48 protein-coding genes, 2 tRNA genes, 3 rRNA genes and 1 riboswitch (2 of these 54 only partly in view) are annotated in these 57,671 nt (G+C 46.0%); of the genes, 40 read left to right on the top strand and 13 right to left on the bottom strand.

What is annotated here, in order from left to right; genetic code table 11:
* The 14 genes from ViNHUV68_RS14305 to thiH form a co-directional block, all read left to right on the top strand.
* Positions 1–1,397, top strand: partial view of a TrkH family potassium uptake protein gene (locus tag ViNHUV68_RS14305; RefSeq protein WP_038175762.1) — the 3' portion only. Its footprint begins 61 nt before the window's first position; only the last 1,397 of its 1,458 coding nucleotides appear in the window; its start codon lies off the left edge, out of view; its stop codon occupies positions 1,395–1,397.
* Between the two features lie 16 nt (positions 1,398–1,413).
* A complete protein-coding gene (gene hemG, locus ViNHUV68_RS14300; RefSeq protein ID WP_391088686.1) occupies positions 1,414–1,941 on the top strand; it encodes a menaquinone-dependent protoporphyrinogen IX dehydrogenase in 528 nt (175 codons plus the stop codon).
* Positions 1,942–2,467: 526 nt separating this feature from the next.
* Positions 2,468–4,020: ribosomal RNA gene (locus ViNHUV68_RS14295) — 16S ribosomal RNA — on the top strand.
* Between the two features lie 313 nt (positions 4,021–4,333).
* Positions 4,334–7,224 (top strand): 23S ribosomal RNA (locus ViNHUV68_RS14290).
* Between the two features lie 88 nt (positions 7,225–7,312).
* Positions 7,313–7,429 (top strand): 5S ribosomal RNA (gene rrf / locus ViNHUV68_RS14285).
* Together the 16S, 23S and 5S rRNA genes with 2 tRNA genes alongside form the textbook arrangement of a ribosomal RNA operon.
* An 82-nt stretch (positions 7,430–7,511) precedes the next feature.
* A tRNA-Asp gene (locus tag ViNHUV68_RS14280) sits at positions 7,512–7,588 on the top strand.
* A gap of 55 nt (positions 7,589–7,643) precedes the next feature.
* Positions 7,644–7,720: transfer RNA gene (locus ViNHUV68_RS14275), tRNA-Trp, on the top strand.
* Between the two features lie 599 nt (positions 7,721–8,319).
* On the top strand, positions 8,320–8,703 hold the full coding sequence (gene crcB, locus ViNHUV68_RS14270) for a fluoride efflux transporter CrcB (RefSeq protein ID WP_391088684.1): 384 nt from the start codon (positions 8,320–8,322) through the stop codon (positions 8,701–8,703).
* A gap of 68 nt (positions 8,704–8,771) precedes the next feature.
* A riboswitch (TPP riboswitch) is annotated at positions 8,772–8,870 on the top strand.
* 125 nt (positions 8,871–8,995) lie between these two features.
* The gene (gene thiC, locus ViNHUV68_RS14265) at positions 8,996–10,936 is read left to right on the top strand and encodes a phosphomethylpyrimidine synthase ThiC (RefSeq protein WP_391088682.1); all 1,941 of its coding nucleotides are present in this window, start codon (positions 8,996–8,998) and stop codon (positions 10,934–10,936) included.
* Positions 10,936–12,198, top strand: a complete 1,263-nt coding sequence (locus ViNHUV68_RS14260; protein WP_391088680.1) for a thiamine phosphate synthase — start codon at positions 10,936–10,938, stop codon at positions 12,196–12,198. The genes thiC and ViNHUV68_RS14260 overlap by 1 nt, the downstream gene beginning before the upstream one ends.
* A complete protein-coding gene (locus ViNHUV68_RS14255) occupies positions 12,188–12,955 on the top strand; it encodes a HesA/MoeB/ThiF family protein (RefSeq protein ID WP_038175555.1) in 768 nt (255 codons plus the stop codon). The genes ViNHUV68_RS14260 and ViNHUV68_RS14255 overlap by 11 nt, the downstream gene beginning before the upstream one ends.
* Before the next feature lie 3 nt (positions 12,956–12,958).
* Complete coding sequence (gene thiS, locus ViNHUV68_RS14250; protein WP_038175556.1) at positions 12,959–13,168, top strand: sulfur carrier protein ThiS; 210 nt, start codon at positions 12,959–12,961, stop codon at positions 13,166–13,168.
* Positions 13,169–13,172: 4 nt separating this feature from the next.
* Positions 13,173–13,937 carry a thiazole synthase gene (locus ViNHUV68_RS14245; RefSeq protein ID WP_038175557.1) on the top strand — a complete coding sequence of 255 codons (765 nt, stop codon included), beginning with the start codon at positions 13,173–13,175 and terminating at the stop codon, positions 13,935–13,937.
* A 14-nt stretch (positions 13,938–13,951) separates the two neighbouring features.
* Positions 13,952–15,064, top strand: a complete 1,113-nt coding sequence (gene thiH / locus ViNHUV68_RS14240) for a 2-iminoacetate synthase ThiH (protein ID WP_391088677.1) — start codon at positions 13,952–13,954, stop codon at positions 15,062–15,064.
* A 78-nt stretch (positions 15,065–15,142) separates the two neighbouring features.
* On the opposite strand, the gene ViNHUV68_RS14235 is transcribed toward thiH, so the two are convergent.
* Positions 15,143–16,933, bottom strand: coding sequence for a M24 family metallopeptidase (locus ViNHUV68_RS14235; protein WP_391088675.1), 1,791 nt, complete (start codon positions 16,931–16,933; stop codon positions 15,143–15,145).
* Positions 16,934–17,003: 70 nt separating this feature from the next.
* Positions 17,004–17,972, bottom strand: a complete 969-nt coding sequence (locus ViNHUV68_RS14230) for a LysR family transcriptional regulator (protein ID WP_038175560.1) — start codon at positions 17,970–17,972, stop codon at positions 17,004–17,006.
* A gap of 110 nt (positions 17,973–18,082) precedes the next feature.
* Here ViNHUV68_RS14230 and ViNHUV68_RS14225 point away from each other — a divergent pair, with 110 nt between their 5' ends.
* Positions 18,083–19,276 carry a Bcr/CflA family efflux MFS transporter gene (locus tag ViNHUV68_RS14225; RefSeq protein ID WP_391088673.1) on the top strand — a complete coding sequence of 398 codons (1,194 nt, stop codon included), beginning with the start codon at positions 18,083–18,085 and terminating at the stop codon, positions 19,274–19,276.
* 83 nt (positions 19,277–19,359) lie between these two features.
* Positions 19,360–19,647, top strand: coding sequence for a hypothetical protein (locus tag ViNHUV68_RS14220; RefSeq protein WP_038175562.1), 288 nt, complete (start codon positions 19,360–19,362; stop codon positions 19,645–19,647).
* 50 nt (positions 19,648–19,697) lie between these two features.
* Here ViNHUV68_RS14220 and asnC read toward each other — a convergent pair whose 3' ends face one another.
* The gene (gene asnC, locus ViNHUV68_RS14215; RefSeq protein WP_038175563.1) at positions 19,698–20,162 is read right to left on the bottom strand and encodes a transcriptional regulator AsnC; all 465 of its coding nucleotides are present in this window, start codon (positions 20,160–20,162) and stop codon (positions 19,698–19,700) included.
* Between the two features lie 101 nt (positions 20,163–20,263).
* Here asnC and ViNHUV68_RS14210 point away from each other — a divergent pair, with 101 nt between their 5' ends.
* From ViNHUV68_RS14210 to ViNHUV68_RS14200, 3 genes are all read left to right on the top strand, one after another.
* Positions 20,264–23,401, top strand: coding sequence for an EAL domain-containing protein (locus tag ViNHUV68_RS14210; protein WP_391090332.1), 3,138 nt, complete (start codon positions 20,264–20,266; stop codon positions 23,399–23,401).
* Positions 23,402–23,464: 63 nt separating this feature from the next.
* Positions 23,465–24,244: a class I SAM-dependent methyltransferase gene (locus ViNHUV68_RS14205; RefSeq protein ID WP_038175564.1), complete on the top strand. Its 780-nt coding sequence runs from the start codon at positions 23,465–23,467 to the stop codon at positions 24,242–24,244.
* Positions 24,245–24,344: 100 nt separating this feature from the next.
* Entirely contained in the window at positions 24,345–24,914 is a 570-nt protein-coding gene (locus tag ViNHUV68_RS14200) for a hypothetical protein (RefSeq protein ID WP_391088671.1), read from the top strand.
* A 49-nt stretch (positions 24,915–24,963) separates the two neighbouring features.
* Here the strand turns inward: ViNHUV68_RS14200 and ViNHUV68_RS14195 are convergent, their stop codons facing one another.
* Together ViNHUV68_RS14195 and uspA are read right to left on the bottom strand one after the other, a co-directional pair.
* A complete protein-coding gene (locus tag ViNHUV68_RS14195) occupies positions 24,964–25,845 on the bottom strand; it encodes a carboxylate/amino acid/amine transporter (protein WP_038175566.1) in 882 nt (293 codons plus the stop codon).
* Between the two features lie 72 nt (positions 25,846–25,917).
* A complete protein-coding gene (gene uspA / locus ViNHUV68_RS14190) occupies positions 25,918–26,343 on the bottom strand; it encodes a universal stress protein UspA (RefSeq protein WP_038175567.1) in 426 nt (141 codons plus the stop codon).
* A 156-nt stretch (positions 26,344–26,499) separates the two neighbouring features.
* Between uspA and ftnA the strand changes: the two genes are divergently transcribed.
* The 4 genes from ftnA (at position 26,500) to ViNHUV68_RS14170 (ending at position 29,635) form a co-directional block, all read left to right on the top strand.
* Positions 26,500–27,027, top strand: coding sequence for a non-heme ferritin (gene ftnA, locus ViNHUV68_RS14185; protein ID WP_038175568.1), 528 nt, complete (start codon positions 26,500–26,502; stop codon positions 27,025–27,027).
* Positions 27,028–27,101: 74 nt separating this feature from the next.
* Positions 27,102–27,425: a universal stress protein UspB gene (gene uspB, locus ViNHUV68_RS14180; RefSeq protein ID WP_038175569.1), complete on the top strand. Its 324-nt coding sequence runs from the start codon at positions 27,102–27,104 to the stop codon at positions 27,423–27,425.
* 105 nt (positions 27,426–27,530) lie between these two features.
* Positions 27,531–28,724 (top strand): NAD(P)/FAD-dependent oxidoreductase, encoded by a 1,194-nt coding sequence (locus tag ViNHUV68_RS14175; RefSeq protein ID WP_038175570.1) that lies wholly within the window; start codon positions 27,531–27,533, stop codon positions 28,722–28,724.
* Positions 28,725–28,810: 86 nt separating this feature from the next.
* Entirely contained in the window at positions 28,811–29,635 is an 825-nt protein-coding gene (locus ViNHUV68_RS14170) for an HDOD domain-containing protein (protein WP_391088670.1), read from the top strand.
* Between the two features lie 25 nt (positions 29,636–29,660).
* Here the strand turns inward: ViNHUV68_RS14170 and ViNHUV68_RS14165 are convergent, their stop codons facing one another.
* Complete coding sequence (locus ViNHUV68_RS14165; protein ID WP_391088669.1) at positions 29,661–30,566, bottom strand: EamA family transporter; 906 nt, start codon at positions 30,564–30,566, stop codon at positions 29,661–29,663.
* A 167-nt stretch (positions 30,567–30,733) separates the two neighbouring features.
* Between ViNHUV68_RS14165 and rmuC the strand changes: the two genes are divergently transcribed.
* From rmuC to tatC, 7 genes are all read left to right on the top strand, one after another.
* Positions 30,734–32,284 carry a DNA recombination protein RmuC gene (gene rmuC, locus ViNHUV68_RS14160; protein WP_391088668.1) on the top strand — a complete coding sequence of 517 codons (1,551 nt, stop codon included), beginning with the start codon at positions 30,734–30,736 and terminating at the stop codon, positions 32,282–32,284.
* A gap of 55 nt (positions 32,285–32,339) precedes the next feature.
* Positions 32,340–33,122: a bifunctional demethylmenaquinone methyltransferase/2-methoxy-6-polyprenyl-1,4-benzoquinol methylase UbiE gene (ubiE, locus tag ViNHUV68_RS14155; protein WP_038175574.1), complete on the top strand. Its 783-nt coding sequence runs from the start codon at positions 32,340–32,342 to the stop codon at positions 33,120–33,122.
* An 11-nt stretch (positions 33,123–33,133) separates the two neighbouring features.
* A complete protein-coding gene (locus ViNHUV68_RS14150) occupies positions 33,134–33,739 on the top strand; it encodes an SCP2 sterol-binding domain-containing protein (RefSeq protein ID WP_391088667.1) in 606 nt (201 codons plus the stop codon).
* Positions 33,736–35,370 (top strand): ubiquinone biosynthesis regulatory protein kinase UbiB, encoded by a 1,635-nt coding sequence (ubiB, locus tag ViNHUV68_RS14145; protein ID WP_038175576.1) that lies wholly within the window; start codon positions 33,736–33,738, stop codon positions 35,368–35,370. The genes ViNHUV68_RS14150 and ubiB overlap by 4 nt, the downstream gene beginning before the upstream one ends.
* A 50-nt stretch (positions 35,371–35,420) precedes the next feature.
* A complete protein-coding gene (gene tatA / locus ViNHUV68_RS14140; RefSeq protein ID WP_391088665.1) occupies positions 35,421–35,675 on the top strand; it encodes a Sec-independent protein translocase subunit TatA in 255 nt (84 codons plus the stop codon).
* A 3-nt stretch (positions 35,676–35,678) separates the two neighbouring features.
* Positions 35,679–36,110 carry a Sec-independent protein translocase protein TatB gene (gene tatB, locus ViNHUV68_RS14135; RefSeq protein ID WP_038175578.1) on the top strand — a complete coding sequence of 144 codons (432 nt, stop codon included), beginning with the start codon at positions 35,679–35,681 and terminating at the stop codon, positions 36,108–36,110.
* A 63-nt stretch (positions 36,111–36,173) separates the two neighbouring features.
* Entirely contained in the window at positions 36,174–36,920 is a 747-nt protein-coding gene (gene tatC, locus ViNHUV68_RS14130) for a twin-arginine translocase subunit TatC (RefSeq protein WP_391088663.1), read from the top strand.
* A gap of 63 nt (positions 36,921–36,983) precedes the next feature.
* Here the strand turns inward: tatC and ViNHUV68_RS14125 are convergent, their stop codons facing one another.
* On the bottom strand, positions 36,984–37,745 hold the full coding sequence (locus ViNHUV68_RS14125; RefSeq protein ID WP_391088661.1) for a TatD family hydrolase: 762 nt from the start codon (positions 37,743–37,745) through the stop codon (positions 36,984–36,986).
* Positions 37,746–37,894: 149 nt separating this feature from the next.
* Here ViNHUV68_RS14125 and hemB point away from each other — a divergent pair, with 149 nt between their 5' ends.
* The 3 genes from hemB to polA all read left to right on the top strand — a co-directional run bounded on the left by hemB (position 37,895) and on the right by polA (position 42,861).
* The gene (gene hemB / locus ViNHUV68_RS14120; protein WP_038175625.1) at positions 37,895–38,944 is read left to right on the top strand and encodes a porphobilinogen synthase; all 1,050 of its coding nucleotides are present in this window, start codon (positions 37,895–37,897) and stop codon (positions 38,942–38,944) included.
* 66 nt (positions 38,945–39,010) lie between these two features.
* Complete coding sequence (locus ViNHUV68_RS14115; protein WP_038175582.1) at positions 39,011–39,445, top strand: GNAT family N-acetyltransferase; 435 nt, start codon at positions 39,011–39,013, stop codon at positions 39,443–39,445.
* 620 nt (positions 39,446–40,065) lie between these two features.
* Positions 40,066–42,861 carry a DNA polymerase I gene (gene polA / locus ViNHUV68_RS14110; RefSeq protein WP_038175583.1) on the top strand — a complete coding sequence of 932 codons (2,796 nt, stop codon included), beginning with the start codon at positions 40,066–40,068 and terminating at the stop codon, positions 42,859–42,861.
* A gap of 741 nt (positions 42,862–43,602) precedes the next feature.
* Here the strand turns inward: polA and yihA are convergent.
* Positions 43,603–44,295, bottom strand: a complete 693-nt coding sequence (yihA, locus tag ViNHUV68_RS14105; RefSeq protein ID WP_391088659.1) for a ribosome biogenesis GTP-binding protein YihA/YsxC — start codon at positions 44,293–44,295, stop codon at positions 43,603–43,605.
* A 148-nt stretch (positions 44,296–44,443) separates the two neighbouring features.
* Between yihA and ViNHUV68_RS14100 the strand changes: the two genes are divergently transcribed.
* The 5 genes from ViNHUV68_RS14100 to hemN all read left to right on the top strand — a co-directional run bounded on the left by ViNHUV68_RS14100 (position 44,444) and on the right by hemN (position 49,035).
* Positions 44,444–45,061 (top strand): cytochrome c, encoded by a 618-nt coding sequence (locus tag ViNHUV68_RS14100; RefSeq protein ID WP_038175585.1) that lies wholly within the window; start codon positions 44,444–44,446, stop codon positions 45,059–45,061.
* A 713-nt stretch (positions 45,062–45,774) separates the two neighbouring features.
* Positions 45,775–46,413, top strand: coding sequence for a class I SAM-dependent methyltransferase (locus ViNHUV68_RS14095; RefSeq protein WP_038175586.1), 639 nt, complete (start codon positions 45,775–45,777; stop codon positions 46,411–46,413).
* Positions 46,413–46,973, top strand: a complete 561-nt coding sequence (gene yihI / locus ViNHUV68_RS14090; protein WP_391088657.1) for a Der GTPase-activating protein YihI — start codon at positions 46,413–46,415, stop codon at positions 46,971–46,973. The genes ViNHUV68_RS14095 and yihI overlap by 1 nt, the downstream gene beginning before the upstream one ends.
* 9 nt (positions 46,974–46,982) lie before the next feature.
* Complete coding sequence (locus ViNHUV68_RS14085; protein ID WP_038175588.1) at positions 46,983–47,471, top strand: DUF2489 domain-containing protein; 489 nt, start codon at positions 46,983–46,985, stop codon at positions 47,469–47,471.
* A 175-nt stretch (positions 47,472–47,646) separates the two neighbouring features.
* Positions 47,647–49,035 (top strand): oxygen-independent coproporphyrinogen III oxidase, encoded by a 1,389-nt coding sequence (gene hemN / locus ViNHUV68_RS14080; RefSeq protein ID WP_391088654.1) that lies wholly within the window; start codon positions 47,647–47,649, stop codon positions 49,033–49,035.
* Positions 49,036–49,127: 92 nt separating this feature from the next.
* On the opposite strand, the gene ilvY is transcribed toward hemN, so the two are convergent.
* Positions 49,128–50,018: an HTH-type transcriptional activator IlvY gene (gene ilvY, locus ViNHUV68_RS14075; protein WP_038175590.1), complete on the bottom strand. Its 891-nt coding sequence runs from the start codon at positions 50,016–50,018 to the stop codon at positions 49,128–49,130.
* Between the two features lie 143 nt (positions 50,019–50,161).
* Here ilvY and ilvC point away from each other — a divergent pair, with 143 nt between their 5' ends.
* Complete coding sequence (ilvC, locus tag ViNHUV68_RS14070) at positions 50,162–51,646, top strand: ketol-acid reductoisomerase (RefSeq protein ID WP_391088652.1); 1,485 nt, start codon at positions 50,162–50,164, stop codon at positions 51,644–51,646.
* Between the two features lie 112 nt (positions 51,647–51,758).
* Here the strand turns inward: ilvC and ViNHUV68_RS14065 are convergent, their stop codons facing one another.
* From ViNHUV68_RS14065 to ViNHUV68_RS14050, 4 genes are all read right to left on the bottom strand, one after another.
* Complete coding sequence (locus ViNHUV68_RS14065; RefSeq protein ID WP_038175592.1) at positions 51,759–52,010, bottom strand: accessory factor UbiK family protein; 252 nt, start codon at positions 52,008–52,010, stop codon at positions 51,759–51,761.
* Between the two features lie 161 nt (positions 52,011–52,171).
* Positions 52,172–55,294, bottom strand: coding sequence for a multidrug efflux RND transporter permease subunit (locus tag ViNHUV68_RS14060; RefSeq protein WP_038175593.1), 3,123 nt, complete (start codon positions 55,292–55,294; stop codon positions 52,172–52,174).
* A gap of 11 nt (positions 55,295–55,305) precedes the next feature.
* A complete protein-coding gene (locus tag ViNHUV68_RS14055; protein ID WP_038175594.1) occupies positions 55,306–56,412 on the bottom strand; it encodes an efflux RND transporter periplasmic adaptor subunit in 1,107 nt (368 codons plus the stop codon).
* A gap of 18 nt (positions 56,413–56,430) precedes the next feature.
* Positions 56,431–56,997 (bottom strand): TetR/AcrR family transcriptional regulator, encoded by a 567-nt coding sequence (locus ViNHUV68_RS14050; RefSeq protein ID WP_038175595.1) that lies wholly within the window; start codon positions 56,995–56,997, stop codon positions 56,431–56,433.
* A gap of 230 nt (positions 56,998–57,227) precedes the next feature.
* On the opposite strand from ViNHUV68_RS14050, the gene rep reads away from it, so the two are divergent.
* A protein-coding gene (gene rep / locus ViNHUV68_RS14045; protein ID WP_391088648.1) for a DNA helicase Rep crosses the window boundary here: on the top strand, positions 57,228–57,671 show its beginning. 1,575 nt of this gene lie beyond the right edge of the window; the window shows 444 of its 2,019 coding nt (coding positions 1–444); the start codon lies at positions 57,228–57,230; its stop codon lies off the right edge, out of view.

Genomic DNA, 57,671 nt, shown 5'->3' with positions numbered 1-57,671 from the left:
TGCTCGCGCCTGCGTTGGTGGCGTTGATCTATCGAGACGGCGCTGGTGTGCCTTTCGTGACCACTTTCTTTGTCTTGCTGTTTTGTGGCACGGTTTGTTGGTTCCCTAATCGTCATCATAAGCATGAATTAAAAGCACGTGATGGCTTTCTGATCGTGGTTCTGTTCTGGACGGTTATCGGTAGCGCGGGCTCATTGCCATTCTTGATTGCAGATAATCCGAATGTGTCGGTGACCGATGCGTTTTTCGAATCATTTTCTGCTTTGACGACCACTGGGGCGACGGTGATTGTTGGCCTAGATGATTTGCCCAAAGCGATTTTGTTTTATCGACAGTTTTTACAGTGGTTTGGCGGTATGGGGATCATCGTCTTAGCCGTTGCGATACTGCCAGTACTCGGTATCGGTGGAATGCAGCTTTATCGGGCGGAAATTCCTGGTCCAGTTAAAGATTCGAAAATGACGCCACGAATTGCCGAAACCGCTAAAGCGCTATGGTATATCTATCTTAGCTTGACGATTGCATGTGCAGTCGCCTTTTGGCTAGCAGGTATGACACCGTTTGATGCTATAGGCCATAGCTTTTCTACCATTGCGATTGGGGGGTTCTCAACCCATGATGCCAGTATGGGATACTTTGACAGTTACGCGATTAATCTGATCACAGTTGTGTTTCTGCTTATCTCTGCGTGTAACTACTCACTTCACTTTGCCGCATTTGCATCGGGTGGGGTTCATCCTAAATATTATTGGAAAGACCCGGAGTTTCGTGCCTTCTTCTTTATTCAGGGCTTACTGTTTGTAGTCTGCCTGTTAATTCTGCTTAATCACAACTCCTACGATTCGTTTTATGATGCGTTTGATCAAGCATTGTTCCAAACGGTGTCAATCTCTACCACGGCAGGTTTTACAACTACGGGGTTTTCCGAGTGGCCGCTATTTTTACCTGTGCTGCTACTGTTCTCTTCTTTTATTGGCGGATGCGCCGGGTCTACGGGCGGCGGCATGAAGGTTATCCGTATTTTGCTTCTTACCTTACAAGGGGTGCGTGAGCTGAAACGTTTAGTCCATCCACGCGCCGTCTATACCATCAAGGTAGGTGGCAGCGCTCTTTCACAACGAGTAGTAGACGCGGTGTGGGGATTTTTCTCAGCCTATGCGTTAGTGTTTGTGGTTTGTATGCTTGGTTTAATCGCCACAGGTATGGATGAGCTGAGCGCGTTTTCTGCTGTGGCGGCAACGTTAAATAATTTGGGGCCGGGACTTGGCGAAGTGGCATTGCATTTTGGTGATGTGAACGATAAGGCCAAATGGGTATTGATTATTTCTATGTTGTTTGGCCGATTAGAAATCTTCACACTACTGATACTACTCACGCCGACGTTTTGGCGCAGCTAATAACTAAGGAGATAATGTGGCAAAAGCTCTGTTCCTTTATTCGACCCGAGAAGGTCAAACGAAAAAGATTTTCCAACACATTAGTGAGCAGATGAAAGAGTTCGACTGCGAGATGATTGACCTGCACTCAGTAGAGAGTGTTGACTTCAGTCAGTATCAACGTGTTTTGATTGGTGCGTCGATTCGTTATGGTCATCTTAATAAAAAGCTTTATCAATTTATTGAACGTAACTTGTCTCAGTTACAAACAGCCAAATCAGCATTCTTTTGTGTCAACCTGACCGCTCGCAAAGAAGATCAAGCGAAAGATACGCCAGAAGGCAGTGCTTATATTAAAACGTTTTTGAGTAAGTCACCTTGGCAGCCCGAGTTGATAGGTGTCTTTGCTGGGGCACTTTATTACCCGCGTTATAATTGGTTTGATAAAACCATGATTAAATTCATCATGAGTATGACGGGTGGCGAAACAGATACTAGTAAAGAAGTTGAGTATACTAACTGGGAAAAAGTAACTCTATTTGCCGATAAATTTCAAAATCTATAGAGAAAGGCTAGATTTATAGGCCTTTTAGAGTAAATTTTAATCGAACAATAAAAAAGTTTAAAAAAACGCAAAAAAGGGGTTGCCAACAGAACTGCGATCTCTATAATGCCCCCTCGCTGACACGGGAACGCTTCGAAAGAATCGAGTTACCGGTTAGCAGGTCATCTAGCCAAGTGGAAACGCTTGAAAAAGTTTGAAAATAGTGATTGACACTAAACTTTAACTCGCTAAAATGGCCGTCCGTTTCGAGCAAGGCTCAAACGACCGCTCTTTAACAATTTAAACCTATCAATCTGTGTGGGCACTCGTTGATGATAATCCAATAGGTTATTGCTTAGGCAATGACAGTTTCTTCGGAAACACATTGGGTTCAATGAACTGAGTGACCAATACGAATAGCTACGTGTAGTTATTTGGCACAGTCAATTCATTATCATTCTGTTGGAATGATAATAGCTTTAAAATTACCGTTTACTTTCGAGTAAGCGCAGTTTTGAAGTCAGTATTCATTGAGCCGAAAAAACTTAAATTGAAGAGTTTGATCATGGCTCAGATTGAACGCTGGCGGCAGGCCTAACACATGCAAGTCGAGCGGAAACGACAACATTGACCCTTCGGGTGATTTGTTGGGCGTCGAGCGGCGGACGGGTGAGTAATGCCTGGGAAATTGCCCTGATGTGGGGGATAACCATTGGAAACGATGGCTAATACCGCATGATGCCTACGGGCCAAAGAGGGGGACCTTCGGGCCTCTCGCGTCAGGATATGCCCAGGTGGGATTAGCTAGTTGGTGAGGTAATGGCTCACCAAGGCGACGATCCCTAGCTGGTCTGAGAGGATGATCAGCCACACTGGAACTGAGACACGGTCCAGACTCCTACGGGAGGCAGCAGTGGGGAATATTGCACAATGGGCGCAAGCCTGATGCAGCCATGCCGCGTGTATGAAGAAGGCCTTCGGGTTGTAAAGTACTTTCAGTCGTGAGGAAGGGGGTATCGTTAATAGCGGTATTCTTTGACGTTAGCGACAGAAGAAGCACCGGCTAACTCCGTGCCAGCAGCCGCGGTAATACGGAGGGTGCGAGCGTTAATCGGAATTACTGGGCGTAAAGCGCATGCAGGTGGTTCGTTAAGTCAGATGTGAAAGCCCGGGGCTCAACCTCGGAATAGCATTTGAAACTGGCGGACTAGAGTACTGTAGAGGGGGGTAGAATTTCAGGTGTAGCGGTGAAATGCGTAGAGATCTGAAGGAATACCAGTGGCGAAGGCGGCCCCCTGGACAGATACTGACACTCAGATGCGAAAGCGTGGGGAGCAAACAGGATTAGATACCCTGGTAGTCCACGCCGTAAACGATGTCTACTTGGAGGTTGTGGCCTTGAGCCGTGGCTTTCGGAGCTAACGCGTTAAGTAGACCGCCTGGGGAGTACGGTCGCAAGATTAAAACTCAAATGAATTGACGGGGGCCCGCACAAGCGGTGGAGCATGTGGTTTAATTCGATGCAACGCGAAGAACCTTACCTACTCTTGACATCTACAGAAGCCAGCGGAGACGCAGGTGTGCCTTCGGGAACTGTAAGACAGGTGCTGCATGGCTGTCGTCAGCTCGTGTTGTGAAATGTTGGGTTAAGTCCCGCAACGAGCGCAACCCTTATCCTTGTTTGCCAGCGAGTAATGTCGGGAACTCCAGGGAGACTGCCGGTGATAAACCGGAGGAAGGTGGGGACGACGTCAAGTCATCATGGCCCTTACGAGTAGGGCTACACACGTGCTACAATGGCGCATACAGAGGGCGGCGAGACAGCGATGTTAAGCGAATCCCAAAAAGTGCGTCGTAGTCCGGATTGGAGTCTGCAACTCGACTCCATGAAGTCGGAATCGCTAGTAATCGTGGATCAGAATGCCACGGTGAATACGTTCCCGGGCCTTGTACACACCGCCCGTCACACCATGGGAGTGGGCTGCAAAAGAAGTAGGTAGTTTAACCTTCGGGAGAACGCTTACCACTTTGTGGTTCATGACTGGGGTGAAGTCGTAACAAGGTAGCCCTAGGGGAACCTGGGGCTGGATCACCTCCTTATACGATGATTACTCACGATGAGTGTCCACACAGATTGATGGTTTTGAAGCGCAAGCTTCGAGCTATGATTGCTCTTTAACAATTTGGAAAGCTGACGAACAACGACCGTGATTGGTGGTTGTTCAATAAAAGTTCTCAAATCCTAACTTACTTTGAAATAGAGGTGATTTAGGTACCAACACACATTCAAGTGTTCTTGGAAACAGCACAATACGTTGTGATGTTTAATATTTGAGTCCGGCAAAATCGTGTCTGCACATGTATAAAAATGCAGACAACTTTGGTTGCTAACAAAGACCCTTTCGGGTTGTATGGTTAAGTGACTAAGCGTACACGGTGGATGCCTTGGCAGTCAGAGGCGATGAAAGACGTAGTAACTTGCGATAAGCCCAGATTAGGTAGTAACAACCTTTTGAGTCTGGGATTTCTGAATGGGGAAACCCACGTGCATAAGCACGTATCATTAACTGAATACATAGGTTAATGAGGCGAACCGGGGGAACTGAAACATCTAAGTACCCCGAGGAAAAGAAATCAACCGAGATTCCGAAAGTAGCGGCGAGCGAAATTGGACTAGCCCTTAAGCTTTTAATGATGCAGGTGAAGAGTCTGGAAAGTCTCGCGATACAGGGTGATAGCCCCGTAACCGACACATCATAATCAGTGAAATCGAGTAGGGCGGGACACGTGATATCCTGTCTGAATATGGGGGGACCATCCTCCAAGGCTAAATACTACTGACTGACCGATAGTGAACCAGTACCGTGAGGGAAAGGCGAAAAGAACCCCTGTGAGGGGAGTGAAATAGAACCTGAAACCGTGTACGTACAAGCAGTAGGAGCCCACTTTGTTGGGTGACTGCGTACCTTTTGTATAATGGGTCAGCGACTTATATTCAGTAGCAAGGTTAACCATCTAGGGGAGCCGTAGAGAAATCGAGTCTTAACTGGGCGTCGAGTTGCTGGATATAGACCCGAAACCAGGTGATCTAGCCATGGGCAGGTTGAAGGTTGAGTAACATCAACTGGAGGACCGAACCGACTAATGTTGAAAAATTAGCGGATGACTTGTGGCTAGGGGTGAAAGGCCAATCAAACCTGGAGATAGCTGGTTCTCCCCGAAATCTATTTAGGTAGAGCCTCGGACGAATACTACTGGGGGTAGAGCACTGTTAAGGCTAGGGGGTCATCCCGACTTACCAACCCTTTGCAAACTCCGAATACCAGTAAGTACTATCCGGGAGACACACGGCGGGTGCTAACGTCCGTCGTGGAGAGGGAAACAACCCAGACCGCCAGCTAAGGTCCCAAAGTATAGCTAAGTGGGAAACGATGTGGGAAGGCTTAGACAGCTAGGATGTTGGCTTAGAAGCAGCCATCATTTAAAGAAAGCGTAATAGCTCACTAGTCGAGTCGGCCTGCGCGGAAGATGTAACGGGGCTAAGCTATACACCGAAGCTGCGGCAATACAGTTTACTGTATTGGGTAGGGGAGCGTTCTGTAAGCCGTTGAAGGTGAATCGTAAGGTTTGCTGGAGGTATCAGAAGTGCGAATGCTGACATGAGTAACGATAATGGGGGTGAAAAACCTCCACGCCGGAAGACCAAGGGTTCCTGTCCAACGTTAATCGGGGCAGGGTAAGTCGACTCCTAAGGCGAGGCCGAAAGGCGTAGTCGATGGGAAACGGGTTAATATTCCCGTACTTCTTACAATTGCGATGGGGGGACGGAGAAGGCTAGGTGGGCCTGGCGACGGTTGTCCAGGTTCAAGTGCGTAGGCGGAAGGTTTAGGTAAATCCGGACTTTCATAACGCTGAGACACGATGTCGAGCATCTACGGATGTGAAGTCATTGATGCCATGCTTCCAGGAAAAGCCTCTAAGCTTCAGATTGTAAGGAATCGTACCCCAAACCGACACAGGTGGTCGGGTAGAGAATACCAAGGCGCTTGAGAGAACTCGGGTGAAGGAACTAGGCAAAATGGTACCGTAACTTCGGGAGAAGGTACGCTCTTGACGGTGAAGTCCCTTGCGGATGGAGCTATTGAGAGTCGCAGATACCAGGTGGCTGCAACTGTTTATTAAAAACACAGCACTGTGCAAAATCGTAAGATGACGTATACGGTGTGACGCCTGCCCGGTGCCGGAAGGTTAATTGATGGGGTTAGACTTCGGTCGAAGCTCTTGATCGAAGCCCCGGTAAACGGCGGCCGTAACTATAACGGTCCTAAGGTAGCGAAATTCCTTGTCGGGTAAGTTCCGACCTGCACGAATGGCGTAATGATGGCCACGCTGTCTCCACCCGAGACTCAGTGAAATTGAAATCGCTGTGAAGATGCAGTGTACCCGCGGCTAGACGGAAAGACCCCGTGAACCTTTACTACAGCTTGGCACTGAACATTGACCCTACATGTGTAGGATAGGTGGGAGACTTTGAAACCGGTACGCCAGTATCGGTGGAGTCAACCTTGAAATACCACCCTTGTAGTGTTGATGTTCTAACTTAGCCCCATTATCTGGGGTGAGGACAGTGCCTGGTGGGTAGTTTGACTGGGGCGGTCTCCTCCCAAAGAGTAACGGAGGAGCACGAAGGTGGGCTAAACACGGTTGGACATCGTGTGGTTAGTGCAATGGCATAAGCCCGCTTGACTGCGAGAATGACAATTCGAGCAGGTGCGAAAGCAGGTCATAGTGATCCGGTGGTTCTGAATGGAAGGGCCATCGCTCAACGGATAAAAGGTACTCCGGGGATAACAGGCTGATACCGCCCAAGAGTTCATATCGACGGCGGTGTTTGGCACCTCGATGTCGGCTCATCACATCCTGGGGCTGAAGTCGGTCCCAAGGGTATGGCTGTTCGCCATTTAAAGTGGTACGCGAGCTGGGTTTAGAACGTCGTGAGACAGTTCGGTCCCTATCTGCCGTGGGCGTTGGAAGATTGAAGGGGGCTGCTCCTAGTACGAGAGGACCGGAGTGGACGAACCTCTGGTGTTCGGGTTGTCACGCCAGTGGCATTGCCCGGTAGCTAAGTTCGGAATCGATAAGCGCTGAAAGCATCTAAGCGCGAAGCGAGCCCTGAGATGAGTCTTCCCTGGCACTTTAAGTGTCCTAAAGGGTTGTTCAAGACTAGAACGTTGATAGGCAGGGTGTGTAAGTGCTGCGAGGCATTGAGCTAACCTGTACTAATTGCCCGTGAGGCTTAACCATACAACACCCAAAGGGTTTTGATTGGACTCAAAGCAAGAATATTGAATGTGTGACGAACTTTTACAGCTTTCCGAATTTTAAGAATTTGCTTGGCGACCATAGCGATTTGGACCCACCTGATTTCCATGCCGAACTCAGAAGTGAAACGAATTAGCGCCGATGGTAGTGTGGGGTCTCCCCATGTGAGAGTAGGACATCGCCAGGCTTTAATTTAGTTTTTAGATTTAAGCCTTTTAATTAAGATTATATCTAGAAGCAAAACTTAGACTTAAGTGTCTAACCATTGCGGAGCGGTAGTTCAGTTGGTTAGAATACCGGCCTGTCACGCCGGGGGTCGCGGGTTCGAGTCCCGTCCGCTCCGCCAGATTTCAAGACCTCGCTTTTGCGAGGTTTTTTTGAATCTATAGAATTTAAAATTTAGGGGTGTAGCTCCAATTGGCAGAGCAGCGGATTCCAAATCCGCGTGTTGGGAGTTCGAATCTCTCCACCCCTGCCATCATTAAGAAGCCTCAGTCGTAAGACTGGGGCTTTTTTACATCTGCCGTTTGGATTAGTTTACTGTAATACTCAATTGGCAGAGCAGCGGATCCCGCCAATACCGAAAATCATCGCGTGTTGGGAGTTCGAATCTCTCCACCCCTGCCATCATTAAGAAGCCTCAGTCGTAAGACTGGGGCTTTTTTACATCTGCCGTTTGGATTAGTTTACTGTAATACTCAATTGGCAGAGCAGCGGATCCCGCCAATACCAAAAATCATCGCGTGTTAGGAGTTCGAATCTCTCCACCCCTGCCATATTTCCCTTTTGGTGTAGAAAGCCTCAGCTTCGGTTGAGGTTTTTGTTATCTAGCGCCAACAAAGATAGGTACTTTCGGATTTCCGCCCCAAACTGTCATCAGAATCACGTCATACTGCTTTCCAAAACTTGTACCGGTTCATATCCAGTAGGGGTGATGATTTTTATGTTCAAGGTTGATTTACGTGACAGCTGTAACTTTTTTAAAGTAATCCTGTTGATGGGACGATATTGCTGAATTTTTTGTCGAAAATTCACTCATTATCGGTAGAATCATGTCATCACTTTTAGGAGAGACTAATGGGTCAATTTTCAATATTGAGCTTTATTGCTCTGGGTGGGGCTTTTGGCGCATGTTCTCGTTACCTAATTTCCGAGTTGTGCGTTCAGTTATTCGGCCGGGGCTTTCCATATGGAACGCTCGCCGTTAACGTTATTGGCTCTTTTGTTATGGGTCTACTGGTCGCTGCATTTGAAAATGAGATCCTTGCTCCTGAGCCATGGCGGCAAATTATCGGCTTAGGTTTTCTCGGCGCACTAACGACATTTTCCACTTTTTCTATGGATAATGTTCTGCTTATGCAGCAAGGTGCCTTTGTTAAAATGGGGCTAAACATACTATTAAATGTCTTTTTGAGTATTTCTGCTGCTTGGATTGGCTTTCAACTTTTGATCAAAAGCTAACCAGTTATCACATCTGACTATTTTTAGAACTTACGGCTTGGTTTAACCAAGCCGTTTTTATATACTGATTTCACTTGTCGGAGTGCCTAAAGGCTGAGACCGTTAATTCGGGATCCGTTGAACCTGATCAGATTAGTATCTGCGAAGGGAACGAGAGAAGATATCTCCATCAGCATCATGCTGATCGTCTATCCAAAATTGATTTAGGGTTCTTCCCTATTTTCGATTCCTCTTGTCGCATCTTTCCGCCAAGCATTTTTATCCAAAATTATTCATAATAAGGAAAAATGCTATGTCGAGTCGCAAGCAAGCGAGACTGGAAGCAAAACAATTCATTGATACTCTATCGGTACAGCCGTACCCAAATTCAAAAAAAATCTACGTCGAAGGAAGTCGTGCTGATATTCGTGTACCGATGCGCGAAATCACTCTCGCTGACAGTTTAGTCGGTGGCACAAAAGATAACCCAAGCTTCGAGCCAAACGAGCCTGTACGTGTTTATGATACCTCGGGTTCATACACAGACCCTGATTACTCTATCGACCTCTACAGTGGCTTACCTAAGCTTAGAGAGGGTTGGATTGAAGAGCGAGCAGATACTGAGATCCTTGATGATGTTAGCTCTGTATACACAAAAGAAAGGTTGGAAGACGAGACGCTTGATGACCTGCGCTATGGCAATCTACCCCATATACGACGTGCTAAGGCTGGCCAGTGTGTCACTCAACTCCATTACGCACGTAAAGGTGTTATCACGCCAGAGATGGAATATATCGCGCTACGTGAAAATATGGGCCGAGCTAAATATCGCGACGAGGTATTAAACCAACAGCATCCAGGGCACAGCTTTGGTGCTAACCTACCTAAAGACATTACTGCTGAATTTGTTCGACAAGAAGTCGCACAAGGTCGGGCAATTATTCCTTCCAATATTAACCACCCTGAGTCCGAACCAATGATTATTGGCCGGAACTTCTTAGTCAAAGTGAACGCCAATATTGGTAACTCGTCGGTATCGTCGTCAATTGAAGAAGAAGTGGAGAAATTGGTTTGGGCAACGCGTTGGGGTGGCGATACCGTAATGGATTTGTCGACCGGGCGTCATATTCACGAAACTCGAGAATGGATACTGCGGAACAGTCCAGTGCCAATTGGGACGGTTCCTATGTATCAAGCACTAGAAAAGGTTAACGGTGTCGCTGAGGACCTTAATTGGCAAGTGATGCGAGATACGTTGATTGAGCAAGCTGAGCAAGGGGTAGATTACTTTACTATTCACGCAGGGTTATTGTTACGTTATGTGCCAATGACGGCGAAACGTGTCACTGGCATCGTTTCTCGCGGTGGTTCAATCATCGCTAAATGGTGTTTGGCCCATCATCAGGAAAGTTTCCTATATACTAACTTCCGTGAAATTTGCGAAATCTGTGCTAAGTACGATGTAGCACTTTCTCTCGGTGATGGACTGCGTCCGGGTTCAGTTGCCGATGCTAACGATGAAGCGCAGTTTGCAGAGTTACGTACTTTAGGTGAATTGACTAAGATCGCTTGGGAATACGATGTACAGGTCATCATTGAAGGCCCTGGCCATGTACCTATGCATATGATCAAAGAGAATATGGAGGTGCAACTTGAGCATTGTCATGAAGCGCCTTTCTATACCCTTGGTCCTTTGACCACTGATATCGCTCCTGGTTATGACCACATTACTTCCGGGATCGGCGCTGCAATGATCGGTTGGTACGGTTGTGCGATGCTTTGTTATGTCACACCTAAAGAGCACTTGGGGCTACCGAACAAAGAAGATGTAAAGACCGGTTTGATTACTTATAAGCTTGCAGCACATGCCGCTGACTTAGCCAAGGGCCATCCTGGTTCACAAGTGCGTGATAATGCACTGTCTAAAGCTCGCTTTGAATTTAGGTGGGAAGACCAGTTTAACCTTGCCCTTGACCCTGAAACTGCGCGAGCTTTCCATGATGAGACCTTGCCACAGGAGTCAGGTAAGGTCGCTCATTTCTGCTCAATGTGTGGTCCCAAGTTTTGCTCGATGAAAATATCACAAGAGGTGCGAGAGTACGCCAAAGATACTGAGCAAGTTGCTGCAGACCATGCTGTATCTATCAAGATGTTGGATGACCCGCTTGAAGGTATGCGTCAGAAATCACAAGAATTTCTCGCTACGGGTTCAGAACTATATCACCCAGCTGTGACGGCTCAAGTGGAGGAGTGATGACTAAAATCCTTATTCCTGCTGATTGTATCGAGCTTACAGGTATTGTTCAGCAATGCTTATTACGAGCGAATCAACAAGGATTTATAGTCGATGGTATTGAGTTGGGCGTAAGTCCAACTCATACCATTTTAGTCGCTAAGCACAATGGCACTATTGGTTTGGTGGCAGATCTGTATACAGATTTGGCTCCTTGTGAAAGCCAAGACTATTTATCCTCTTACGTCCTTAGCTATAACAGTACTATTCCGTTGTCGCATTGCTCCGAGCAAGCGATAAACACAGTGTGTTTAGCTGTTCGAGACGGTAACCGTTACCTAGATATCTGGCATCATCCATTAACTAATGAAACTCGAGCTCTATCTTTTGATTCAGTTAATGAAGCGAACAATACTCATCACTTGGCTTGGGTTACGACCCTGTTTGCTCTCGATTTTCCGCTTGAAGACTGTTTGACCTTGGCGCGTGCAATGAGCAATGTTTCACGTGAAACATGGGCTCATGACTACAGACAATTCCCCACGCCAGTTATTGAAGATTCACGCCTAGGCATCAAAGTGGGCTGGGGAGTAAATCAACATAAGATTCAATTTAAAACTGTAACGGATCGCAACTTGGGGCTCTATCCTGTCGTTGATAGTGTTGATTGGGTAGAACGCTTGTTACATCTAGGTGTAAAAACCATTCAACTTAGGATTAAGAACCCAGATCAAGAGGACTTGGAGCAGCAGATAAAGCGAACGATTGAACTCGGAAGGAAGTTTGAAGCACAGGTCTTTATAAATGACTACTGGCAGATTGCAATAAAGTACGGAGCGTACGGTGTTCACTTGGGTCAAGAAGACTTAGAACAATCTAATCTAAAACTACTCTACGATGCTGGTATTAGACTTGGACTTTCGACACACGGCTATTACGAGCTGCTTCGAATTGTTCAGATTGCGCCGAGTTATATCGCATTGGGCCATATCTTTGCTACCACAACCAAGCAAATGCCGTCTGAACCTCAAGGACTGGTGCGCTTGGCTCTGTATCAAAAGCTAATCAATAGCATACCTTATGTTGACGATGTTGGTGTGCCAACCGTTGCGATTGGTGGTATCGACCTAACCAACGCCAGTAATGTATGGCAATGTGGTGTATCGAGCTTAGCTGTGGTTAGGGCGATTACCTTATCTCCTGAACCGCAAAGTGTGATTCAAGCATTTAACCATGTTATGGCCACTCGTGCGCATAGCAAGGAGTTAAGTTATGTTGAGTGATAGTGCGTTTCTAAGATACCAACGACAAATCGCGTTGCCAGAGATTGGCGAGGTTGGGCAATCAAGGCTAAACCGTTGTTCGGTTCTGATCATCGGTTGTGGCGGATTGGGCAGTGCTGCTGGTATGTATTTGGCTGCTGCTGGTGTTGGCAATTTAGTGATCAGCGATGATGACATTGTTGAAACCAGTAACTTACAGCGACAAGTCATCTATAGAGAAAGTGACATCAACAGCAACAAAGTCGATGCAATGGCAAATCAGATGCAGAGCATCAACGGTCAACTCAATGTACGTAAGTTAAATCGGCGATTGAATGAGGACCAACTTAATTTAGAAGTGATGATGGCTGATGCGGTGTTAGATTGCAGCGATAACTTACCAACGCGGCATTTGATTAACCGGATCTGTCATCGTCAAGCTAAACCGCTAATTTCCGGCTCAGCAATTGGTTGGCGGGGGCAATTTGCCGTATTTAATTTCGTCCAATCCACAACGGGTTGCTACCAGTGTTTGGTTCCCGAGGAAGATTTTGACCGCGCATTAAAGTGCAGTGATAGCGGTATTATCGGCCCAGTCGTTGGCACGATAGGTAACTATCAAGCGTTAGCTACGTTGCAAGTGTTGGCGTTAGATGACGTCGGTTTCAAATCCAATCAATTACATCTATTCGATGGTAAGAGCCTCAAATGGCAAACCTTAACCATTAGGTCTGACACTGAATGTAGAGTATGTGCACAGCATAAAAAAGCGAGTTGAAATATGGAAACGGTTCGAATTCTGATAAATGACCAAGCTCATCATGTGCAACCAAACCGATCGCTTACCGCGATTATTGAACAGCTTTCGTTACCCGAAATTGGCTGCGTATTTGCGATTAACAATACGGTTATACCGCGTAGTGAATGGTCAATTACGCACTTAAATGAAGGTGATGCTATCTCACTCTTTCAAGCTATCGCAGGAGGGTAATTGGATGTTGACGATTGCTAACAAAACCTTTCAGTCACGCCTGTTCACGGGAACGGGTAAGTTTGCTAATAGCCAAATAATGGCAGATTCGATTAAAGCTTCGGGCTCTCAGCTGTCAACAATGGCACTCAAGCGCGTCGACGTGAACAATCAACAAGATGACATTCTTAAGCCGCTTGTCGATATGGGAGTTGATTTATTGCCAAATACGTCAGGGGCGAGGAACGCCAAAGATGCCATTTTTGCAGCTCACCTCGCGCGTGAAGCGCTTGGTACCAACTGGTTGAAATTGGAAATTCATCCTGACCCAAAATACTTAATGCCAGATCCGATTGAGACCCTATTGGCAGCCGAGCAACTGGTTAAAGATGGTTTTGTGGTGTTACCTTACTGCCATGCTGACCCGGTTTTGTGCAAACGTTTAGAACAAGTTGGTTGCGCCGCAGTCATGCCGCTAGGTGCGCCAATAGGCTCAAACAAGGGAATAGCATCTCATGACTTCATTGAGATTATTATCGACCAAGCTAAGATTCCGGTCATTGTTGATGCTGGAATTGGTGCTCCATCTCATGCGGCAAGAGCTATGGAGATGGGGGCCGACGCTGTTCTGGTCAATACCGCCATAGCCGCTGCCGCAGATCCAGTTGCTATGGCGAGAGCGTTCAAATTGGCAGTAGAAGCAGGGAGCATCGCGTATCAAGCCGGTTTGGCTGGTAAGGTGTCACACGCGGTTGCCTCGAGTCCGTTGACTTCGTTTCTGAATAACTAGAGTGAGAGCTGGACATGAGTTTCATCGAACACTTTAAACAGTTGGATTGGGACGATATCAACTTATCAATTAACAGCAAAACCAGCGTTGATGTTGAGCGTGCATTAAGTAAACCCAAGCGCGATTTGGAGGATTTTAAAGCACTGATTTCTCCGGCTGCGGAAGGCTATCTTGAGCAAATGGCACAACAGTCGTTTGCTCTGACTCGTAAGCGATTTGGCCATACCATGTCGCTTTATATTCCTCTGTACTTGTCTAACCTTTGTGCTAATGCGTGTACCTACTGTGGCTTTTCGATGGAGAACCGCATTAAGCGTAGAACGCTCAATCAACAAGAGATCGATGCAGAGATTGATGCTATTAAACAAATGAAGTTTGATAGCGTGCTACTGGTAACAGGCGAACACGAAACTAAAGTAGGAATGAACTATTTTCGTCAGGTGTTACCGCAGATCAAACAACGCTTCAATTATCTTGCGATGGAAGTTCAACCGCTTAAGCAAGAAGAGTATGCAGAGTTGAAATCCTTAGGCTTAGATGCGGTGATGGTCTATCAAGAAACCTATCATCCATCAACTTATGCTCAGCACCATTTACGTGGTAATAAAATGGATTTTGAGTTTCGGCTCGATACTCCTGATCGCTTAGCGAAAGCAGGGATCGATAAGATTGGTATCGGCGCACTGATTGGGCTTGAGGACTGGCGCACTGATTGTTTTTTTACCGCTGCGCATCTCGATTATTTGGAACGAATCTACTGGCAAACTCGATATTCGATTTCATTTCCTCGCTTAAGGCCGTGTGCAGGAGCACTGCAGCCAAAATCAGTAATGAGTGACAAGCAACTGGTCCAACTTATTTGCGCATATCGTTTGTTTAACCCTGAAGTGGAGTTATCTCTATCAACTCGAGAGTCGCCAGAGTTCCGTGATAATGTGTTGCCGCTTGGAATTACGTCGATGTCAGCGGCATCGAAAACGCAACCTGGCGGGTATGCGAATGATGCCACTGAACTGGAACAGTTTGAGATCAGTGATGAAAGGAGTGCCGCATCGGTCGAATCAATAATTCGTTCAAGAGGGTTTGATCCGGTATGGCGAGATTGGCATTCAGCATACTCCGGCTAGTTAGTGTTTCACGTGAAACATAAAAAAGGGATTGATGTACACATCAATCCCTTTTGCATATCTTAAATAAAGAAAGCCTTAGTTATGGACTAGCGGCTGGGTTGCTGCGTGTAACCATTGTTTTACGTCACCTTCTACCAGCGGGCTGATGTCGTCCCATACTTTTTGATGGTAGTCGTTGAGCCAAGCAAGTTCAGGTCGGGTCAACATATCAACGTTAATGTTTCGTTTGTCGATAGGGCAACGCGTTAAAGACTCAAACGACAGCACAGAGAAGTCGCCGTTGGTCGGAGTTTCTACAACCAACTCTAGGTTCTCAATGCGAATGCCAAATGCATCGGCGCGGTAGTAACCTGGTTCATTCGATAGCACCATGCCTTCAGTGAGTGGCACATCGATAAGGCGCTTCGAAATACTTGCAGGTCCTTCATGGACACTCAGAAAATGACCGACGCCGTGGCCTGTGCCATGGTCATAGTCGTAACCTTCAGCCCATAAATGCTGACGCGCTAGGGTATCAATTTGGTAGCCACGGGTCTCTTTAGGAAAACGTGCGCGAGCAACACCAATATGACCTTTCAATGCCAAGGTAAATTGCTTGATCATTTCATCGCTCGGCTGGCCGATGGCGATGGTCCGCGTGATATCAGTGGTGCCATCTAAGTACTGACCACCAGAATCGACAAGATACAAGGTGTTAAGCTCGAGCTTTCCTGGCTGAGGTTGGTTGTCATGATTGTAATGACACATTGCCGCATTGCTACCAGCTGCGGAAATGGTATCAAAGCTGAGATCCATTAAGGTTGGATCTAACTGACGAAATGCTTCGAGCTTGTCAGCCAGCGTTGCTTCGTCATGAAGGTTTCCTGCTAGCACTTCGGCATCTAACCAGCAGAGGAACTTGCTCATTGCGACACCATCACGGATATGACACGCTTTCATTCCTGCAATTTCGACGGCGTTTTTAGCGGCTTTGGGCATCAAACAAAGGTCGGCCGCGTTCACCACGTTAGCCCCTGCATTTTGTAATATCAGTTTAAACCATGCATTGCTGGTTGTTGGATCAAGCAAGACCTTCTGACCTTGTAGTGCTTCAAGGCGAGTTTGCAATGCGTCAGGATGATGAACCGTTACCTTGCTGCCAACATGTTGGTAAAAGTTACTTGGAAGACGTGCTGGGTCTAAAAAGTATTCGACGCTAGCGTCAGCGTGAATAATGGCATGAGAGAGCAATACCGGTAAGCGTGATACGTCCAATCCGCGCACATTGAGCAGCCAACAGATGGAGTCCAATGCCGTGATGACCGCGCTATCAGCTCCGGCATTTTCAACACGTTGAGCAATCTCTTGGCGCTTGCTTTGACTGGATTGACCAACCGCTTCGGTTGCCATTAATCGAACGTCAGACACTACGGGTGCTGGGCGGTCGTGCCACAACTCGTCAATGGGATTACTGTCAAGAATCTTAAGCTCTAGTGATGCCGCGAGTTTTGCTTGCGCCATTTCCAACCATGCTGAATTATGCATACGGGGATCGATGGCGATGGAAGCGCCTTTAGTGAGTTTTTGCATCACCCAGTCGAGAGCGGGCTCTTCAATAAGATGACGATACTCGAATTGTTCCGCCGGTACTTCTTTTGTTACTTGAACGGTATAACGGCCATCAACAAAAATAGCGGCATTATCTTGAGTAATAACAGCGACGCCCGCAGAACCGGTGAATCCGGTGAGCCAGTGGAGACGCTCGTTATGAGCCGGAACATACTCACCGAGATATTCATCTTCGTGAGGAACCAGTAGGGCATCAATATCACGTTGTGCGAGCCACTGACGAATGGCTGTCAAACGCTGTTCAGTATTGGTAAGCATCGAAATTAATCCTTCATTTGTTATAACGTCCTTATCAACGACATCTAATCGCTCGGACAATGCGACTAAGCTACTCTTTTTGCGCGCTAGCTGCAAATGATCTCAAATCGATGGTTTTGTCACTGATAATCTGTCGAATCCACGACAGAGCAGGATCATTCTCTCTATCACGATGCCAAAATAGGGTATACGCCATGGGAGGAAATTCCATCGGTAATGGCAGCATGGTGAGGTTCAGCTGCTTTGAGGCCAACTCAACAAAGTGGCTAGGGGCCGTGAAAACAAAATCAGTATAAGAACACAGACTCGCGGCGCTATTAAAGTCGGGGACAGTAATGCCAATATCACGCTCTTTGCCCATATCCGCGAGACGGTAATCGAGCAGCCAGCGCTCATTACCATCGCAGCGCACTTGAACGTGGCGCTGGGCAAGGTAGTTATTGAGCGTCCAAGGCTGGTTGATTGCAGGGTGGTTGTTACGCACAAGGCACATCTGGCGGTCACGATAGATCTCATGCTCACAAATGTCGCTTGGCGGCAGCATGGTCAGCTTAGCGTCATTGATATCAATATCTTTACCTGTGATACCTAAATCGATCTCGCCCCGTTGAATGCGGCGGAAGGTGTCATCTGCCCACGCATGGGTACTAATTGTGACCTGAGGCGCCTGTTTGAAAATTTCAGGAAGAAAATGTGGCAAAATCAGCGGATAAACACTTTCAACGGCCGCAATTTGGTAACGATAATCGCTGCAACTTGGCAGAAACACCTCTGGTTGAGTCAGTTGCTCTAATTGATTGATAATGATTTCGAGTTTGGGTTTTAAGAACAGAGCTTTGGGTGTCGGCTTTAATCCGTGGGCATGGCGAATAAAGAGTGCGTCATCAAATTGGTTGCGCAGTTTGGCCAGGTTTTTACTGACCGCCGACTGACTAAGACACAGTCGATGCGCAGTGCGGGTAACATTAAGCTCTTCAATCAAAACGCGTAAACAAACCAGCAAATTGAGGTCAATTCGCGCCAACTTTTCAATATTCATAAGAAATTCTCTACCGGAATAATGCTGATGACTAATTATCATTGGTGGGCATATCTAGTTTAGACTACTATCAAGCCGTTTTCATTAGTCATTATTCAGCGGAGATAGAAGTGCAATCGATCCATTACCCAGTACCCAAAAAGCAGCAATTAGTGTTGTTGACTCTTTTGGTTCTATTTAGTCCATTAGCGATTGATATCTATCTACCAGCATTGCCAATTATTTCAGAGACGTTCCACGTGGAACATGCATTGGCACAAGACACAATTACATGGTTTCTGTTTGCGATGGGGGTCGGCCAGTTATTCGCTGGGCCACTTGCAGACAAACTCGGACGTCGAACTGTTGCATTGGGGGGCGTTAGTATCTACGCAGTGAGCGCTTTATTGGCGTGGAGTGCTCAAAACATTGAGTGGATGCTCGCAGCCCGTTTGCTACAAGGCTTAGGTGCGTGTGCGACATCGGTAGCAGCCTTTGCAACAGTTCGCGATATGTTTGGTCCGCAAAAGAGCGGCAAGATGATCAGCTACCTCAATGGCGCGATCTGCTTTATTCCAGCACTGGCGCCGATTTTGGGCAGTTGGCTGACTCAACAATTTGGCTGGCGTGCGAACTTTAGTTTTATGGCGGGTTTCGCTGTTGTGGTGTTCACGATGTTATGGCTTGGGATGAAAGAGACCAATCCTCAAATGAGCAAAGAGCCGGTGTTTAAATTAAATCGCTATCTTGATGTGGTGAAAACACCATCATTCCTATTTCATGCGAGTTTGTGCATGTTAGCGATGGCCGTCATCCTTGGCTATGTAACATCCGCGCCAGTGGTTTTGATGGAAAATCTTGGTTTAACGATGAACCAATTCACCTTCTGGTTTGGGATTAACGCCGTGATCAACATTATTGCTTGTATGGCTGCACCTAGGTTTATGGACCGTTTTGGCACTCACTTAGCGCTAACAGTCGGTATTGTTACCTTGGTCATCGCTGGATTTATGATGCTCGCGTTAATGGAATATGCGACAGCGCTGGCCTTTATGTTGCCAATCTTCTTCTCTTCGATTGGCTTTGCTTGGATTCTAGGTGCGGCGGCAGGCAAAGCATTAGCCCCATTTGGTGATAAAGCGGGTACTGCAGCGGCACTGCTTGGTTTATTCCAGATGAGTGGTTCGGGCCTTGTTGTTGGAACCGTGCAGCGCCTTGGTATGGAACCGCAAATAGTGATTGCCACTTTAATGTTAATTGTTGCACCTGCGCTGGCAATCTTATGGTCGAGAGCCGGTAAAACTTGGCATTATGCAGTGGCGTAATCTGGTTAGACAAGCCTTGATAAACAATATAAACGCTGTATATTTGAGCTTCAAATATCGAGTTATGTGGAAACAACACAACGATGTCAATGACAACCTACGAGATGGCTCGTATTTTGGAGCAACTTGAACAAGCTCCAGAAAAAGTAATGTTTGGTCGAATCTTAAACGAGTTAGGCAGTCAAAGTGGTGAGCGTATTCGCAGCGCTGCCAAGCAAGTTCCTTTACCAGTGCTACGCGATATGGTGTATCAGTTTCAACAAGTGATTGAATCACGTAAAGATGAGCGCGTTGATTCACTCGCCAAAGAGATCGCCGAGCAAGGCATCTCGGTTGACGATCTCAAGCTCTACTTAGCCAATAAAAAATAGCTCGACAGCAAAGACTGATAAGCTCGCCTATCGAAAATAGGCGAGCTTTTTTATGGGTTCACATTGCGGTTGATAGGATTTTGCAGTGAGATAAGGGTCTCAGTTGACTGTACTTCATCAATGGCTTGGAGCTTATCGATCAAGACATGCTGTAGCTCTTCGATAGAGCGACACATTAATTTGACGAAAATATTATAAGCACCGGTGGTGTAGTAAGCTTCGACGACTTCTTCTAAAGCGTTGAGCTTTTCCAGTGCAGAGTGGTAATCACGCGCCGCATTAAGGTTGATGCCGATAAAGCAACATACGTCATAGCCAAGCTTTTTGGTATCGACGATCACTTCGGTGCCTTGAATGATATCGCCAGACTTCATCTTTTCTATTCGTACGTGAATCGTCGCTGGGCTTACTTCAAACTGCTTTGCCATTTCTGCATAAGGCGTACGAGCATCTTCCATCAAGGTTTTTAAAATAGCTTTGTCTAAATCATCCAGTTTGGTGTGTTGAGCTTGCATGGAAGTCCTTGTTATTTAAGTTTGCTGGTTGGGTTAAGTACAAATTATCACCAAGGTGATACAATTATATCTATACTCGATTGTTTTAGAGAGCTATTTTGCTGCGTTTCTGCCTTCTACTCATTATTGCTTTTTGCACCGTCTCGGCGAATGCGGATGAAAATGACATCCTTGTGGTGCATTCATATCATCAGGGCTTATTTTGGACAGACTCATTTCAATATGGCTTTGAACAACAGCTCGCCCCTTATAACCTTTCGACTCGAATTTTATACCTCGACACCAAACGCTCGCAGAGTGAACAATATTTAGATCAACTCTATTTATTGTACAAGACTAAATTTGAACAAGAGGCGTTTAAAGCGATTGTTGTCAGTGATAACAATGCCCTCAATCTGATCAACAAGCTAGGTGACGTGATTGGGGATACGCCAGTGATTTTTGGTGGCATCAATCATTACGAACCTTACTTACATCGCAATCTTAATGCGACAGGTGTTATCGAGAACGTCGATATTGCCGCCAACATCGCGCTTATCGAGCGAATCCAACCCGATATCGATTCGATTTACTTCATTAGCGATCATTCGGTAACCGGCGCTGCGGCGCGTGCTGACATTGGGGCGTTTCTAATTTCAAACACTGGCTATGAGGGAAAGTTAGTGTCGTACATTCCTGATGACTTTGAGCAACTGCTTGATTTTATCTCCAAGCTTGATCAACGTGCTGCGGTAATTTTTTGGCTTTACAATCGTACTCGAACTGGTGATGTAATTTCTGATAGCACCTTATGGGAGGAGCTCAATCAAGCCTCCAAAGCACCGATTTATATGGCGCATGATTATGGGCTGGGGTTTGGCGCTGTTGGCGGGGTCATTCAAGGCGGCACACAACATGGTCAGCAAACAGCAAAGGTATTGTTGAAAGTGCTTAACAACTTAAATGGCCCGTTACCGCCAGTTGAGATGGGTATTTCTGAGATAAAGCTCGATTATAACGCGGTTCAGAAGTGGGGGCTTGGTGTTGAGGGAGAGCCTGCGGCGGCACTGTTTAACCGACCACAAACCTTCACTGAAAAATATCATCGTCAGTTAGAGGCCATTGGCGTGACCATGGCGTTATTGATCATTGTGATATTGGGATTGGTTTATTATTTACGCCAGATTAAGCGCAGTGAACAACTCGCCAAAGAGAGCCAAACCTTAATTGAAATGGTGTTTGACCAAAGCTATCACTTTATTGGAGTACTTGATGGTCAGGGTTTGCTGCTGTCTAGTAACCGAAAATTGCATGACCTACTGTATGATCAAAGCTTCCGCGTTGACCGCCCGATCTGGCAGCACCCCCATTGGGAAAATAATTCTGCGCAATCTATCGAGCGGTATTTCAATCAAGATCACCAAGTACAAAATGCGCAATTTGAAGTTGAAATCTGGCATGCAGAGCTTGGGGCGATTGTCTTAGAGCTATCGCTTAAACCGATACCATCGCAGAAAAATGGCGCTCAGTTCTTGTTTGAGGCAAGGGATATTACCTCGCGTAAAATCACCGAAGAGCGTCTGTTCCAGCGCGAAACTAATCTCAGCCATTACTACGATCAACAGCCAGTAATGATGGTCACGCTAGATGAGCATAATCGTATTCAACAAGCGAACCAGTTTGCCGAGCAATTGCTTGGTTATTGTGCGGATGACATCTTAGGTCATCGCCTCAGGGAGTTTTATCTTCATGCCGATGCTTTAATTCCGCGGCAAGTGTTGTTGCAACCTAAGCAAGCTATCAATGGTGTGTGGCGCCGTGATATTGAATATCGCCATGCCGATGGTCAGACCGTGTGGATTCGCGAAAATATCAGGCCGTTGGTCGAAACGGGCCATTTACTCATTGTGGGAGAGGATGTAACGGAAACGCGCGCATTAGCAGAACAGCTCAAATATCAGGCCGAACACGATCTTCTAACAGGTTCTTATAGCCGTAACTTTTTTGAAAATGCGCTCAAGCAAGCACTTAAAGATGTGAGTGATGATACCCGTACTCACGCCATGCTCTACATTGACTTAGACCAACTTAAGGTGCTCAACGATACCGCTGGTCACGAAGCGGGCGATGCGGCGATCCAATTCTGTGCCAGCATGCTTGAAGAGGTATTGCCATACAACACCATTCTCGCGCGTATGGGCGGCGATGAGTTTGCGATCTTGCTTAAAGATTGTACTGAGCTCGACGCCAAAAGGCTGGCGAGTATGATCATCAATACCCTAAGTGAACACGCTTTTCTTTGGGAAGATATTCGCCTCAACTTAACCTGCTCAATTGGTATTCGGCTGATAGATCATACCGCTGCATCACCTCAAATGGTTCATGCTCAAGCAGACACCGCGTGTCATGCGGCAAAAGAAGAGGGACGTAATCGCTTTAACATGTATTGTTTGGATGACGTGGAGCTGCGCCGGCGTGAGCAAGAGATGAATAGCGTCAACCTAGTGCACAATGCGTTAGCAAATCAGCGTATTGAACTGTTTGCCCAGCAAATTCTAGGTCTATCAAACGATGATACAGGTATGCACTTTGAAATACTTATTCGCATCAAGAACGCCGAGGGTGACTATATTTCACCAGGAATTTTTATGCCTGCGTCAGAGCGCTATAACATCGCTCATTTACTTGATAAGCAGGTGGTAAGTCAAACACTGGCGTGGTTTGAGCAACATCCTCAGGCTCTTGAAAAACTGTCGTTGTGCTCGATAAACTTGTCGGGTCACTCTATGGGTAACAAGGAATTCATCGCTTACTTGCTAAACACACTGGAACACAGCTCGGTTCCGTGCAGCAAAATCTGTCTTGAGATCACGGAAACGGCTGCGATGAGTAATATGAATCAAGCCATCGCGTTTTTTACCCAAGTGAAAGCGTTAGGGTGCCAGATTGCGTTAGATGACTTTGGCTCTGGTCTGTCATCGTTTGGCTACCTTAAAAAGTTGCCAGTCGATATTGTCAAAATTGATGGTATTTTTGTTCAAGAAATGGACATCAATGAGGTGGATCACTTAATGGTACGCTCCATTAATGATTTGGCACATAAGATGGGTAAAAAGACCGTCGCCGAGTTTGTTGAAAACCCAGCCATTATCGAACAACTGATTGAGCTTGATGTGGATTATGCCCAAGGTTATTACATCGGCAAACCCAAGCCACTGGCCGAGTTGGTAGAGCAGCTCTCTGCGAGACAGAAAGCTTAGTACCTAGGTGCAAAATCCAGTAAACTGCGTTATCGCTTTAGAGAGACTATTTAGGAACATTCAGTGCAACTACAGCTTCAATGTGAAGATGCGACTCAACGTGATCGTTTTGAACAGATGACCCAACGCTGGGGGCTTAGTCATGACGATCTTAGCCCGTTTGCGCTGGTTCTTACCGAGCAACGTTTGGAGCTGCGCAAACTGGATGAACCTAAGCTTGGTGCGATATATGTCGATTTAGTCGGGGGTGCGGTTGCGCATCGACGCAAGTTTGGTGGAGGCAAGGGTCAAGCGATTGCCAAAGCCGCTGGATTAAACAAAGGTTCAACGCCAACGGTACTAGATGGTACCGCAGGTTTAGGGCGTGATGCGTTTGTATTGGCGTCATTGGGATGTAAAGTCCAGATGGTTGAGCGGCACCCTGTTGTCGCCGCCTTGCTTGATGATGGCTTACAACGCGCCAAACAAGACCCTGAGATCGGCCCGTGGGTATCTGAGCGTATGAGTCTGATTCATGCCTCAAGTCATGATGCGCTCGATAAACTGGCCATTGACCCTAACTTTGCTCGCCCAGATGTGGTGTATCTTGACCCTATGTATCCACACCCAGAGAGCAAGAAAAAGAGCGCGTTGGTCAAAAAAGAGATGCGAGTCTTTCAATCATTAGTGGGACCCGACTTGGACGCTGATGGACTATTGGAACCTGCTTTAGCCCTTGCCAGTAAAAGGGTGGTGGTGAAACGTCCTGATTATGCCGATTGGCTCAATCACCACAAACCGACCATGGCAATAGTGACCAAAAAAAATCGTTTTGATGTTTATGTCAATGCTTCAATGACTTAGTCGAACATGCCACTGTTATGAGCAAATTTTTGCTTGCTTAATCGCAGAGAAATAGAGTATACCTTAGTAAGAATTATTCGTATTCTTGGTTGGGGGTAGTATGGCGAAGCGTTTGTGTAAAATGAATCGCAAACAGAGAGATGAGGAGCTGAGTGACCTTTCTCGTTTAGTGGCTCAGCCTAAGTACTTGTGCCGCTCTTGCTCACGTGCATCATCAGACAAGAATACCTTGTGTAAACCGACGTCTATCGCAAGCCTAGCCTCGAACAGCTGCAACCAGACCTCTTTTGTTCAACCGGCGCCCAAGCCCACCAGCTATCCAATCTCATCAATCCAACCTTTAGATAGAGATAAAGCACAAGCCGTCAAAGCAGTGGTTGAGCGAGTCAAACAGAACGTGGCGAATGCAAATAAGCTGACCTTGGCGAACAGTATTGAAATAAACAATGATGTTGATAGCGGCGCTATACCTGAGCTCGATAAAAAAGCGTTAAAGCGTGCCCAAAAAGCCCTCAAGAAGCATTACAAGCTGCAAAAGAAACAACTTAAGCTTGCCAAAAAACAGCGCAAGTTATTAGATAAACAAACTAAGCTAGAGGCAAAACTGGCAGCTTGCAAGCCGATCCCCAACTCGATTAACCCAGTCAATACGGGCCTAGCACTTCATTAATCGATAAGCACAAGGCTCCCGATATAGAGAGCCTTGTGCTTGCTGATTTCTAACTTGCAGAATGATAACTCTGCTCGACTTTACGTTTGACCCAAGTTTGGTTAACCCAAAGTGACAGCAAAATAATCGCGCCGCCAACTGCAAGCTGGACTAAATCGACATCACGGTTCCAAATAACGATGTTGACCACCAGGCCTGCTGGTACAAGGGCATTATTCATAACCGCTAATGCGCCAGCATTGACCATGGTCGCACCTTTATTCCAAGCAAAGTAACCTAAGCCAGAAGCAACCAAGCCAAGGTAGATCAATACACCCCACTGAGTATGGGTGGTTGGCATTTTGTCGATATTACCCATCAATGCAAAAGCGACAGTGGCGACACACAGTGCGCCGAGATAGAAGTAGCCAAAAATGGCATGTTGAGGCAATTCAACCTCATAGCGCTCCATCAGATACTTGTAACCGACTTGGCCGATGGCAAAGCAGATATTGGCGCCTTGGACCACGAAAAAGCCGACCACGAAGTTTTCATTGATGCCTGCAAACTTAATAAAGCCTGCACCAATCACGGCAATCACGGCGGTAACCAAGTACCAAGGTGAAAAACGACGCTTGAGCAGGTCGTAGATCAAGGTGACATAGATAGGTGTGAACACGGTGAAGAGTAATACTTCTGGTACAGAAAGGAGTAAAAAAGATTGGTAGTAGAAGCAGTACATCAAACCAAGCTGACAGCCGCCGACAAGCATTAATTTGCCAATCAGACCTTTATCAACCCCTTTGAACTTTAAAAATGGTAGGAAGACCAGGCTTGCCAACGCGACACGCATTAGCACCGAAAACCAAGAATCAACCTGACCAGCGAGATAAACACCGATCAGGCTAAACGAGAACGCCCACAGCAAAGTGACCGCAGATAAATACCCCATAATTACGACTCATTATCAAAAACTATAGGGGCAGTGTATAACAATATTGTTAGGTCAACACGACCTATTGAATCAGTCTTTCAGTGGTACAACCAACATATCAACCGGCGAGCAGTTAATGAGCTGGCGAGTTGATGACAGCAGCTTGCTCCAAAAATCTTGGTGGTGGCCACAAATCACTAAATCAATATTAAATTCACTGATGGTATCGCACAGCTCATTGCTAAGATCGCCACTGCCGACCAAGGTATGCTTGATTGGGAAATCAGCGTGTTCAGCCAGTACTTGCAGCTGCTTTTGCGATGCTTCTATGGCCTGGTGCTGCGTCTCAGCAAGATTAATATCAATCAGCCCGGTATAAAGCTCGGCATAGTTGACGTCGATATGAACGAACGATACTGCCGCGTTGAGTGGCTTGGCCAAGGCCACGGCCTTTTCGACCAGTAACTTGCTGTCTTCTGAAAGATCGATGGCGACCAAAATATGTTGATAACTCATAGTGCTATCTCCTTGTAAGGGTACTGAGTAAAGATTAGCACCTTGGCGTAACATTTTTTGCCAAAGTGATCTCAGATCCACATTTGACATACAAAGTGTTATGGTGGTGAAAATAATATAGTCAATTTAACTTCATAGACTTAGTAGGAGTGGTACATGCTTTCTCAAGCAATGGTCGAACAATTGAATGAGCAAATTAATCTCGAATTTTTCTCATCCAATCTATACTTACAAATGAGTGCTTGGTGTGAAGACAAAGGATTCGAAGGTGCAGCTGAATTTTTACGTGCACATGCCGTAGAAGAGATGGGGCACATGCAGCGTCTGTTTACTTATGTGAGTGAGACAGGCGCAATGCCAATCTTAGGATCAATTGATGCACCAAAGCATGAATTTAACAGTCTGGGTGATGTATTCCGTGAAACCTTTGAGCATGAGCAGATGATTACAGAGAAGATCAACAAGCTTGCGCACTTAGCCTTTACATCACAAGACTATTCAACCTTCAACTTCTTACAGTGGTATGTTGCAGAGCAGCACGAGGAAGAGAAGTTATTTAAAGGGATCTTAGATAAGTTGGATCTTGTAGGCGAAGACGGTAAAGCACTGTTCTTTATCGACAAAGATCTAGCGGCTTTAGCAAAAGAAGGTTCATCTTCGATCATGGATGCCCCTGCTGAATAGTATTCGGCGTAAGACCCTCTAATAGATAGATCGTCTTTTTCTCAGGGCATTTTAGAAGATGTAGGGAGGAAAAGATGATCAATGCTGACACAATTCTATTCGCACTAATGATGGTGACCTTAGTCAATATGGCTCGCTATCTTACTGCACTGCGCTCTCTGATTTACATTATGCGAGAAGCTCACCCCTTACTCTATCAACAGGTTGATGGTAATGGCTTTTTTACTACCCACGGCAACGTGACCAAGCAATTCCGCTTGTACCATTACTTGAAGAGCAAAGAGTATCACCACCATCATGATGAAGTATTCACGGGTAAGTGCGATCGGGTGCGAGAGCTATTTATCTTATCAACCTCTCTGTTGGTTGTGACACTGTTGGCGGCGTTTATTCTTTAATTGCTGAATTGGCAATCAGATTAAATACCGCTAGAATGAGGCTTCGAATTGCAAAGGATGTGCGTATGCACATCCTTTTTTATTGGTTTTTATGAGTAGTGGTTCATGACAGAAAAGTTTGACGTTGTCATTATTGGTGCAGGTGCAGCAGGTTTAATGTGTGCGGCAGAGGCAGGCAAACGTGGTCGCAAGACCTTAGTGTTGGATCACGCTAAAAAGCCAGGACGAAAAATCCTGATTGCGGGTGGGGGGCGATGTAACTTCACCAACTATGAGGTGTCGGCCAACCACTATTTATGTCAAAACCGACACTTTGTGAAATCGGCGCTGTCTCAATACACTAACTGGGATTTTATCTCTTTGGTGAGTAAGCATGGCATTGAATTTGAAGAGCGCGATCATGGCCAGTTATTTTGTGTTGGCGATTACACGTCGAAAGATATCGTAAAAATGCTGCTGGCAGAGTGCGATCTAGCAACCGTTACCCAGCGTTACCAACAAGATGTGCAACAGATCGAGAAGACAGCATCGGGTTTTGTGTTGCGTGCCAATGGCAGTGTGATTGAGTGTCAATCGTTGGTCATTGCTACCGGTGGATTGTCGATGCCGAAGTTGGGCGCTACGCCATTTGGTTATAAAGTGGCCGAGCAGTTTGGGTTAAGTGTGTTACCAACCAGCGCAGGATTGGTTCCTTTCACTTTACATAAAGAAGACAAACAAGCTTTAGCCGAGCTGTCAGGGATAGCGGTGCCTGCCGAAATCACCGCGCAAGATGGCACCGTGTTTAAAGAAGCCTTGTTGTTCACTCACCGTGGCTTGTCTGGCCCATCAGTGCTGCAGATCTCGTCATTCTGGCGCGCTGGGCAAAAGGTGACGGTCAACCTAGTTCCAGAGGTTGATGTTGATGAGTTGCTCGAGCGTTCATTGGCCAAACACCCTAATCAGAGTTTGAAAAATACCCTCGCGAAAGTGTTACCTAAGCGTCTAGTAGAAGTATTGATTGAATTAAAGTTGCTTGAAGATAAGCCACTTAAGCAATTGAGCAGCAAACAACTCAGCGAAGTGACAGCTCAACTCGAACAGTGGCAAATAACACCCAATGGCACCGAAGGATATCGCACCGCGGAAGTGACGTTGGGCGGCGTAGATACGAATCATCTCTCATCAAAGACTATGGAATGTAAGCAAGTAGCAGGTTTGTATTTTATTGGTGAAGTGATGGATGTGACTGGCTGGTTGGGCGGCTATAACTTTCAGTGGTGTTGGAGTTCTGCTTACGCTGCAGGTCAATGGGTATAATTTCCCCGCGGTTTTAAATAATAGTTTACTCATTGCGACTACACTTACTCTATAAAAAGGTGAAGGGCATCTAAGGAGTGAACTCTATGAGTCAACAAGCACTGATCTCTCGGATTAATGAGCTACCGCGTATTGAAAGTGTTCTGCAAGAGCTATTGGAGATGGTCAATCGTGACACCATCGATTTTAGCGAATTGGCACATAAAATGGCTATGGATCAGGTGTTACTGGCACGTGTGCTAAGAATGGCCAACTCAGCCCAGTTTGGTGGTGTTAAGGGCATTTCTAACATTAATGACGCTATCGTCCGGATCGGTATTGGTGCCATTCGCAACCTCATCTCCTCATCGATTCTTGCGTCGAGTTTTCCCAAGATTGACACCATCAATATTAAAGATTACTGGGCCGCGACGTTTGAGATTTCCACCATTGCGAGTACCGTGGCGAAAGACATTAAACTTGACCCAAACGAGGCGTTTACTACCGGTATCTTACACAATATTGGTGAGTTGATGATTCACACTTTAGAGCCTGAAAAAGCTGTGGAGATCAACCGGCGTACCGCCGCAGGAAAAAATGCCGCTCAGGTGCAAAAAGAACTTTTGGGGGTTGATGCACAAGAGCTTGGTGCTGTATTAGCGGAAAGCTGGAAATTTCCTACTCAACTGGTCGATGCGATTGCCAATGTTAATCACCCGAGCAAAGCGGTAGAGTCGAAGCGTTTGGCGTGTTTACTCTATCTTGCGCGTGATGCCCATTACTGTTGGGACAACCTGTTTGAAGCGCGAGATAAACAGCGTTATCTCGCTAACAGCAAAGCGGCGCAAGCCTTACACGTATCACCAGAGTTGGCGAGTAAAATTGATGCGGTGCGAGGTCAAGGCAGTGAATTGGCCTATCAACTGTTCTAGGCTAATCTCCTCGCTTAACAACATGCTATGCCGACTGCTTGCTGAGATTTTTTTTCTTGAACTTGATCTGTTGGATCACTAATCCGGTCACGATTAGCAACAAACCGATGAGTGTGGTCGGATGGATATGCTCACCGATAATGGTTGCAAGTAGCATCAAAGAGATAAAAGGCGAGGCAAAGATCAGGTTGCTGATGCGTGCGGTATTTTGCGTCAGCTTCAAAGCGCTGAGCCACAGCACAAACGTCACCCCCATTTCAAATAGTCCCACATAGGTCACGGCAAGCCAGCCTTGAGTGCTGATGTGGCTAAAGCTATTACCTTCATAGAGTGCTAGGCCGATCGCGCAAGGGACAGCAACCAAGAAGCCGAGTAACACACCAACCACAGGATCCGCTTTGTTTTTAGCATTAAGAATCCAATATCCGGCCCAAAGTAGCGTCGACAATAGCGCTAAACCGACCCCGAGTGGGCTGTCAAAGTTTAACCCCAGCACATCGCCTTTGGTTGCAATGACAATCACGCCAAAGTAACTCAATGTGCAGGCAAGCCAATCTTGTTTACGAATCTTCTGACCGAGAAACACCGCTGCCATTAGGGTCAGCGTAATGGCCCAACTGTAGTTGATGGCTTGGGCCTGAGAGGCAGGCAACAGGTCGTAAGCTTTAAACAGAATAATGTAATAGGCGAGTGGGTTAATCAGGCCGAGTAATAGGTAGTAAAACGGATTAGACATAAACGTAGTTGGCAGTTGTTTCAGCTTGCCTTGGATGGCACAAATGACCAGCAGCGCGATCGACGACACTATACTCGCGACCGTCAACATCTGAATCGGCGAGAATTCTGCCAATGTTAGTTTGAAGGCAGTGGCTACCGTTGACCAGAGTAATACGGCCGATAAAGCGAATCCTAAAGCGCGGCGCTCGTTCATGGTGTTCCTTATGCTTGTTGCTAACTTTGCCAAATACGTCAGTCAGTTGAGTGGGTCAGTATAAAGCGCCTAGTCTAGCTGCTTGATATCTAGCCGACAAACTGGACATTTATCCAGTGCTAAAATACCATTGAATGTATCTTAGTTTGAATAGTTAAATCATTATTATGCAGTGGATTCTTGAGCATCAAAGCCTACTCACTAGCGGGGTAGTCAGTGCATTGGTTAGCGGTTTGGCCGTTGGCTGGTGGGTCAAACAGAAAATGCGTTTTGATAATCAGCTTCTGGAGCAACAACTCTCCTCCAATCAGCAGTTCGCCACTAGCCAAATTACGCAGTTGGAAAAAGAGCTACGTCAAGCACAGCAAGAGCTCGATCAATTAGATAGTGAACGAGATAAAGCCGCCTACGAGCTCAAACAATCCCATGGCAAGTTGATGGCGGTCTTAGAGAAGCTGCGTTACTTTGAAGCGGTCAAGCAAGAGCGCCAACAGTATGCTGATGATCTCAATCAGGTGCGTGAACAAAAGTCTCAGCTCGAGGCGCAACTGCGTGAGCAAGAGGCGCGTCACGAGCAGAAAAACAGTGCTAATCAAGAAAAACTCCAGTTGCTTGAGCAGGCGGAAGAGCGACTGAAACAGCAATTTGAACAACTGGCCAATCAACTGTTTGAAGCGAAAACCGCTAAAGTGGATCAACAGAACCGCCAGAGTCTCGATGGTCTGTTATCGCCATTGCGTCAGCAGATCGAAGGTTTCAAAAAGCAGGTCAACGACAGTTTTAATCAAGAGGCGAAAGAGCGCCACACCTTAGTTCACGAGCTGAAAAACCTGCAACGCCTCAATGAACAGATGACCAAAGAAGCGCTTAACTTAACTCAAGCCTTGAAAGGCGATAACAAACAGCAAGGTAATTGGGGCGAGGTTGTGCTCGCGCGCGTGTTGGCCGAATCGGGGCTGCGCGAAGGTCACGAATATCAAACCCAAGTGAGTTTGCAAAATGAAGCGGGAAAGCGTTATCAACCGGATGTAATTGTGCATTTACCGCAAGATAAGCAAGTGGTGATTGATTCGAAAATGGCCTTGGTCGCTTTTGAACGCTACTTTAATGCCGAAACCGATGTTGAGCGAGACAAGGCGCTAAGTGATCACTTACTTGCGCTTCGTGCTCATATCAAAGGATTATCTCAAAAGGATTATCATCAGCTCAAAGGTATTCAGAGCTTAGATTATGTCTTGATGTTTATTCCGGTCGAGCCCGCATTTCAAGTCGCGATTCAAGCAGATCCAAGTTTAGTTAAAGATGCGATGGAGCAAAATATTATTTTAGTCAGCCCGACCACCTTGCTGGTGGCACTACGCACTATTGATAATTTGTGGCGCAATGATCGACAAAATCTAAATGCTAAAATCATCGCTGAACGTGCCAGCAAGCTGTATGACAAACTGCGGTTATTTGTCGATGATATGGAAAGCTTGGGTGGAGCACTCGACAGAGCGAATCAAAATTACCAAGGGGCAATGAACAAGCTAGCCACGGGGCGGGGTAATGTGATTCGCCAAGCGGAAAGTTTTAAACAGCTAGGGGTTGAGGTCAAAAAACCGATTTCAAGTGATTTGACTCAGTTGGCTCAGCAGGACCATTTCACAGAAAAGTCGTTGCCAGAGAAAAATGACTCTTTCGCCCAAAGACATCCGGATGAGGATAAAGTAAACTAATCGCCCGCAGTGCGAGGCCTTCATAATACAACGCACTGCTTGAAGAGGAATCATCATGACGGATACAAGCGTGCAATCGAATACAGCTTTAGAATCAAATGAAACCACGCATTTTGGTTTCACCACCGTAGCGAAAGAAGAGAAAGTGGCTAAGGTCGCTCAGGTATTCCACTCTGTGGCAGCCAAATACGACATCATGAATGATTTGATGTCGGGTGGTATTCATCGCCTATGGAAGCGTTTTACCATCGACTGCAGTGGTGTTCGTCCTGGTCAGCGAGTGTTAGACCTCGGTGGTGGTACTGGCGATCTAACGGCTAAATTCTCACGCATTGTCGGCGAGAAAGGTCATGTCGTGTTGGCGGATATTAACAATTCGATGCTCAATGTTGGTCGTGACAAGCTACGTGATAGCGGTATTGTTGGTAATGTTCACTACGTTCAAGCGAATGCCGAAGAGCTGCCGTTCCCTGATGACTATTTTGATGCTATCACCATCAGCTTCTGTCTACGTAACGTGACCGATAAAGATAAAGCGTTGCGCTCAATGTATCGAGTACTTAAGCCCGGTGGGCGTTTATTGGTGTTGGAGTTTTCCAAACCAGTCTTAGAGCCGCTGTCAAAAATCTACGATACCTACTCGTTCCATCTACTGCCTAAAATGGGTGAGCTGGTGGCCAACGATGGTGAAAGTTACCGTTATTTGGCCGAATCTATTCGCATGCACCCTAACCAAGAAACCTTGAAAGGCATGATGGATCAAGCTGGCTTTGAGCAAACTAGCTACTACAACTTAACTGGTGGCATTGTTGCGCTGCACCGTGGTTACAAATTCTAAGGTAGGGTGTTATGCCATTTGAACCGCTTGTCACTGCTGTGATTGAAACTACGCTGAATACATTAATTAACGATGACCCTGAATTGGGTCGTCGTCTTGCTCGTCTAAAAGGTCAGGTGATTCAAGTCCATCTTAAGGAAGTGAATAAAACGCTGACCTTCATCTTTAGTCAGCAGATTGATGTGTTAGCCCACTATGAAGGTCAGCCCGATTGCTACCTGTCACTCAATCTCTCTGTCTTACTTGAACTGCGCGACCAATCCAATATCACTAAATTGATCAAACAAGACAAGTTGGTGTTGGAAGGGGATATTCAGTTGGCGCAGAAGTTCTCGCAGTTGATGACGGACTGTAAGCCTGATATCGAAGAGTGGCTATCAAGAGTGACTGGCGATGTGGTGGCACATACGGTTGTGCAAGGGGTGACTAACCTTGGTCATTTGGTTAAAGCGCAGGCCAGTAAGCACCAGCATCATCTGGCCCAAGTCTTTACCGAAGAGTGGAGAATCGCTCCGCCACCACTTGAGGTCGCGCATTTTTGCGATCAAGTGGATGAGGTTAAAAGCCAGGCGGCGCGTATTGAAGCTAAGCTCAATCAACTACTGGAGCGTGCATGACCCTTTCCGAGCTGCGTCGCCTCTATCATATTGTTCGCGTCCAATTAGAGTATGGTTTGGATGAGTTGCTACCGACTCATCAACTGACCAAAGCGCCAATATTAGTCAGAAAAAGCCTGTTCTGGATTAAAAATAAGCATGCTGACAAGCCGCTTGGTGAACGCTTACGTCTTGCGTTGCAAGAGCTAGGGCCGGTGTGGATTAAATTTGGTCAGATGATGTCGACAAGGCGCGATCTGTTCCCACCGCACATCGCGGATCCACTGGCTTTATTGCAAGACCAGGTCTCGCCCTTTGATGGTCAGTTGGCCAAACAACAAATTGAGCAAGCGCTTGGTGGCCCGCTGGAAACCTGGTTCGATGATTTTGCCATAGAGCCGCTTGCGTCAGCATCAATCGCTCAGGTTCATACTGCCACGCTGAAGTCGACTAACCAAGAAGTGGTATTAAAGGTCATCAGGCCGGATATTCGTCCAGTCATTGATGCAGATCTAAAACTGATGTATCGCATGGCGCGTATAGTCGCCAAAGCAACGCCTGAAACACGCCGTTTAAAACCGGTTGAAGTGGTTCGTGAGTACGAGAAAACTTTGCTCGATGAACTTGATTTAAGACGAGAAGCGGCCAACGCGATTCAACTTAGACGCAACTTTGAAGGCAGTGAAGAACTGTATGTTCCAGAGATTATTACTGACTTTAGTAATAAAAATGTCATGGTTTCTGAGCGAATATACGGCATCCAGGTGTCTGACATCGAAGGACTGGTCGCTAACGGTACCAACATGAAATTACTTGCGGAACGTGGCGTGAGTGTGTTTTTCACCCAAGTCTTTCGTGATAGCTTTTTTCATGCTGACATGCATCCGGGTAATGTTTTTGTTGAGCCGAAGCACCCTGAAAATCCACGTTGGATTGGTTTGGACTGCGGTATCGTTGGTACGTTAAACAGTGAAGATAAGCGTTATTTAGCGGAAAACTTCTTAGCCTTTTTTAATCGCGATTACCGCCGCGTCGCTGAGTTGCATGTAGAGTCCGGTTGGGTTCCACGTGAAACCAATGTCGATGAGTTTGAGTTTGCGATTCGCATCGTGTGTGAGCCTATTTTCGCTAAACCCCTGTGCGAAATTTCGTTTGGCCATGTGTTGTTGAATCTATTTAACACCGCGCGTCGCTTTAATATGGAAGTGCAGCCTCAGTTGGTATTGCTGCAAAAAACCTTACTTTATGTCGAAGGTTTAGGTCGCCAGCTCTACCCACAACTTGATTTATGGGAAACCGCGAAGCCTTTCTTGGAAGAGTGGATGATGAATCAGGTTGGTCCTAAAGCGGTGATCAATGCGGTAAAAGACCGCGCGCCATTTTGGGCAGAGAAACTGCCAGAACTACCAGAGCTACTGTATGATAGCTTACGCCAAGGTAAAATGATGAATCAACGCATTGATCAGCTTTACCAAGGTTATCGCTCAACAAAGCGACAACAGGCGACCGGAAAATTTTTATTTGGTGTTGGAGCCACATTAGTCGTATGCTCGGCAATATTGGTTAACAGCCCCTATGAGCAACTTTCATTGGCCAGTGCCTTTGGTGGTGTCACATTTTGGTTGCTTAGTTGGCGAGCTTACCGTCAATAGACGCTAAACTCTTGAAATGAATTTGTTTAATAAGACCCGAGGTAAAAAGAATGGGTGGTATTAGTATTTGGCAACTTTTGATTATTGCTGTGATTGTCGTGCTTCTTTTTGGTACTAAAAAACTGCGCGGTATTGGTGGCGATCTTGGTGGTGCAGTCAAAGGTTTTAAGAAAGCCATGAGCGAAGACGACACGGCTAAGAAAGACGCTGACTTCGAGCAAAAAGATCTCGATCAGCAAAAGAGTGTAGGGCAGCAGAAAACCGAGTCGACTGCTGACACTAAGAAAGACAAAGAGCAGGCATAACCGGTGTTTGATATCGGTTTTTGGGAACTGGTATTAATATCTGTCGTTGGGCTTGTAGTGCTTGGTCCTGAGCGTTTACCTCATGCCATTCGCAGTGTTTCCAAGTTTATTGGTGCGGCGAAAAACATGGCCAATAGCGTGAAAGACGAACTGTCACATGAGTTGAAAGTTCAAGAGCTACAAGACAACTTGCGTAAAGCTGAGAAAATGGGCATGGAAGATTTATCACCTGAACTGAAATCTTCCGTCGAACAGCTCAAACAAGCAGCGCAAGACGTTCAACGCCCGTATGCGAGCAAAAGCGACTCAACCAGTAAGCGTGTTGAGACTGACAGCGAGCTAGCAGATAGCGCTGACAGTGCTGATGACTCCAAGCAACCGACTGAACAACTTGATGTTCAGCCGTTGTCACAGGCAGATAAAAAAGCCGAATAGTCTCGCATTAGGAGGAGCTGCTAACCAGTAGCTCCTTTTCGATCTTTTACCGTAGAGGTTTCCATGTCTTCTGTTGAGCAGACACAACCTTTGATCAGCCATTTACTTGAGCTAAGAAATCGCTTACTGCGTGCTATTGTCGCAGTGTTAGTGGTGTTCTTGGGGCTGATCTATTTTGCCAATGACATCTATGAGTTTGTTTCGGCGCCTTTAGTCGACAGGCTACCTGAGGGGGCGACAATGATCGCCACCGATGTCGCATCGCCTTTCTTTACGCCGTTAAAATTGACGCTGATCGCGTCTATTTTTGTTGCGGTGCCGTTTATCTTGTATCAAGTGTGGGCTTTTGTTGCACCCGGTTTATACAAACATGAACGTCGTTTAGTCATGCCACTGCTGTTCTCGAGTTCACTGCTCTTTTACTGCGGTGTGGCGTTTGCGTATTTTGTCGTATTCCCGTTGGTGTTTGGCTTCTTCACGGCAATTTCACTTGGCGGGGTCGAGTTTGCCACTGATATCTCAAGTTATCTCGACTTTGTTCTGGCGCTGTTCTTGGCGTTCGGGATTGCGTTTGAAGTGCCAGTCGCGATCATCTTATTGTGTTGGACAGGCGCGACTGATCCGAAAAGCTTAAGTGAGAAGCGCCCGTATATTGTGGTGGCCGCGTTTGTCGTCGGCATGATGCTGACTCCGCCCGATATGATTTCGCAGACCTTACTGGCGATTCCGATGTGTTTACTGTTCGAAGTCGGCCTGTTCTTTGCCCGTTTTTATGTGCGCAAAGAAACGGATGAACAAGAAGAAACGTAATTGATGCGATAGATAGTGTTAAAAGGCTTGCCAGTGGGCAGGCCTTTTTTTGATCATTTAAGCTTATAGTTTAAACAACCGCTTGGCGTTTTCGGTTGTGATGCTATCTACCTTTTGCAGGCTGATATCACGTAGAGTTGCCACTCGTTCGGCAACCAAATGAGTGTAAGCGGGCTCATTGCGCTTACCTCGGTGTGGAACTGGGGCCAAGTAAGGGCAATCTGTTTCGAGAATCACATAATCCATATCAAGCTCAGGGATTACTTTATCCATACCACCGTTTTTAAACGTAGAAACGCCACCAAGCCCAAGGTGGAACCCTAAGCCGTTGATCGCATGTGCCTCTTCAAGGCTACCGCCGAAGCAGTGAAACACGCCTGACAGTGTCCCATCTTGTTCTTTACTCAGTAGAGTTAAGGTCTCTTGTATTGAGTCTCTGGTATGAATCACCACTGGCAGTTGCATCTCTTTGGCCCAATTGAGTTGGGTGATAAATGCCATCTCTTGCTCGGCTTTAAAGGTTTTGTCCCAGTAGAGATCAATGCCAATTTCACCAACGGCAATAAAGTGATGTTTGGCAAACCAAGAGTGAATGATATCGAGCGTCTGTTTGACGTTGCCATCGACATAACAGGGGTGTAAACCCATCATCGAACGACAGATATTTGGGTACTTGGCCTGCGTAGCTAGCATGGGCTCAATCGACTCTAAGTCGATGTTGGGCAGCAGAATTTTATCAATGCCTTGAGCTAATGCGCGAGCAACAACGTCATCACGGTCATTATCAAATTCGCTGGCATAGATATGAGCATGGCTATCAATCATGGTAAATCTCTTGGTTGATGAGAGGTCGTCAGTATACGGCAGTGTGAGCTTTGGGTCATTTTTTGCATTTTTCTGCTTTGTCGCTAGCGTCACTTGTAAGGAGTGATATTATGCAGGCAAAAGCACTTGCACCAGACAAGGAGAATAGAGTGTCAGTATCGATTCAAGGTCAGTTTCCTGGCCGTCGTATGCGCCGTTTGCGTAAACATGACTTTAGCCGCCGTTTGATGGCTGAGAACCAATTGTCTGTTAATGATCTCATCTACCCAATGTTTATTTTGATGGGCAAGGATCGCCGTGAAAGCATCGAATCAATGCCGGGTATCGAGCGTCTATCGATCGACTTGATGTTAGAAGAAGCGCAGTATCTCGCGCAACTGGGTGTACCAGCCATTGCTCTCTTCCCTGTCGTAAACCAAGATGCGAAAAGCTTATGCGCTGCTGAAGCTTATAACCCGGAAGGTTTAGTTCAGCGTGCCGTTCGTTCTCTGAAAGAGCATGTACCACAAATTGGTGTGATTACTGACGTTGCGCTTGACCCGTTCACCACGCATGGCCAAGACGGCATCATTGATGAAGACGGCTACGTGTTGAACGACGAAACCACCAAGGTATTGGTTAAACAGGCGCTGTCTCATGCTGAAGCGGGTGCTGATGTGGTTGCGCCATCGGATATGATGGACGGTCGTATCGGTGCGATTCGTCAAGCACTAGAGAATGCTGGTCATATTAATACTCAGATCATGGCTTACTCAGCGAAATACGCGTCATGCTACTACGGTCCTTTCCGTGATGCGGTTGGCAGTGCTAGCAACCTTAAAGGTGGCAACAAGAAAAATTACCAGATGGATCCTGCCAATAGTGATGAAGCGATTCATGAAGTCGCGATGGACATCAACGAAGGTGCAGATATGGTGATGGTTAAGCCGGGCATGCCGTATTTAGATGTTGTACGCCGAGTGAAATCTGAGCTCGAAGTACCGACGTTTGCTTACCAAGTTTCTGGTGAGTATGCGATGCATAAAGCGGCCTTTGCTAATGGCTGGCTTAGTGAGCGTGATACTGTGATGGAATCACTATTGTGCTTTAAGCGCGCTGGTGCCGACGGTATTTTGACCTACTTTGCGAAAGATGTCGCTGAGTGGCTAGCACAAGAGAACGCGCAAGCCGCCACGTTTTTGCAAGTCGATCACGACTAACATCGCGAGTTAACCGACATTCCAAAGGCTGACGATTGTCAGCCTTTATTCGTTTTAGGAGTAGGCATGAGCATAACCTATCGCCAAGGCACTCTGTCTGAGTGTGTGCAAGTTGTCGAACAGATCGATGAGTTTCGACGTAAAGAGACCATTGAAACGCTATCGATACGATTGCAACAAAAACGCCATTTGATTCAAGTTGCCGAGCAAGCTGGTCAGATCTTGGGTTTCAAAATTGGCTATCAACTCGATAGTAAGACTTTTTATAGTTGGTTCGGTGGCGTTTCGCCGATGGCGAGGAATAAAGGCGTTGCCCAATCCTTACTTGAATTTCAACAGCAATGGGTCGAGCAGCAGGGTTATCAGCAACTCAAAGTGAAGTCGAGCAATCAGTTTCCAGCAATGTTGAGGCTGCTGCTGCGCAACGGTTATTTGATTGAACATTTTGAGCATAAGCAGCCTTTGAGTGACAGCCGAATTCATTTTATTAAGTCATTTTAAACAGTCTTAAAAATTAAATGAGACTTTTTCTCATTTAATGCTTGAACAATTAAATGAGAATGGTTATTATTTATCTCGTCTTAGGGAATGAGAGAAGTTCACAAAGACGTCGAATTACCCAATTCATTATTGAGCTTGGTAATGACACGGCACTTTACGGACTTACCCCAGTTCTTTTTGACACGACATTGCTCACATTGCTTCCAGTGTAATTTATAGCTTTATGGTAAAGCACCTCACTATGTATTTGCTTTAACCCTTTTTGCTAGGCGACATCTTTCGATGTCGCTTTTTTTATGTCTGCGATTTGGTAATGAACAAAAGGACACCAATAGTCTTTTCCACAATCCAAGATCAAAATAAGATCGATCTTAACGGGATCGATCTTGTAATTTATTGCTTTATTTCAGTGGCTTATGTTTTGATTTTATTGCTTTGTACCCATTTTTATATCCTGTGGATAAATAGTATGAACAGAGTTATCCACAATGGGTGGCGTTGATCGAGAGCAGAATCAACCAACAAGAGAGCTAACGGTGACAGAGTTAAAATGGATTCACTGACGCAGTCATGGCATTCTAGGCAGATCTTTTTGCATTTTCTTTGGATACGTAAAGACTATGGCTCATATCCCTGATAATCCGTTAATACTCATCGACGGTTCTTCTTACCTTTACCGCGCTTTTCATGCTTATCCTGGCACCATGAGTAATGGTGATATACCGACCAACGCTGTTTACGGTGTGGTTAATATGCTGCGCAGTATGATGCGTCAATTTGCGTCGGATCGTATGGCCGTGGTGTTTGATGCCAAAGGTAAAACTTTCCGTGATGATATGTATCCGGAATATAAAGCCAATCGTCCGCCGATGCCGGATGATCTACGTTGCCAAATCGAGCCTTTACATAATGTTATCCGTGCCATGGGGCTTCCCTTGATTTGTGTTCCAGGCGTTGAAGCGGATGATGTGATCGGTACTTTAGCCCATCAAGCATCTCAAAATGGTGTCCCTGTGCTGATCAGTACTGGCGATAAAGATATGGCCCAGTTGGTGGATGAGAACGTTACTTTGATCAACACCATGACGAATGTTGTGCTTGATCGTGAAGGGGTGATTGAGAAGTTTGGTATTCCTCCCGAATTGATCATCGATTATCTAGCCTTGATGGGCGATAAAGTCGATAACATTCCGGGGGTTCCGGGTGTCGGCGATAAAACCGCGACGGCTTTGTTACAGGGCATTGGCAGCCTAGAGAAAATTTATCAAAATCTCGATGATATTGCTGCGCTTGGTTTCCGTGGTTCCAAGACCATGGCAAAAAAACTCATCGACAATAAAGACAATGCGATGCTCTCGTATGAGCTAGCGACCATCAAATTGGATGTTGAGCTAGAGCAAGACTACGACGCGTTGCTCAAGAGCGTGCCGAACAAAGACGAGCTGGTTAAATTGTACGGTGAGTTGGTATTCAAGTCATGGCTCAACGAGCTACTTGAAGGTGGCACGGGTGTGGTCGAAGCCGACGAAAAGTCAGGCGCAATGCGTAACTCGGGGTCAGTGACAAACGCGCCTGAGCTCAATGTCTCAGCAGTCAACATCGATCGTAGCCAATACCAAACGATTTTAGATCAAGAGACGTTCAATATTTGGCTCGATAAGCTTAAAGCGGCGGATGTGTTTGCCTTCGATACCGAGACCGATAGCCTCAACTACATGGTGGCTAATCTCGTCGGGGTCTCGTTTGCGGTCGAAGAGGGGGTGGCAGCGTATGTACCTGTGGCGCACGACTACCTAGATGCCCCGCAACAGCTTGACCGTGATTGGGTTCTAGCACAACTCAAGCCGATCTTAGAAGATGACTCGCAAGCCAAAGTAGGACAAAACCTCAAATATGATGCAAGCGTATTGGCTCGATACGACATTGAATTGAAAGGTATCAAATACGACACCATGTTGGCTTCGTATGTTTACAACAGTGTTGGCGGTAAACATGACATGGACAGCTTAGCACTGCGCTTTTTGCAACATAGCTGTATTTCTTTCGAGCAAATCGCAGGCAAAGGCAAAAAGCAGCTCACCTTCAATCAAATTGAACTCGACCAAGCTGCGCCTTATGCGGCCGAAGATGCAGATGTGACGCTACGTTTGCACAAGCGCTTAATGGAAAACATCGACCAGGACGAAAAACTCAAAGCGGTTTATGAGCAAATCGAAGTCCCTTTAGTGCCTGTGCTTTCACGTATTGAACGTACTGGTGTATTGATTGATGATATGAAGCTGGCCACGCAATCACAAGAGATAGCTCAGCGTCTTGACCAGCTTGAACAAAAGGCTTACGAGGTTGCCGAGCAAGAGTTCAATATGAACTCTCCCAAGCAACTGCAAGCGATTTTGTTTGAGAAAATGGGACTTCCCGTGGTGAAGAAGACGCCATCAGGTACGCCATCGACCAACGAAGAGGTGTTGCAAGAGTTAGCACTTGATTACCCACTACCAAAGCTGATTTTAGAATATCGTGGTTTAGCCAAGCTAAAGTCGACCTATACCGACAAATTGCCGAAGATGATTAACCCTGAAACTGGGCGTGTTCACACCTCATATCATCAAGCGGTTACAGCGACTGGGCGTCTTTCATCGACCGATCCAAACTTGCAAAATATTCCAATTCGTAATGAAGAGGGGCGCCGCATTCGCCAAGCATTCATTGCACCGCATGGTTATAAGATCATGGCCGTCGACTATTCGCAAATTGAACTGCGCATTATGGCCCACTTATCGGGCGATAAGGCACTGTTGGAAGCGTTTCAACAAGGTAAAGATATTCATACCGCCACCGCCGCTGAGATCATCGGTGTTGATATTGAACAGGTCACCAGCGAACAGCGTCGTCGTGCTAAAGCGGTTAACTTTGGTTTGATTTATGGCATGAGTGCGTTCGGTCTGGCCAAACAGTTGGGCATTCCACGCGGTGAAGCGCAGCACTATATCGATACCTATTTTGAACGTTATCCTGGTGTTATGCACTATATGGAAGACACGCGCAGCGCAGCATCGGAACAAGGTTACGTTGAAACCATTTTTGGTCGCCGTTTACACCTACCAGAAATTAAGTCACGTAATGGCATGCGTCGCAAAGCGGCTGAGCGCGCGGCGATTAACGCTCCCATGCAGGGAACGGCAGCGGATATCATTAAAAAGGCGATGTTGCTGGTTGCTGACTGGATTGAGCAACATGGCGATGGTCGAGTGAAGTTACTGATGCAGGTACACGATGAGCTGGTTTTTGAAGTTAAAGAGTCAGCTTTGGCCGAAATTGAAAGTAAAGTACAACAATTGATGGAGTCTGCCGCCCAACTAAACGTTCCATTGGTGGCTGAGTCAGGCCACGGTGACAACTGGGATCAGGCTCACTAGACATAAAAGTCGCAAAAACAACGCAATAACATGAGCCAGTGCACAAACACTGGCTTTTTTTACACCTAAAAGAAGTTACGCACCTGCTGGTTGATATGTAGTTTAACAAAACTATCATGAAAAAAAGTTACAAAAGTGGTTTTCATTTCTGACCAATTGTTGTACATTATTCGACGTAGGGTACAGAGGTAAGATGTTCTATCTTTCAGACCTTTTGTTTCACGTTATTGGATTAGGCTGATTCAGCCGCCCCAGTCAGCTTTTGACTGGGGCGTTTTTTATTGGGCCAAAGAAAACTTTTCATACTACTTTTCACCGCGATTTCCCTCTTTTAACGCCACGTTATCCAACGCTTATTTACTTTTCTAATGTCGACTCCTGGTCAGTGTGAATGTGTAATTTTGCAAAACTTTGTAACTTTATACCAATCACACTTTGGTTATTTTGATTCGAAAATCAAAGTGGCTCAATCGGCAAGAAAAGTCGTAAATAATAAATAAAGATAAATTTATCAGTGGGTTAGTCTATAAATAATGAAGAGGTTGTCGTGAGGGTGGCTTAGTCTAGGTGATTGATTTACATCGCGAGATGCATAATGCTTAGCAGATAATAACTAATAACGATTATTTCTCTCCCATTGCCCCGCCAGGATGGTGGGGCTCTTTATTTCTTCAACAATAAAAATGAGCAACAAAAAAAGCCCCACCAAAATTGGCAGGGCTAAGATTCTATTGCATAGCGTTATTGTTGTTCGTCGCTATCTACATCCACTGACTCTGTTTCATCCACTAACTCTGCTTCGATGACATCATCAGTCATTTGCGCAGCAATCGCGGGTGCAAACCAAGTATCAAGCTTATTGCGTAACACATCAACGCCGATGCCTTTAAGTGATGAGAATGGGGCAACGTTGACATCGCCACCAAAGCCGATGGCCTCTTGCTGAATTTTTAGCACCTGTGCTTTACGTGCGCCGCTTTTCAACTTATCTGCTTTCGTTAATAGCACCTGGACTGGAATACCGCTGTCGACTGCCCAGAAAATCAGTTGTTGGTCGAGGTCTTTCATTGGGTGACGGATATCCATCAATACCACTAAGCCCTTTAAACTCTGGCGCTTTTGTAAATACTCACCGAGAGATTTTTGCCATTTCTTTTTCATCTCGAGCGGGACCTGCGCAAAGCCATAGCCCGGCAAATCAACAATATGGCAACCTTCAGTCACTTTAAATAAGTTGATTAATTGAGTACGACCAGGGGTTTTACTGGTTTTAGCTAAGTTGCGCTGATTGGTCAGGCGATTTAGAGAGCTTGACTTACCGGCGTTGGAGCGCCCTGCAAACGCAACTTCGATACCTTCATCTTCAGGCAAATGACGAATATCAGGTGCGCTGGTGATGAAATGCGTGTTTTGATAATGAATTTTTACGCTCACTGTTAACTCCATCTCGACTTTGTGTAGTCGATTGATTACTTTTTTGTGAAATTGTGTAAAATAACCGTGCTCGGCATAAGGTCGCCTATTGTACCATGAGTGTTAACGCAGAGTGGTACCGGAAGCTTGATAATTATAATGGAATGTCATGAAGAAATTAGCGCTAATCTTGAGTCTTTTAGCCAGCTGCTCTGTGTGGGCCCAAGGCAGCATCGAAGCTGGTAAAGCAAAATCCCAAACGTGTGTTGCCTGCCACGGTGCTGATGGCAACAGTCAACTCGCTATGTACCCTAAACTTGCAGGTCAGCATGCTAAGTACCTAGAAAAGCAGCTCAAAGATCTCAAGCTAGGTATGACTAGCAATGGTAAGCAAGGTCGTTACGATCCTGTGATGAGTGGTATGGCTATGCCACTGTCTGAGCAAGATATGCAAGACCTTGCGGCTTATTACGCTTCTTTGCCAATTTCTAGCAACTCAACGCCAGAAAATGTTGTCAAAAAAGGTAAGGCCCTCTACACAGCCGGTGATGCAGAGCGTGGTTTAGCCGCATGTATCGCTTGTCATGGTCCTCGTGGTAATGGTACTGAGCTTTCAGGTTTTCCTAAAATCTCTGGCCAACACGCCGACTACATCAAGGCTCAGCTTGAAAAATTCCGCGATGGAAATCGTGACAACGATATGAACGCGATGATGCGTGATATCGCTAAGAAGCTGACTGATGAAGATATCGATACTCTTTCTAAATACGTTGGTGGCCTACACTAAGCCCTACTTATTCGTTCGAGCACAAAGTTGTACTGAAAAAGCCCAAACTTAGGTTTGGGCTTTTTCATGCGTGCTCGCTCACAGTTAGAGGGTCCTCGCGGTGAGCAATCTAGCGATTGTACTTGTAAGAGATCGTCCATACTTGTTGCTTGATACGACGCGCTTCGATTGATAAATGATTGAAAAATAAAGGTCTAAAATTCGGCTGAAAAAAAATAGCGGTTTTTTGCTATTCGTGGATTGCATCAAGTTGGTAACGCGATAAAGTGAAGTTATCGGCAGGGCGCTGATAGAGGAATTCAGACTAGGACGTCTCCAAGGATTGCGAGTCACGGAGATTCGATAGCATTAAAGGATTAAGAGTCAGCAGGAAGCTGTCTCGATACGGATGGTCAACTCGTCTAATGGTTCAGACAGGTAACGGATCAGGCTAAGGGATAGCCCAGGTATCAGGAAGTAAAAGGAAAGCCAAAATTCACCAGGATGGTGGCAAACAACACCTTTTGGCAGGGAAAGCACAAAAAACAAATGGAATATTGGTGCACACAAGTCTGTGCAACACAGTTTTGCCAATCGGCATTTAGGAAGCGATAGAGATACTCTATCGCTTTTTTTATTGCTATTTTTTAATAATCGCTGATTATTTGCGCAATAGTGCTCCACTCTGACCTGACTTTCTGGTATGTTTCGCATCCCTGTTTGAGGATGTATTCATGCACAATTGTCCCCTTTGTCAAAGCTTGGACACAGAGCACTATTTTGCAGATAAGCGTCGTGCCTATCTTCAATGTCAGCAATGTGCTTTGGTGTTTGTCAATCCAGAGCAACGTCTTGATGCAAAGCAAGAGAAAGCACACTACGATTTGCATGAGAATGATCCAAATGACGCTGGGTATCGAGGCTTTTTATCACGAGTTGCCGACCCGATATTAACGCGCATTGAGCCACATTCTCACGGGTTAGATTTTGGTTGTGGTCCTGGTCCAACATTATCGTTAATGTTGCAAGAGCAGGGACACACCATGAGTTTGTACGATATCTACTATCACTCAGATACTGAGGTATTGCAGAAAACGTATGACTTTATGACTGCCACCGAAGTCATCGAGCACTTATATGAGCCCAACAAAGTGTGGCAGCAATGGTTGAATTTAGTTAAGCCAGGAGGCTGGATTGGTCTAATGACCAAGATGGTTAAGGATGTAGAAGCGTTTGCGGCATGGCATTATAAGAATGATCCCACCCACGTGGTGTTCTTTAGCCGAGCAACGTTTCACTTTCTGGCAGAGCGGGATCAGCTCGAGCTTGAATTTATTGGTAATGATGTAATTTTACTGAGGAAAGCCCAGTAATGAGCCGTAGTAAAAAAGCAAGATCAGGCGGTAATGGCGACGTAGTCGTAGTACGTAACCGCTCGCAATCCGACGTTGAAGGTCGTTTGCGTAAAAAAGATAAAAAGCGCAAAGGTTTAAAAACGGGTAACCGTCACTCTGACGCACAAAATGAACAGCAGAACTCTGCAGGTCAAAAACGTGACCCACGTTTGGGCAGCAAGAAAAAAATTCCACTGATTGTTGAAGCGGCGAAGAAACCAACTAAGGTTGAGCGTCGTATAAGTGCAGAGAAAGAGCTGGAAATATTGGAAAACGATGCACAGCTCAATGTATTGCTTGATCGTTTAGACAATGGTGACAAGCTCGGTATGGGTCTGCAAAAGTACGTTGACGAGAAGCTTGCTCGTATCGAAGTATTGATGAGACAACTTGGTATTTACCAAGAAGAATCACAAGACGAGGTTGAACCAGAAGTCGTCGTGCCTGCTGCGGCAAAGAAACCGAGCAAAAAAGCCGACTCTGATGAAGCATTATTGTCTCAGTTCGAGAGTTTAGACCTGAATCAATTTAAAGGGTAAAAGAGCACTATGAATGTAACCTTATTAGCCATTGCTGGCGGAGCGATTATTCTCGGTCTGGCCGTTTATGCGGGTTACCTTCTGCTCCAGCTTAAGAAGCAAAAGGATTTGCAGTTGCAGCACCACAAGCTTGCCATTGAGAAGCGTAATGCCAATATCTTTGAAAGCGTGAGTGTTCTTTGCTTAGCCGGTATCCAAGAGCAGTGTGACCTGTCGGAAATCAGTATTCGTGTTTATAACATCATGGACTATGTTCAGGGTGAAGACCGTGTCGATTTCGACCAAGAGTTTCCAGCGACTTCAGAGCTGTTCCATATCGTTAAAGATATGCCACGCGGCGAAGAAAGGCAGCAACTTGACAAGCAACAGCGCATGAAGCACAACCTTGAGCGCCACAAAGCAGAAGCGCGTCTTCAACAAGACATTATTGAAGAACTTAAGCGCCTGCAGAAAAAGATTCAGCCACTGAACAATCAGATCAACATCCAAATGATCTAAGCGTGTCTCGATCACTCACTCTAAAAGGGTAGTGATCGAGTTATCACTTCTGAGTATTGCTTGTTAAAAAGCAGACTGCCCACCTTCGCGTTCGCATCAGGTGTGGCAAAATAGCCTGCTAATGACATGGCGCCTTGCGCCCAATAAGCACCATAGCCCAAACGGAAATACCAACATGTCGCAGCCTGTCGTCGCAAGCCAGCAAATCGTCTGGGATCAAGCCATCCTAGATAAGTACAACTATTCAGGTCCTCGTTATACCTCATATCCGACTGCCTTAGAGTTTCACGAGGCGTTTACGGTAGCGGACTATGACATGGCATGTGCTCAGTATCCGGACAGGCCACTGTCGTTGTATATTCACATCCCTTTCTGCCACCAGCTTTGCTACTACTGTGGTTGTAATAAGGTGATCACTCGTCACGCCCATAAAGCGGATGAGTATTTAGATGCGCTTGAACTTGAGATCCGCACTCGCGCGGCTTTGATACAACAACGCACAGTCACTCAGCTTCATTTCGGTGGCGGTACGCCCACATTCCTCAGTAAAACGCAGATTAGCCGCTTGATGGCCATTTTACGTGGTGAATTCTACTTTGAGGCCGATGCGGAGATCAGCATTGAAGTCGATCCACGTGAGATTGAACTCGATGTCCTTGACCATTTGCGTAGTGAAGGCTTCAACCGCTTGAGCATTGGTGTCCAAGACTTCAACAAAGAAGTGCAGAAGCTCGTCAACCGAGAGCAAGATGAAGCGTTCATTTTTGCCATGGTTGAGCGAGCGAATCAGCTCGGTTTCCGCTCGACTAACCTAGATCTTATCTACGGTTTACCTAAGCAAACCAAGCAGTCATTTGCGAAGACACTAGAACAAGTACTCGAGATGCAGCCAGGTCGTCTATCGATCTTTAACTACGCTCATATGCCGCAACTGTTTGCAGCGCAGCGTAAGATTAAAGATGAGGATCTCCCTGCGGCTGATGAAAAAATGGCGATTCTTCAAGATACCATTGCCACTTTGACCAATGATGGTTACCAATTTATTGGTATGGACCACTTTGCTAAGCCGGATGATGAACTCGCGGTTGCTCAGCGTCAGGGTGTTTTGCATCGAAACTTCCAAGGCTATACCACCCAAGGTGAGGCGGATTTGGTCGGTTTCGGCGTGTCGGCCATCTCTATGGTGGGTGATGCTTATGCGCAGAACCAGAAAGAGCTGAAAAAGTACTACGCGCAAGTCAGCGATCAGCGCCACGCATTATGGAAAGGGGTGGCTCTAGATAGTGATGACTTACTTCGTCGTGAAGTGATTAAACAGCTAATTTGTAACTTTAAGCTCGACAAAACGGCGATCGAATCTGAGTTTGGCGTTAACTTTAATGCTTACTTTAAGCAAGATCTCGAGTTGCTGCAGACCTTTATCAATGACCAATTGGTTGAGGTTGACGATAACGAAATTCGCGTGACTTTGCGTGGACGCTTGTTGATTCGCAACATCTGTATGTGTTTTGATAAGTATCTAAGAGCGAAGGCGAGACAGCAGCAGTTCTCTCGCGTTATCTAAATCTTCTGCGTATTTGAAAATTGCAAGCATCACAAGCCACCGTCTTTCTCTATCTCTGAAAAAACGGTGGCTTTGTTGTATCTGGCGTGGGCTTATGGAGCGATATAGGTATCGTGGGCGGTGTCCCACAATGCCTTGACCAGCGGGTTATCCAATTGAGAGCGTTTGCAACATACGCCGAGACTAAAGGGCTTAATCGAAGCAACTTTTAAACGCTCAATTTTCTCTTTTACTGGGCTGTTATTGATCACCACATCTGGCGCGATGCCGACCCCGCACCCAAGCGCAACCATACTGACAATCGCTTCATGACCAGAGACTTGCGCATAAATATTAGGCTTAATTTTCATTGCCTTAAACCACGTATTGGCCCGCTCTCGCGCGGTACCTGACTCTGGCACAATAAACGGAATTAATGACCAGTCAGGTTTATCTTGTTGCAGCACTTTGGCGAAATTACTGACTCCAGCTGGCGCGATTACCGAAAGTGGAATTTCGCTGATGGCCTCAAACTCTATTCGCGCGGGAAGTTGTTCCGGCTTCGCCGCTATTGCCATATCGACATCATCGGCAAGCACTCTATCGATGGCTTGAGCCGGGTCACCTGTCGAAAGTTTAAACTCAATAAAAGGGTGCTGGAGGCGAAACTCAGACAGCAATTCAGGCAGATGGCTATAGCTGGCGGTCACGGAACAGAACAGGCGAATCTCACCACGTAATTCCTGCTCATGGCCCTTAATGTGAGCGTTGTAATCTTGCCATTCACCTAAAATGTTGAGTGCGACAGGGAGCAGTTTTTTCGCGGCAGGTGTCAGCTCAACACTACGGTTGTCACGCACGAACAGTACTTGCTTAGTGTCCGCTTCTAATTTTTGAATCTGGCGACTGAGCGCTGACGGGCTGATGTGCATCGCAGAGGCGGTTTTAGCAAAGCTTTTACTATCACACAGATGAATGAATAGCTGCAGACTCTTAATGTTCATAAAAGCGTCATGTCCTTGTTGCATTTATTGCAATAACTAATTGTGAATATATCACTTTAAGCAACTTACTGTCTGATTTAGTATGAACTTATTCGGTACAAAGCGACCGACCTTCAATGGACAAATTCTTAAAGGAGCGCCTAATGGCTAACTATTTCAACACTTTAAACCTTCGTGAGCAGCTTGACCAACTTGGTCGTTGTCGTTTTATGGACCGCAGCGAATTCGCCACGGAAGCGGATTACCTTAAAGGTAAGAAGATTGTCATTGTTGGTTGTGGTGCTCAAGGCCTAAACCAAGGCCTAAATATGCGTGATTCAGGCCTCAACGTTGCGTATGCATTGCGTCAGGCTGCGATTGATGAGCAGCGTCAATCATACAAAAACGCCAAAGAGAACGGCTTTGAAGTGGCAAGCTACGAAACACTGATCCCACAAGCGGATCTGGTTATCAACCTAACACCAGATAAGCAACACACTAATGTGGTAGAAACGGTGATGCCACTGATGAAACAAGGCGCTGCACTTGGTTACTCGCATGGCTTCAATGTGGTTGAAGAAGGCATGCAAATTCGTAAAGACATCACGGTTGTGATGGTAGCACCTAAGTGTCCAGGTACCGAGGTACGTGAAGAGTACAAACGTGGCTTCGGCGTTCCAACCCTGATTGCGGTTCACCCAGAGAACGATCCACAAGGTGAAGGTTGGGATATCGCTAAAGCATGGGCTGCGGGTACAGGTGGTCATCGTGCTGGTTGTCTAGAGTCTTCATTCGTTGCTGAAGTAAAATCAGACTTGATGGGTGAACAAACGATTCTATGTGGCATGCTGCAAGCGGGTTCTATTGTCTCTTACGAGAAGATGATTGCTGACGGTATTGACCCAAGCTATGCCGGTAAATTACTGCAATACGGTTGGGAAACCATCACTGAAGCACTGAAGTTCGGTGGTATTACACACATGATGGACCGTTTATCAAACCCAGCTAAAGTGAAAGCCTTTGAACTGTCTGAAGAGCTGAAAGAGCTAATGCGTCCACTGTACAACAAGCACATGGATGACATCATCACGGGTGAGTTCTCAAGCACCATGATGGCTGACTGGGTCAACGACGATGCGAACCTACTTGGTTGGCGTGAAGAGACGGGTGAAACTGCGTTTGAAAATTACCCAGAGTCAGATATCGAAATTTCAGAGCAAGAGTATTTCGATAACGGCATCCTACTCGTAGCAATGGTTCGTGCGGGTGTTGAGCTTGCGTTCGAAGCCATGACTGCATCAGGCATCATTGATGAGTCAGCGTATTATGAGTCATTGCATGAGCTTCCACTTATCGCTAACACAGTGGCACGTAAGCGCCTATACGAAATGAATGTAGTTATTTCAGATACCGCAGAGTACGGTAACTACCTATTTGCCAACGTCGCAACTCCGCTATTGCGTGAGAAGTTCATGCCTTCGGTATCAACGGATGTGATTGGTAAAGGTCTGGGCGAAACGTCTAACCAAGTGGATAACGCAACACTCATCGCCGTAAACGATACTATCCGTAACCACCCTGTTGAGTACATTGGTGAAGAACTTCGTGGTTATATGACGGATATGAAAAATATCGCGGTAGGTGGCTAAATTAGGCAACAACTCCAGCCAGATTGGGGTCAATAAATACATAATAAAACACAACATCTAATAAAAAGGCTTGGTCACCGTTGACCAAGCCTTTTGTTATTCTAGCGTTGCATTACTTATCCGCGAGCTTCTCTTCTAGAGCCGCCAGTTTCTGCTCCATCTCTGTCAGCTTTTGGCGTGTACGCAATAGCACTTGAGTTTGTACGTCGAACTCTTCACGGCTTACCACATCCAATTTATTCAGTTGGCCTTGAATAACTTGGCGTACTTTCTGGTCAACATCGGCGCCAAGCTCTTTAACTGGCGCTGGCATTGAGTCATGAATCTGTTTAGCGATTTGTTCTAACTTCTTTGGGTCAAACATAGTGTCTAAAACTCCTTTCAATTTGCTCTAATTCTAAGTAATTGATACGGGAAAGTCGCTACTTGGATAGCAAAAAGTCGAACCAATGTTGAGCAATGAGGTGGGGCGAGTTGTGATAGGTATAAAAAAGGCCACCGAAGTGGCCTTTGTCGAGCAAGGGATTAACGATTGTCGGCCAAGTCGCGACACGCGGCTTTTGCTTCATCAATTCTTGCTAGCTTTTCGAGGTCTTTATCCTCCACAAACACTGGTAATGGTTTGTGTTTTTCTGCTAGGTAGCTGTAAATAACAGGCAATACGAACAAGGTAAAGATGGTACCAATCGCTAGACCCGCCACGATAACAATACCGATGCTGAAACGCTGCGCTGCGCCAGCACCTGTTGCGTACATCAGCGGGATAAGACCTGCAATCATCGCCGCGGTTGTCATAAGAATTGGACGAAGACGAACTTTCGCCGCTTCCGTTACCGCTTCCATACGAGACTTTTTGTTATGTAGCTGCTCTTCTTTCGCTACTTCACAAATAAGAATACCGTGCTTGGTAATCAGACCTACCAGTGTGATCAAACCGACCTGAGAGTAGATGTTCATCGTCGCAGCGCCCCATGCCAGAGCAATTAATGCCCCACAAATAGCAAGCGGTACGGATACCATGATCACCAATGGGTCTTTGAGTGATTCAAACTGAATAGCCAATACCAAGAAGATGATCGCCAGTGCCAGACCAAAGGTCGCATACAGCGCACTTCCTTCTGTCACAAATTGACGAGCTTCACCCATGTAGTCATGGTTGTAGCCAGCAGGCAGTTTGGTTTGGGCGGTGTTTTCAAACCAATCAATGGCATCGCCCATGGCAGTACCTGGGGATGGAACTGCGCCCACGGTTGCTGAATTCAACTGGTTGAAGTGAGGCAGTGATAATGGCTCTGCTACCACATCAATCGAGATTAAACTGCCCAGTGGTACGGCTTCGCCATTTGCTGAACGAACATAGTAGTTGTTCATTGACTCTGGGTTCAGACGCCACTTACGTTCAACCTGAGGAATAACCTCATAAGAACGACCGTTTAAATCGATACGGTTAACGTAGCCATCAGACATCATGGTACTTAAAGTAATACCGATATCTTGCATGGTCACGCCATAAGCTCCCGCTTTATCTTTATCGATATTAATCTTCATCGTTGCCGAATCGTAGTTTAAATCGAGGTTTGAATAAACGAAGAGCGGGCTTGCTGTTGTTTCTGCAAGTACATCAGAGGCAACAGTAAATAAGCTTTCAAACGCATTTGGTGTGGTAATAACAAACTGAATCGGCAATCCAGAACCTGCACCAGGTAATTCTGGCATTTGGAAGGTCGTTACCGCCATACCTGGGATGTTAGTGACTAACCCGCCAATGCGATTGGTCACTTCTGCCTGGCTTGCTTCACGCTCACTCCATGGAACCATCGAAGCGATACCAAACGCTTGGTTGGAATTTGGAACACCAGTAAATACCTGCGCAAATGCAACTTCTGGTTGAGCAGACAGAATCTCGTTGACGTCATTCATGGTGTTTTGCATGTAATCTAAGTTCGAGTTTGAAGAACCCGTACCGATCATCATCACCACGCCTTTATCTTCGGAAGGTGCCAACTCGCTTGGAATGAATTTAAACAATAAAGGTAAACTCATAAACACGATAACAGCAAACGCTAAAACCACCGGTCTGTGAGCAAGAACCGCGCGCAACATTCCCTCGTAGCGATTGGTCATGCGTTCCAATACTGAATGAACGGTGCTTTCAAACTTGCTTGGCTTTTCGTTTGCTTTAAGCATTTTTGAACACATCATTGGTGACAGTGTTAATGCAATAATACCTGAGACAAACACCGAACCTGCGAGAGTGAGAGCAAATTCTTTAAACAGTGAACCGGTAATACCACCCATTAATGCTATCGGAGCATATACCGCGCCTAGGGTTAGTGTCATCGCAATAACGGGTACTGCAATTTCACGGGTACCAATAATCGCAGCGCGGAACGGTGATTCACCTTCTTTAATGTGTCGATCGACGTTCTCAAGAACAACGATGGCATCATCAACGACCAAGCCGATAGCCAAAACCATCGCCAGTAGAGTCATAAGGTTCCACGAAAATCCCATCGTTTGCATAACCATCGCCACACCAATAAGTGATAGCGGGATAGTGACAATAGGGATGATAACGGCACGAAGTGACCCTAAGAATAGCGTGATAACCACCAAAACGATCAAAGCGGCTTCCGCAATCGTCTTAATTACTTCATTGATAGACTCGTTAATAGCAATGGTTGAGTCATACATGATGTTCATGGTGATGTTGCTAGGAAGGTTGCGTTGTAAGTGCGGCAACATATCCCGTACGCTGGCGGCGATATTAATGGGGTTGGCACTAGGTGCCGCGTTAATCGCTGCTACTACGGCTTCATTACCATTTGCCGTGGCGCGATAAACATCGTGACTTTTTTCCAATGTGACTTTGGCAATATCACCTAAACGGGTGACTTGGCCATCATTGGATTTAACCACTAAGTTTTCAAGCTCAGTAACATTGGATACCTGAGTATTGGCGCTACCATTATAGAGAACGAACTCTCCGGTTGCTTGCCCCGTCGCGGATTGATAGTTGTTGGCGTTGAGTACACCCATCACATCTGTTGCAGTGAGTTTCAATGCGCCCATTTTTTCAGGATCAAGCCATACACGTAACGCATATTTCAGACCACCATAAAGGTCGATACTGGCAATACCATTGACGGCGTATAGCTGAGGGTTAACAACGCGTTCCAAGTAGTCGGTAATTTGGCTCGACTTTAAATCATCACTGGTAAAGCCAATGTACATTACCGCCGTTGTTGAGCCGGTCGACATGGTTACGGTTGGGTCTTCAGCTTCTTTTGGTAGCTGAGAACGAACCGAGTTCGATTTGGCTAATACGTCAGATAAGGCCGCATTTGGGTCAGTATTGAGCTTCATATTGACCGTAATGGTTGATTTACCTAGTACGGACGATGAAGTCATATAGTCAATGTTATCGGCTTGTGCGACAGCTTGTTCCAATGGCTGAGTAATAAAGCCTTGAACCAAGTCAGCACTTGCACCGTAGTAACTGGTGGTGACGGTTACTACCGTATTCGTCATTTCAGGGTATTCACTGACCTGCATTTTGAACATTGCTTGCAAACCGAGCAAGGCTATCAAAAAGCTGATAGATACCGCCAAAACTGGACGTTTAATAAAAACATCAGTAAAGCGCATGATTCCTCCGGTTAAAGCATTGGTGTTTCAGCTGGTGGAGTGGTTGCATCACTTTCTACAACGCGTACTTTGACTCCATTACTTAAACGAACTTGACCTGATGTCACCACCACGTCTCCAGCTTTCACGCCTTCAAGAATGTGCGCGATGTCTGCTGTTCGTTCTCCAACTTTCACAACGCTTTGTTTCACGCGTTTTTCACCATTTTCTTCTGTGATGATATAAACATTATCACCGTAGAGCGTGAAGGTGATCGCCGTTTGTGGCAGTGTGATTTGGTTTGTTAATTTAGGCAAAATGATGTTCGCACGGGCAAACATGCCGCTGCGAAGCTTGCCATCATTGTTGGGAATATCAGCTTGAACTTGAATTAAACCACTTTGAACACTGACCGCCGGCTCGATAGCTGTGATTGAGCCTTTAAATGGTGAGTCTGGATAAGCATCAACAAAGATATCAACTTCTTGATCGATTGAAATGCGAGAGATATCGGTTTGTGGAACCGTAAATCGTAGGCGCATTACACTGGTATCTTCAAGACGAACAATGTCAGTACCTGGTTGTAAATATTGACCTAAATACACATTGCGGATACCAACCACACCAGCAAATGGCGCTTTGATTTCACGGCGATCGATAGCCGCTTTCAAGCTTTCAATGTCGGCTTTTAAAGAGAAATAGTTAGCTTCTGCATCATCGTAAGCTTCTTTAGAAATTGAGCCTTTCTTGAATAGACCTTGATAGCGTTTGTATTTGGCCTCGGCAGCAGGCAATTTGGCTTGTGCACTCTTGAGGTTCGCTTTTTCGACTTCAGAATCGAGTTGAACCAGAGGTTGGCCTTCTTCTACTAGGGTGCCTGATTCGAAGGTAATCTTATTAATCACACCGCTGGTTTCGTTGGCTACTGTAACGCCTTGGTTTGGCTCGATAAAGCCGATCGCTTCAATAACGGGTACCCAATCTACCGCTTCGACCTGAGTCACTGTCACGGGAAATTCAGGTTCAGGTCGGTTCGCCATATATTCAGCGATCTTCTGTTGTTTGAAGAGATTAAAACCTATCACACTGCCAAAAAGCAGTATTGCGATAAGTAACATAAAAAAAGTCCACTTTTTCATTCTGACTAGAACTCCAAATTAGTGTGTTGTAATTGCATCCCAACTGGCCTCAATGGCCGCTTCAATGGCCTCTTGGTCCAGATGGTAATATCCGAGAGATTGTTTACGTGCCAATGTGACACTCACTTCCAAACTCAGTGCTGCTAACACCGAGTTATCTAAAGATTTGAATACTCGCTGATCGCGTCCTTCTGAAAACATTTTATCGACTTTATGGAACATCTGACTTTCGATCTCTTTGGTTTCATGGCTGCGAACACATGGCAAAGAATCGTATTGAGCTCGATTCTTTAATGACTCGATGTTAGACCTTGAAAGATCGAAAATGTTTAACCACATTTTGCGAAAGCGTTGTTTCAGTGGCATGTTGTCATCAACATCGCGCTGAATAATTTCAGCGTTGCGCTGACAAACCGTCAAACGAACTTGTTGCAATAAGTCTTCTTTATCTGAGAAATAACGATAAATGGTGCCTGCAGCAACCCCAGCCTCTCTAGCTAGCTTATGCATTGATAGGCCGTGAAAGCCTGATTCGGCGATCAGTTTTTCAGCAGCATCAATAATTTTTTGTCTTTTATCTTCCATAGGATGAAACCTAGACATGGTCTATATAGAATGGCCAGTGAATGAACGTTCATTCATTATAACTGAAAAGCATACCAAATATGCAACAAAATTTTGCATGAGATGAGTGAAATTTTCTCAAGGAGACACTTTGCCACAACTTAGGTATACGTCTATCGGGTATAAACATAGCAATCTAATGGTTGCACTATTATTATAGTCGCCACTTTATTCCCACTTCTGAGATAGTCATGAAGCTGAACCCCAATCAAGATCAAGCTGTTAAATACGTATCTGGACCTTGCCTTGTGCTTGCGGGTGCTGGCTCAGGCAAGACGCGTGTTATCACCAACAAAATGGCGTACTTGGTTCAGCACTGTGGTTACAAGGCACGTAACATTGCTGCGGTGACGTTTACTAATAAAGCGGCGCGAGAAATGAAAGAACGTGTCGGCCAGACGCTGGGCAAAAGCGAATCGAAAGGCTTCATGGTGTCGACGTTTCATACCTTGGGGCTCAATATCATTAAGCGAGAGTATAAGGTGCTGGGCTTAAAGTCTGGATTTTCGCTGTTTGATGACCAAGACCAACTGGCACTGCTCAAAGAGCTCACCGAGCAACAGCTCGATGGTGATAAAGATTTACTGCGTCAATTGCTCAGTACGATTTCCAACTGGAAAAATGATATGCTGACG

The sequence above is a fragment of the Vibrio sp. NH-UV-68 genome (assembly GCF_042940635.1).
Taxonomy (GTDB): domain Bacteria; phylum Pseudomonadota; class Gammaproteobacteria; order Enterobacterales; family Vibrionaceae; genus Vibrio; species Vibrio pacinii.
The sequence above is the reverse complement of the archived record's forward strand: the minus strand, read 5'-3'. Positions and strand labels throughout refer to the sequence as shown.

Coding starts and splice junctions, on each gene's coding strand:
- crcB (WP_391088684.1), top strand. CDS start 8,320: ATGGGTCAATTTTCAATATTGAGCTTTATTGCTCTGGGTGGGGCTTTT.
- thiC (WP_391088682.1), top strand. CDS start 8,996: ATGTCGAGTCGCAAGCAAGCGAGACTGGAAGCAAAACAATTCATTGAT.
- ViNHUV68_RS14260 (WP_391088680.1), top strand. CDS start 10,936: ATGACTAAAATCCTTATTCCTGCTGATTGTATCGAGCTTACAGGTATT.
- ViNHUV68_RS14255 (WP_038175555.1), top strand. CDS start 12,188: ATGTTGAGTGATAGTGCGTTTCTAAGATACCAACGACAAATCGCGTTG.
- thiS (WP_038175556.1), top strand. CDS start 12,959: ATGGAAACGGTTCGAATTCTGATAAATGACCAAGCTCATCATGTGCAA.
- ViNHUV68_RS14245 (WP_038175557.1), top strand. CDS start 13,173: ATGTTGACGATTGCTAACAAAACCTTTCAGTCACGCCTGTTCACGGGA.
- thiH (WP_391088677.1), top strand. CDS start 13,952: ATGAGTTTCATCGAACACTTTAAACAGTTGGATTGGGACGATATCAAC.
- ViNHUV68_RS14235 (WP_391088675.1), bottom strand. CDS start 16,933: ATGCTTACCAATACTGAACAGCGTTTGACAGCCATTCGTCAGTGGCTC.
- ViNHUV68_RS14230 (WP_038175560.1), bottom strand. CDS start 17,972: ATGAATATTGAAAAGTTGGCGCGAATTGACCTCAATTTGCTGGTTTGT.
- ViNHUV68_RS14220 (WP_038175562.1), top strand. CDS start 19,360: ATGTCAATGACAACCTACGAGATGGCTCGTATTTTGGAGCAACTTGAA.
- asnC (WP_038175563.1), bottom strand. CDS start 20,162: ATGCAAGCTCAACACACCAAACTGGATGATTTAGACAAAGCTATTTTA.
- ViNHUV68_RS14200 (WP_391088671.1), top strand. CDS start 24,345: ATGGCGAAGCGTTTGTGTAAAATGAATCGCAAACAGAGAGATGAGGAG.
- ViNHUV68_RS14195 (WP_038175566.1), bottom strand. CDS start 25,845: ATGGGGTATTTATCTGCGGTCACTTTGCTGTGGGCGTTCTCGTTTAGC.
- uspA (WP_038175567.1), bottom strand. CDS start 26,343: ATGAGTTATCAACATATTTTGGTCGCCATCGATCTTTCAGAAGACAGC.
- ftnA (WP_038175568.1), top strand. CDS start 26,500: ATGCTTTCTCAAGCAATGGTCGAACAATTGAATGAGCAAATTAATCTC.
- uspB (WP_038175569.1), top strand. CDS start 27,102: ATGATCAATGCTGACACAATTCTATTCGCACTAATGATGGTGACCTTA.
- ViNHUV68_RS14175 (WP_038175570.1), top strand. CDS start 27,531: ATGACAGAAAAGTTTGACGTTGTCATTATTGGTGCAGGTGCAGCAGGT.
- ViNHUV68_RS14170 (WP_391088670.1), top strand. CDS start 28,811: ATGAGTCAACAAGCACTGATCTCTCGGATTAATGAGCTACCGCGTATT.
- ViNHUV68_RS14165 (WP_391088669.1), bottom strand. CDS start 30,566: ATGAACGAGCGCCGCGCTTTAGGATTCGCTTTATCGGCCGTATTACTC.
- rmuC (WP_391088668.1), top strand. CDS start 30,734: ATGCAGTGGATTCTTGAGCATCAAAGCCTACTCACTAGCGGGGTAGTC.
- ubiE (WP_038175574.1), top strand. CDS start 32,340: ATGACGGATACAAGCGTGCAATCGAATACAGCTTTAGAATCAAATGAA.
- ViNHUV68_RS14150 (WP_391088667.1), top strand. CDS start 33,134: ATGCCATTTGAACCGCTTGTCACTGCTGTGATTGAAACTACGCTGAAT.
- ubiB (WP_038175576.1), top strand. CDS start 33,736: ATGACCCTTTCCGAGCTGCGTCGCCTCTATCATATTGTTCGCGTCCAA.
- tatA (WP_391088665.1), top strand. CDS start 35,421: ATGGGTGGTATTAGTATTTGGCAACTTTTGATTATTGCTGTGATTGTC.
- tatC (WP_391088663.1), top strand. CDS start 36,174: ATGTCTTCTGTTGAGCAGACACAACCTTTGATCAGCCATTTACTTGAG.
- ViNHUV68_RS14125 (WP_391088661.1), bottom strand. CDS start 37,745: ATGATTGATAGCCATGCTCATATCTATGCCAGCGAATTTGATAATGAC.
- ViNHUV68_RS14115 (WP_038175582.1), top strand. CDS start 39,011: ATGAGCATAACCTATCGCCAAGGCACTCTGTCTGAGTGTGTGCAAGTT.
- polA (WP_038175583.1), top strand. CDS start 40,066: ATGGCTCATATCCCTGATAATCCGTTAATACTCATCGACGGTTCTTCT.
- ViNHUV68_RS14100 (WP_038175585.1), top strand. CDS start 44,444: ATGAAGAAATTAGCGCTAATCTTGAGTCTTTTAGCCAGCTGCTCTGTG.
- ViNHUV68_RS14095 (WP_038175586.1), top strand. CDS start 45,775: ATGCACAATTGTCCCCTTTGTCAAAGCTTGGACACAGAGCACTATTTT.
- yihI (WP_391088657.1), top strand. CDS start 46,413: ATGAGCCGTAGTAAAAAAGCAAGATCAGGCGGTAATGGCGACGTAGTC.
- ViNHUV68_RS14085 (WP_038175588.1), top strand. CDS start 46,983: ATGAATGTAACCTTATTAGCCATTGCTGGCGGAGCGATTATTCTCGGT.
- hemN (WP_391088654.1), top strand. CDS start 47,647: ATGTCGCAGCCTGTCGTCGCAAGCCAGCAAATCGTCTGGGATCAAGCC.
- ilvY (WP_038175590.1), bottom strand. CDS start 50,018: ATGAACATTAAGAGTCTGCAGCTATTCATTCATCTGTGTGATAGTAAA.
- ilvC (WP_391088652.1), top strand. CDS start 50,162: ATGGCTAACTATTTCAACACTTTAAACCTTCGTGAGCAGCTTGACCAA.
- ViNHUV68_RS14065 (WP_038175592.1), bottom strand. CDS start 52,010: ATGTTTGACCCAAAGAAGTTAGAACAAATCGCTAAACAGATTCATGAC.
- ViNHUV68_RS14060 (WP_038175593.1), bottom strand. CDS start 55,294: ATGCGCTTTACTGATGTTTTTATTAAACGTCCAGTTTTGGCGGTATCT.
- ViNHUV68_RS14055 (WP_038175594.1), bottom strand. CDS start 56,412: ATGAAAAAGTGGACTTTTTTTATGTTACTTATCGCAATACTGCTTTTT.
- ViNHUV68_RS14050 (WP_038175595.1), bottom strand. CDS start 56,997: ATGGAAGATAAAAGACAAAAAATTATTGATGCTGCTGAAAAACTGATC.